Raw genomic sequence first — 55,917 nt, forward strand, 5'->3', positions numbered from 1 at the left:
CGGTTCATGGTAAAGACGTATTGAGCCATGGCGAGGAAACCTGAGGTGAGTGGGCAGGGAGACGCGAATCCGGCGCAGGGCGCCAGTGGCGCCGGCCCGCCGGACGCTGCCTGCGCAGCGCTCGCCCGGGCGGACGAGACGGGTGTCAACTCGTGATTATCGCCGCCCTGGCGCCCACGGCGCCGATCGGCACCCGATCTGCGGTCCAGGCCCCCGTTCCGCCCTCCCGATGCGGCCCGGCCTCAGGCGAACGGGGCGCCGCCTGGCGGCGGCATGTCGAGCGGTGACAGGTCGGTTTCCGGCATCTGTCCTGGGTCGGGACGGTTGCCCTCGTCCCAGTCGTCCAGCAGCGGTGCCAGCGCCCGCTCGTCCACCGGATGCGCCACCAGGTAGCCCTGGATGTCGGTGCAGCCCGCCAGGCGCAGCACTTCCAGTTGCGCCGGCTCCTCGACCCCCTCGGCCACGGTGCGCATGCCCAGGGTGTTCGCCAGATCGATGATGGTGCGCACGATCGCCCGGGCGTCGTGGTGGGTCAGCAGCTCGCGCACGAAGGCGCGGTCGATCTTCAGCGTATCGAACGGAAAACGGCGCAGGTACTGGAAGGCCGAATAGCCGGTGCCGAAGTCGTCCAACGCGATATGAACCCCCAGCTCCTTGAGCCCGTGCAGGTTGGCCAGCGCCGTGGCCGCGTCGTCCATGAACACCGATTCGGTGATCTCGACCTCCAGGCGGTGGGGCGCCAGGCCCGAGCCCTTCAAGGCCCGCGCCACGTCGGCCAGGAAGTGCTCGCGCATCAACTGCACCGGTGAGACGTTGACTGCGATCGACAGGGTGGGCAGCGCCCGCACGGCCGTCCGGCAAGCCTCGTTCAGCACCCAGGCCCCGATCTCGGCGATCAGGCCCGACTTCTCCGCCACCGGGATGAATTCGACCGGAGAGATGTCACCCAGTTGGGGATGCCGCCAGCGCAACAGCGCCTCCGCACCCCGCACATGCCAGCTTTGCGTGTCGACGATGGGCTGCCAGTGCAGGCGCAGCTCGTTGCGCGCCAGCGCGTGGCGCAACTCCTGGTCGATCGCCACCTGGCGGCGGCTGCGTTCGCCCAGCCACGGCGCGAAGGTCTCGCAGCGGCCGCGGCCGCCTTCCTTCGCGGCATAGAGCGCCAGATCGGCATTGCCCATGACCTCGTCGATCGTCGTGCCGTGCTCGGGAATCAGCGCCAGCCCGATGCTCGCGCCCACGGTGACGCCGCGGCCACCGACCACGCCCGGCGCGCTCAGCACCTGCTGCAGGCGCCGCGAGAGCAACGCGATCTCGTCGTCGCTGCGCACGTCGTCGAGCAGCACCGCAAACTCGTCGCCACCGAGGCGCGCCACCATGTCGGAGCGCCGCATCACCGATTGCAGGCGCTGCGCGATCAGCTTGAGCACGCCGTCGCCGACGGAATGGCCGAACGAGTCGTTGATCGTCTTGAAGTTGTCCAGGTCCAGGCACAGCAGGGCGCAGCGCCGCGGCGTGCTGACACAGGCTTCGAGGGTCTGGTTCAGGCGCTCGCGCAGCTGGTCGCGATTGACCAGGCCGGTGAGCGAGTCGAAATGCGCCTGGTAGGTCAGATGCTGGTGCGCGAGGCGTTGCTGGGTCACATCCGAAATGACGCCACGCCAGCCCACGGTGCGACCGCCTTCGTCCAGCAGCGGCTTGGCGGTGATGGACCACCAGCGCAGGCTGTCGGGCATCTGGATCGCGATCGCCACGTCGCGGAACGGCTTGTCCAGTGCCAGCGCGCGGCGCAGCGCACGAATGCCGTCGGACTCCAGCGCGCCGGGGCTGCGCTGCGCCAGCACCTCGATCAGGCCGCGTTCGGCCACCCAGCGCTCGCCGGCGCTGCTCAGCAGGCTGGTGAGCTTGCTCGACACATGGGTGAAGCGGCCGACCCGGTCGATCTCCCACAGCACGTCGGTGGCGTGCTCCTCGAAATCGCGCAACAGCAGGGCCACCATCTGGCCCTGGCGCTCGGCCTCGCGCTCGCTGCTCAGGCGCGCGTTGAACTGGCGCGCGGACCAGCGCACCGCACGCACCAGCACCAGCAACTGCACCCCAAGCAGCACGGCCAGGCCCGCATCGAGTGTGTCGCCGATGCGGTACAGCGCGATCAACTGCCCCGCACCCAGCACGAAGATCCAGCTCAGCGCCGCCGCCGGCACTGTCGCCAACACGAAGGCGCCAGCGGACGTCAGCCCCACGGCGGTCGCCACCAGCACCATCTGGCGCCGCGTGTCGACATCGCCGAACCAGATCAGCAAGCTGGCGGCCCAGACCCCGGCCAGCAGCGCGGCATGCACGATCGCATGCCGCACGGCGCGTGGCGAAACCCGCTTGACCGGTTGGCTGCGCCGGCGCAGCGCCGCTCGCAACGCAGGCACCCAGACCAGCACCAGCATCACCAGCCAGGCCAGCAACGGCGCGCTGCTGACCTGATCGCGAAGCGCCAGGAAAGTGACCAGCCCGGCGATCAGGTTCAGCACCATCACGAACGGCGTCAGCCGGGTGATGGCCCCCAGGTGCTGGGCCCGCGTCTGCGCCGACGCCGTGTCCAGCGCCCGGTAGACGCGCGTCTCGTCGCGCCAGCGCAGCAAGGCCTCACTCAACGCGGTCGTTAGGGACAAGACGGATCCTCGGGGCTGGCATCGAAAGCAGGCAGCACCGCGGCCGGCGCCTGGGCTGTCATCCGATGGTAATGACTCAGGTGGCAAGTCACGACATCGGCCATGACGGATCTATCGGCGAGAACCGGCAGGACTGTAATTTTCCGCACCGGCGTGGTCTCGCTCGCGCGGCGCCGGCTGCTGGTAAACTCCGCCGCAGCAACGCAGGCTCCAGCCTCGGCGGTTGCACGTCATTCCTGACAGCGGGGCGCCTGGCGCGGCTCGCACCCACCCTCAGCCGGGCCTGGCTGGTTCCCCGGGGCACTCCCTGCGGGCGTATGGGCCGGCGACATGCTCCGAACGAGCCTCCATGACCTTTGAAACTCTCGGCCTGGCCGAACCCCTTGTGCGCGCCGTGCACGAACAAGGCTATACCCACCCGACGCCCATTCAGCTGCAGGCCATCCCGGCGGTGCTGAACGGCGGCGACCTGTTGGCCGGCGCCCAGACCGGTACCGGCAAGACCGCCGGCTTCACGCTGCCCATGCTGCACCGCCTGGCGGCCGTCGGCCACAAGAAGGACGCCAAGGGCCGGATCGCGATCCGCGCGCTGATCCTGACCCCCACGCGCGAGCTCGCCGCCCAGGTCGAGGAAAGCGTGCGCACCTATGGCAAGTACCTGCCGCTGACCAGCATGGTGATGTTCGGCGGCGTCGGCATGGGCCCGCAGATCGACAAGCTGCGCCGCGGCGTGGACATCCTGGTGGCCACCCCCGGCCGGCTGCTGGACCACCACCAGCAGGGCACGCTGGACCTCAGCCACGTCGAGATCTTCGTGCTCGACGAAGCCGACCGGATGCTCGACATGGGCTTCATCCACGACATCAAGAAGGTGCTGGCCGTGGTGCCCAAGCACAAGCAAAGCCTGCTGTTCAGCGCCACCTTCAGCGATGAGATCAAGCAGTTGGCCGACCGCCTGCTGAACCAGCCCGCGCTGATCGAAGTGGCGCGCCGCAACCAGACCGCCGAGACCATCTCGCAAAAAGTGCATCCGGTGGGACGCGAGCGCAAGAAGGAATTGCTGGCCCACCTGATCCGCAGCGGCAACTGGCACCAGGTGCTGGTGTTCACCCGCATGAAGCACGGCGCCAACCGCCTGGCCGAGTTCCTGAACAAGGAAGACATCAGCGCGATGGCCATCCACGGCAACAAGAGCCAGGGCGCGCGCACCAAGGCGCTGGCCGAGTTCAAGAGCGGCGACCTGCAGGTGCTGGTGGCCACCGACATCGCGGCGCGCGGCATCGACATCGACCAATTGCCGCACGTCGTCAACTTCGAGCTGCCCAACGTGCCCGAGGACTACGTGCACCGCATCGGCCGCACCGGCCGCGCCGGCGCGCAGGGCGAGGCGATCTCGCTGGTCTGCGTCGACGAGGATTTGTTCTTGCGCGACATCGAAAGGCTGATCAAGCGCGAGATTCCGCGCGAAATCGTCCCCGGCTTCGCCCCCGATCCCAGCGAGAAGGCCCAGCCCATCGTGCTGGGCCAGCGCATGACGATCGGCGTCGGCTCGGGCGGCCCGCGTCGAGGCGGTGGCGGTGGCGGCGGAGGTTCGCGTGCCGGCGGCCGACCGTCGTCGGGCGGCGGTGCCCGCCAGGGCGATGGCCGCCACGCCGCACCGCGCGGCGATGGCCGCAGCGGCGGCACGGGCTCGCCTGCGCGCCCTGCCGGACGTGGCCCGCGCCCGGCCGGCCAGGGCGGCTCGCGCGGCGGCAGCGGGCGCTGAACGGCGCGAACCGCGCAACCCGCAGCAGCCCGCGACGGCAGGCACGGTCTCCGAGCTCGCAGGCACCGCCTGCGGCTCGCCACCGCCCGGCAACCTGAGCGATGATGGCCACCGGAGGTGGTCATGCAAATCGACTTCTTGGGCGCGGCAGACTGCGTCACCGGCTCGCGCCATCTGGTGGAATGGGGCGGACGGCGCGTCCTGCTCGACGGTGGCCTGTTCCAGGGCTTCAAGGTGCTGCGCGAACGCAACTGGCTCAAGCCGCCGTTCGAGGCGCGCAGCCTGGACGCGGTGGTGCTCAGCCATGCCCACCTGGACCACAGCGGCTGGCTGCCGGCCCTGGTGCACCACGGCTACCGCGGCCCGATCTACGCATCGCCCGCCACCTGCGCGCTGGCCGAGGTGCTGCTGCTCGACGCCGCCCACCTCCAGGAAGAGGATGCCCGGCGCGCCAACCGCATGGGCTATTCGAAGCACGAGAAGGCCTTGCCGCTGTTCACGCGGGCGGACGCCCGGCGCGCCCTCGCCCAGTTCACGCCGGTCGGCGAAGGCAAGCCCCGCGACCTGGGCCGCCAGGGAGGCCGTGCCGGCGGCCTGCAGCTCAGCCTGAGCTCGGCCGGCCACCTGCTTGGCGCCTGCAGCGTCACGCTCAGCCACCAGGGAGAACGCCTGGTCTATTCGGGTGACCTGGGCCGGCAGAACGACCTGCTGATGCCGCCGCCGCAGCCGCTGCGCCAGGCCGACGTGCTGCTGGTCGAGTCGACGTACGGCAACCGGCTGCATCCGAAGGAGGACGTGGGTGAGCGCCTGGGCGCGATCGTGCGCGACACCGTCGGCCGCGGCGGCTCGGTGCTGCTGCCTGCGTTCGCGGTCGGGCGAGCCCAGGCCTTGCTGCTGGCGCTGCAGCGCCTGCGCGCCCGCGGCGAGATCCCCGCCCATCTGCCGATCTTCCTGGACAGCCCGATGGCGATCGAGGCCACCGCGGTGTACCGGCAGTACCGCCGCCTGCTGCGCGTGCCGCAACGCGACATGACCACGCTGTGCGATGGCGTGCGCATGATCACCACCAGCGCCGAGTCCGAACGCCTGGCGCGCTCGCAGGGGCGCGGCCGGACGCCGGCGATCATCATCTCGGCCAGCGGCATGGCGACCGGCGGGCGGGTGCTGACCCACCTGGCGGTGATGGCCCCCGACCCGCGCCATCACATCGTCTTCGCGGGCTTCCAGGTCGGCGGCAGTCGCGGCGCACTGATGGTGGCCGGCGCCCGTGACGTGAAGATCCGCGGCGCCTTCGTGCCGGTGCGTGCCAGCGTCAGCCAGCTCCAGGGCTTCTCGGGCCACGCCGATGCCGACGAATTGATGGCCTGGCTGCGCCACTTCGACACGCCGCCGCGCCAGACCTTCGTGGTGCACGGCGAGCCCGAGGCCAGCGACGCGCTGCGCCAGCGCATCGCCCGCGAGCTTGGCTGGGCGGTGCGCGTGCCGCCGCAGGGCGGCCGATTCATGGTCTGACTCGGTGCGGCGCGCGAACGATCGGCGCCGCCAGAACCCGGTCCGCGGGCGCGTGCCGGCCGCAGCCCCCCCGGCGCTACAGCGTCATCGCCAGGCGCACGCCCTGGTCGATCGCCCGCTTGGCGTCGAGCTCGCCCGCCTCCTTCGCGCCGCCGATCAGGTGCACCGTCATCCCGGCGGCCTGCAGCGGCGCCTGCAGCTCGTGCAGCGGCTCCTGGCCGGCGCACAGCACGATGGTGTCGGCAGCGATCCACCGCAGGTTCTCGCGCTGCTCGCCATCGCTGACCTGCAGGCCCTGGGGGCCGATGCGCTCGTAATTGACGCCGCCGACCATGCGCACGCCGTGTTGCTTGAGGGTGCTGCGATGGATCCAGCCGGTGGTCTTGCCCAGGCCGGCCCCCAGCTTGCCGGCCTTGCGCTGCAGCAGCGTCACCTGGCGCGCGGGCGCCGCGGCCTGCGGGGCCTCGGCGGCCAGGCCGCCGCGGGCCGTGGCCGGGTCCGCCACCCCCCATTCCAGCCGCCACGCGGCCGGATCGAGCGCGGTCGAGGCGCCGGCCTCCTGCACCAGGAACTCGGCCACGTCGAAGCCGATCCCGCCCGCCCCGACCACGGCCACCTGCGCGCCCACCGGCGCGCCGCGCAGCACATCGATGTAGCTCAGCACGTTGGCGCCGTCCTGGCCGGGAATGCGCGGATCGCGCGGCCGCACGCCGGTGGCGATCACGACCTCGTCAAAGCCCCCCGCGCTCAGCTCGTCCGCGCCGACGCGCGTGTTCAGGTGCAGCGCGACGCCGGTGATCTCGACCCGTCGGCGCCAGTACCTCAAGGTCTCTCGAAACTCTTCCTTGCCCGGCACCTGTTTGGCCAGGTTCAGCTGCCCGCCCAACTCGGCAGCCGCGTCGTAGAGGTGGACCTCGTGGCCGCGTTCGGCCAGCGTGGTGGCCGCCGCCAGGCCGGCCGGGCCGGCGCCCACCACCGCCAGCTTCTTGCGCATGCGCGTGGGCTCGATGCGGATCTCGGTCTCGTGGCAGGCCCGCGGGTTGACCAGGCAACTGGTGAGCCGGCCGACGAAGATGTGGTCCAGGCAGGCCTGGTTGCAGGCGATGCAGGTGTTGATCTCGTCGGCCCGACCCTCGCGCGCCTTCTTGACGAACTGCGCGTCGGCCAGCAGTGGGCGCGCCATCGAGACCATGTCGGCGCAGCCGTCGGCCAGCAGCTGTTCGGCGACCTCCGGCGTGTTGATGCGGTTGCTCGCGATCAGCGGGATCGCGACCTCGCCGCGCATTTTCTGCGTCAGCCAGGCGAAGGCGCCGCGCGGCACGCTGGTGGCGATCGTCGGCACCCGGGCCTCGTGCCAGCCGATGCCGGTGTTGATGATCGTCGCCCCCGCGGCCTCGACGGCCTTGGCCAGCAGCACCACCTCGTCCCAGGTCGACCCGCCGGGCACCAGATCGATCATCGACAGGCGATAGATCAGGATGAAATCGGGGCCCACGGCCTCGCGGGTGCGGCGCACGATCTCGACCGGCAGGCGCATGCGGTTGGCGTAGCTGCCACCCCAGTCGTCGTCGCGCTGGTTGGTGCAGGCGGCGATGAACTGGTTGATGAAATAGCCCTCGCTGCCCATGATCTCGACGCCGTCGTAGCCGGCCTCGCGGGCCAGCTGGGCACAGCGTACGAAGGCGCGGATCTGGCGCTCGATACCGCGTGCCGAAAGCGCCCGAGGCGTGAACGGCGAGATCGGCGATTTGATGCGCGAAGGCGCCACGGCCAGCGGCTGGTAAGCATAGCGGCCGGTGTGCAGGATCTGCAGCGCGATCTTGCCGCCCGCGCCGTGCACGGCCTCGGTGACGACGCGGTGGCGCCGAGCGGCGCCCGAGCTGGCCAGCGTGCCGGCGAAGGGCTTGGCCCAGCCTTCGATGTTGGGGGCGAAGCCCCCGGTCACCATCAGACCGACCTCGCCCTCGGCGCGTTCGGCGAAGTAGGCCGCCAGCTTGCGCAGATCCCGTCCGTCTTCGAGCCCGGTATGCATCGAGCCCATCAGCACGCGGTTCTTCAGCGTGGTGAAGCCCAGGTCCAGCGATTGCAGCAGATGGGGATAGGTGCTCATGGGCGTCTCGGCGAACGAAGAGGCGCTCGGCACGAGCGCGAAGCGCCGATGGTAGGTCGGGCGTCCGGTCCGCCGCTGGAGTCCAGCCTCTAGAGGAGGCGCGGACCCGCCCTCGGTGCCGAAAACCCGCCCGGCCCGTTCAGGGCAGCGTCGCGGCCGCCGGGGCCATGGACGGCAGGCTGATCTGCTCGTCGGTGCTGAACTGGTAGTCGCGGAACACGTGCTCGGCGCTCAACAGCTGGTAGCTGCCGTCGGCGTTGCGGTGCGTGGTGTCTTTCAGCTTCCAGGTCAGTTGGCCGCAGGTCCAGATCTCGAAGTTGCGCATGTGGGTGCACAGGCAGGTCTTGTCCATCACCGAGATGCGCTTGGCCCCGGGGTGCGCCGCGACCTCGCGGTTGTAGGCGGTGATGTAGGCGCATTTGCCGTTGGCATCGAGCAGGTAGCCGTAGGCCTCGCAGTTCGGGCGGATGCCGTCGCCGATGCCCGGGCTGGACTTGATCATGCGCATCGGGTAGCCGGTGGGCGAGATCTGGTTGACCTCGATGTCGTCCTCGTTGGCCTTGAAGTACTCCTGCTTGACGTCGGCCGGCAGGCCGCATTCTTCGGTGACCGTGAAGCGTGTCGCCACCTGGACGCCGGCACCGCCCATCTCGAGGAAGCGCACCGCATCGCTGCCGGTGAAGATGCCGCCGGCCGGCAGCACGGGGATGTCGAGATGCTCGGCCTTCAGGTACTGCAACACCTCGGTGGTGATCGTCGCGAGGTCGTAATCGGCCCAATCCATGCCGAAGCCCAGGTGGCCGCCGGCCAGCGGCCCCTCGACCACGATGTAGTCCGGCAGGCGATCCAGGCGTGCGTTCTTCTTCAGGAACAGCTGCAAGGCACGCACCGACGAGACGATGATGCCCAGCTTGGCATCGCGAAAGCGCGGGTGGTCCTCGATCAGCGCGAACGAGCCCAGGTGCAGCCCGGCCGCCAGCGTGATGCCGTCGATGCCGGCGTTCAGCGCCGCTTCCATGCGGACCTTCAAGGTCTCCCTGGGGGCGTTCATCGTCAGCTTTTCCATGCAGTTGATGAACACCAGGCCGCTGCCCTGCTTGCGGCTCATGGTGGCGTCGACATGCAGGCGGGTGGCCTCGGCCAGGTGCCCCAGGTTGAACTTGACCGGCGACTTGTCTTCCGACTCGGTGTTGTACTTGTACAGCGCCTGCTTGTTCTTGACGTACTTGGTCTTGTAGCGACGGTCGGTCACCGTCTTGATCATCGCGTCCGAGATATGGCCGACCCCGCCCAGACGGGCGGCCTCCAGGGCCAGATCGGCCGACGAGATGTCCACGCCCATGCCGCCCACCATGATGGGCACCAGCTCATGAGTGCCCATGCGCAGGCGGAAATCGTCCAGACGTCTCATCGTTTTCTTTCTCAAGCAGGCCCGACCCCGGTCTCGGGGCGACGTGGGCAAAGTGTGAATGCTACGTGAAGCACCTTGCACGTCCTTCCAACGAGGTCAAAGTTCGGTCGAAGACGCGGGATCGAAACCGCCAAACTGTCAATTTTCGCGTCCAATGCGGGCCATGACCCCTACCGACGATGTGGACCAGCGTTTGACCGACCTGGAAATCAAGGCCAGCTATGCCGAGGATCTGGTCGACCACCTGAACCAGACGGTCTTTCGCCAGCAGCAGCAGATCGACGCGCTGCTGCGCGAACTGAACCGGCTGCGGCAGCAGCTGGCCGATGCGCCGCAAGGCGCCGCGCGCAGCCTGCGCGACGAACTGCCGCCGCACTACTGAGTCCGCCCCGCGTCGACCGGGGCGCTCAGGCGGGCGAGGCCTCCAGCCAGCGCGACACCACGGCCACAAGGTCCTTCTGGGTGAAGGGCTTGGCCAGGTGATCGTCCATGCCGCTGGCCATCGCCAACGCCAGGTCTTCGGGCAGGACGTTGGCGCTCAGCGCGACGATCGGGATCCGCCGGGTGCCCAGCCGCTGCTCGCGTTCGCGCCATTGGCGGGTGGCGGCATAGCCGTCCAGCACCGGCATCTGCCCGTCCATCAGCACCAGCGCGATGCCACCGGCCTGGAGCGCCTCGACCGCCTGCTGCCCGTTGGCCACCTGGCGCACGGTCATGCCGCTGCGCTGCAGCATCTCGACCGCGACCAGCCGGTTGAGCTCGTTGTCCTCCGCCACCAGAATGGCCCCCGGATGCGCGCAAGGCTCCAGCGGCAGCGCCGCCTGCACCATCTCCGCCGGGGCGGCCGCATCGATCGGCGGCAGCGCGAGGGCGAACTCGAAGCTGCTGCCCTGCCCCGGCACGCTGCGGACCGAGATCTGCCCGCCCATGCGCTGGACCAGGCGCTGAGCGATCACCAGCCCCAGCCCGGCACCGGAATGGGAGCGCTGCGGCCCCTCGTCCAGCTGCTGGAAGGGCTGGAACAGCCGCGGCAGGTCGGCGGCGGGGATGCCGGGCCCGGTGTCCTCGATGACGAAGCGGGTGCGCTCGGGCCGCTGCGGGTCGGGCTCGACCCGCAACCTCACCTGCCCGCGCTCGGTGAACTTCAGCGCGTTCGACAGCAGGTTGCGCAGCACCTGCTCCAGCCAGCGGCACTCGCCCTGGACCCGGTCGGCCCGGCCGGGGGTCGTCTCGACCCGCAGCAGCACGCCCTTCTCGGCGGCGGCGGCCGAGATCGGCGCGCTCACCGCGGTCACCAGGTCGGCCAGCGACAGCGCAGCCACCCGGCTTTCGAGCTGGTCGGTCTCGATGCGGGCATGGTCCAGCACCTCGCCGAGCGAAGCCATCAGGCTTTCGCTCGCCTGGCGCGCGGCGTCGAGCAGGCGGTGTTGCGTGCCGGACAGGTTCTCGGCGTCCATCAGGTCGAGCGCCCCCATCATGCCGGCCATCGGCGTGTGGATCTCGTGGCTCATCGTGGCCAGGAAGCGCGACTTGGTCGCCAGCTCGGCTTCGAGCCTCGCCATCACCGCGCGCAACTCGCCGTTCGCGGCGGCGGCCTGCATGCCGGAGCGCAGGGCCCGCAGCGTGGTGCGCCGGAAGTCGGCGGCGGCGCGCAGCATGGCCAGCAGGAACAGCGCCGAGATCAGCGCCAACGGCCACGAGGCCACCCGCGGATCGACCGCCGCCAGCACGATCAGCGGCAGCATCATCGGCAACGCGATCCACTCGAACGAGCGGCCGATCAGCGACATGTAGAAGCCGGCCGTGGCCAGCGAACCGGCCAGCACGAAGCCATGCAGCACCGCCTCGCCGGGTGTCAGGTGGGGAAAGAAGCCGATCGTCACCAGCGCCCACATCAGGCCGCTCATCGCCGCGTTGGCCTCGATCTGCCACTCGGCGCGCCGCAGGTCCGCCGCCCCCATCGTGCGAATCGCGGGCAGGCGGTGCATGAAGCTCAGTCGCCACAGGCCGCTGACCAGTGCCAGCGCGGCCACCGGCCCGGTGGCCCAGGGAAACCCCAGCCGCTGCGACGGCAGCAGCAGCACCCCGATCACGCCCCACAACAACGGGACGCTGAGGCGGGCGCCAGAAACGGCAGCCCCCAACGCTTGGCGCCGAAGGTCGAGTTCAAGAACTTCGTGTGGATCGGTCATGGCGCAGCCGCAGGCTGCAGGGAGACGAGACCTGCATTCTGGGCCACGGCCGAGCACCGTCCATCCCCACATCCCCGCAGCCCGGTCCGGTCGCCGCGCACAGCGGCGCCGAGGCGATCGGGCCGGCTATCCGGGGCTCACGGCTGCTGCCAGCTGACGTTGGCCTGATTGAAAATGGCCGCAAGCTGGCCGCCATGGGCCAGGTCCGTCATGGCCTGCTGGACCGCCTGGGCGAGATCGCCGGCGTCGGACTTCACCGCGCAGCCCACCGCCCAGCCGTCGTGCATGCGCGGCACCGGCAACGGTTCGATGACGAAGCGGTCGTCGCCGCGCAGCACCGATTCGAGCTCCGACGCGTTGCCCGCCGCGGCAGCCACCTCGCCGCGCTGCAGGGCGCGCGCCGCCTCGGTGCCATCCTTCCAGTTCGTCACCAACTGCTGGCGATAGGCGCCGCCATCGGCCCCGATCATCAGCCAGCCGGCCAGCGTCTGGCCCGAGACGGCCACCTTCTGGCCCTTGAGCGAGGTCAGCGACGGCAGCTCCGGCAGCAGCTTGCGGTCCCGCGCCATCATCACGCGTTCGCGGTAGTACGGCGCGAAGATTCTGACCTTCGGGTTGTCCTGCATCAGCGGCCGGTCCACCGGCACGTGCAGCATCAGGTCCGCCGGGCCGTAGCCCAGGTAATGCCCCTTCCAGACCATGTTGCGCAAGTCGTCGTTCATGCTGTCGTCGGCATTGAACGGCAGCAGCGAGAGCTTCAGGCCCAGCGCCTTGGCGATCGCCTCGGCCAGATCGACGTCGATGCCCTTGCCGGCCGCATGGAACGGCGGCATCTCGTTGTAGACCGCCACGCTCAGCGTGCCGCGCTGACGCAAGCGATCGAGCGTCGGGGTGGCGGATTGGGCCGTGGCGGCACCGGCGACGCCGGTCAGCGCCAGGCTGCCGATGGCGGCCAGGCAATGGCGCCGGTTCCAGGAGATGGCATCAGTCATCAGAGGGGCTTCTCGCGGCGGGTTTCGAGGTAGGACTTGATCGACCAGAAGGCCTCCTGGCTCAGCACGCCCTCGAACGGCGGCATGTAGACGGCGCCGTTGCGGGTGCGGCCGTGGCGCACGGTGGTCAGGAAATACTGGTCGTTGTCCTTCTTGCAGGCGGCCTTCTTGGCCGCGTCGGCCATCGTGGCGCATTCGTTGTCGAGTCGGCGCAGGTCCGGCGCGATGCCGCCCGAGATGGCCTCCAGGCCATGACAGCGGGCGCAGTTCTGGTTGAAGGCCGAGGTGCCGATGCGGATCGCGGTCTCGTTGCCGCTGAACGGGTTCTCGTCGCGCCAGCCATCGCCCAGTGCGGGCAACTCGTGGGTGTCCACCGGCTGCGGCGTCACGTCGCCATGGGCGAGCGCCGCGGCGGCAGCGACGGACAGGGCCAGGGTGGTGGCGACGCGGCGCCAGGAAAGGGTCGATGAGCAAGAGCGGAACATGAACGCTGTCTCCAATGCATGGAATGTGGAAAGGGCAACTCTGGCGGGGAACCGGTTGTCGGGCATCAAAACTGCAAGGGATGTGCCACCAGCCTCGACAGGGGTTCCCGGACCCCGAATTCGTCAAAATCATCGGGGTGAGACCCTAGATGATTGCGCCGATCTGAAGCGCATTCTGCGTTGACCGAGGGCTGGAACAGTCGTACCGTGGCGGACTGTTCGATTTCTGAGCAATTCAACAAGAACGAGGTCTGACCACGACGGCCTCGACGACGGAGACGCCCCCATGACCGGTTTCTTTCCCCCGGCGCCTGCCGGCGCCCGCCCCCGGCGCCCCCAGGACGCCAGCGGCCGCGTCGCGGTCCGCACGGGTGGCAGCACGCCGGCCCACAGTGCCGCGATCGAGCATTCGCACGAGCGCTGCGTCGCGCTCGGCGTCTCGCCGATCGAGCGCCCCGATCACTCGCTGCTGGGCCGCAGCGACCTCACCGTCGCCCGCGAGCGGAACCTGCGGCTGCATTCCCACGCAGCGCCGGTGATGGAGATGCTGTTCGAGCAGATCATCAACACCGACAGCATGGTGGTGCTGACCGACGTCACCGGCACCATTCTTCATTCGATCGGCGACGACGACTTTCTCTCGAAGGCGTCGAAAGTGGCGCTGCAACCCGGCGCCAACTGGTCCGAGGCGAACAAGGGCACGAACGCCGTCGGCACGGCGCTGATCGACGAGGTGCCCACGCTGGTCCACGCCGACGAGCACTTCATGCACGCCAACCACTTCCTGACCTGCTCGGCCGCGCCCATCCTCGATCCGCGCGGCAACATCCTGGGCGTTCTCGACGTCTCCGGCGAGCAGCGCAGCTACCACCAGCACACGATGGCCCTGGTGAAGATGTCGGCGCGGATGATCGAGAACCACTGGCTGACCGACGACTACCGCAACGTCATGCGGCTGCACTTCCACAGCCGGGTCGAGTTCATCGGCACGCTGATGGAAGGCATCCTCGCGGTGGCGCCGGACGGCAAGATCGTCGGCGCCAATCGCGGCGCGCTGGAACAGCTCGGGCTCAACGGCAGCTCGCTGCGCATGCATTCGCTGAACTCGCTGTTCAGCACCACGGTGGGCACGCTGGTCGACCGGTTCCGATCGCCGCTGGCCATGCCCTTGCCGGTCGAGCTGCACGACGGGCGGCAATTCCATCTCTACGCACGCTTCAACTGGCCGGTGTGGACCAGCGTCGCCGAGGCTGCCCAGGCCCACCCGTTGCCGCGAGGCGACGTAGCCGCCGAGGAGGCCACCGTGCGCAAGCCGCCGGACGCGGCGGATGCCGCGCCCTCGGCAACGACCGGCCGGCGCTCGGGCCTGGCGGAGCTGCAGACCGGCGATGCCCAGGTCGACACCGTGATCGCCAAGATCCGCCGCGTGCTCAACCGCGACATCCCCATCCTCGTGCTGGGCGAGACCGGCACCGGCAAGGAACTGCTGGCGCGCGCCATCCACCAGGACTCCGACCGCGCACGCCAGCCCTTCGTCGCGGTGAACTGCGCCTCCATCCCCGACACGCTGATCGAGGCCGAGCTGTTCGGCTACGAAGAAGGCGCCTTCACCGGCGCGCGGCGCAAGGGCTCGGTGGGCAAGATCGTCCAGGCCAGCGGCGGCACCTTGTTCCTCGACGAGATCGGCGACATGCCGGTCAGCCTGCAGGCCCATCTGCTGCGCGTGCTGCAGGAGCGTCAGGTCACGCCGCTGGGCAGCGCGAAGTCGGTCAGCGTCGACGTGGCCATCATCTGCGCGACCCACCGCAACCTGCGCGAGATGATCGCGGCCCAGCAGTTCCGCGAGGATTTGTACTACCGGCTCAACGGCCTGGCCGTGCGCCTGCCGGCGCTGCGCGAGCGCACCGACCTGCTGGCGCTGGTGCAGCGCATCCTCGACCGCCAGAGCCCGGATCGGCGCCTGAGCCTGTCGCCCGACGTGCTGCGCCTGTTCCAGTCCTGCCAGTGGCCCGGCAACGTGCGCCAGTTGTTCAACGTGCTGCGCACCGCCGTCGTGATGGCGGCCGGCGACGCGGTGATCACGCTGGACCACCTGTCCGACGACTTCATCGACGACGCCCGGCACGCCGCCGCCCGGCAGCCGCAGGCGGTACCGCCCCCCTTGCCGGTGGCCCCCGCGCCACCCGAGCCCGTCGCGCCGCCCGCGGCGGCGCCGGTCGACCTGCACCGGCCCGCCGCGCCGGTCGCGCCCGCCGCGGCGCAGCCCGTGACACCGGTGCCGGCCAACGCGGCGGCCCACGAGCCCGTCGGCTCGCTGCAGGACATGGAGATCAACGCGATCCGGCGGGCCGTCGAGGCGGCCGGCGGCAATATTTCCGAGGCCTCCAAGCGCCTGGGCATCAGCCGCAACACGATCTACCGCAAGCTGCGCTGGCAGGCACCGGGACACTGACGCGGCCGCTGCGGCGGGCGGCACCGTGCGGCGCGCCCGGCCTCAATGCGGCGACGGCGGGGCGTGCGGCAAGTCGGCTTCCTCGCGCGCCGGGCCGCCGTCGAAGGTCCGGGCCTCCTCCAGCGCCCACATGCGCTGCCAGTTCAGGCTGTGCCGCATGCCCTGGGTCAGCCAGGCGTCGATGCCGTCGAGCGCCGCCGGAGCGTCGGTTTCCAGCGCGCCCTGGCGCTGGGCCGAACGCACCGCCGCAGCCAGCGACCGCAGGTAGGCCAGTTGCCGCGCCGGCGCCGCTGCTGCCAGCAGCGGCCCCTGTTCGGGCAGCCAGCGCGTCGCGTCGCCGTCGGCACGCGACAGCCGCAGCAGCCGCCCGATCGACGCCGCCATCACCGCCGGATCGGCATCGCGCAGGTCCGGCGGCCCGTCGCCCCACAGCAGTCCGTGGGCGCTCCACAGTGGCTGGTCGCGCAGGCGGAACACCGTCACCGGCGTGTCGTCGGCGCGGTTCAGCAGCCACCAGCGGAACGGCCCGACCTCGCCTTCGACGCCGGTCAGCCGGTGCGGCGCGATGCGGATCGGGTCGGGCCCCAGGTCGGCGGCCGCCTCGCCCAGGCGCTGACGCATGCGCGTGACGCAGCGCGGGCAACGCTCGCCCATCGTCGCGGCCACCTCGGTGTGCGCCCACAGCCGCGCGCCCTCGTAGCCGGACGCCCCCAGCACCAGCTCGGGCCGCGGCCAGGGTGCGATCACGTCGCTGATCACCCAGCCGGTACGGGCCTTGAGCTGGCAGGCCAGCGCGCGGCCGAACGCCGGCGTCGGCCCGGCGCCGAGCAGCCAGACCTCGTCGCCCTGATGAACCAGCAGCAGGTTGGAGATCACGCCCCGGTTGCGGCCATCGCTGTCACCCGCCGCGCCGCCCACGCGCCAGACGTCGGCGGACAGCGCCTGCAGATCCACCGGCGGGCCTTCGCAGGACGCGCCGTCGGACGGACTGCCGGCCGCCTGCGCCGCCGGCCCCAGCACCAGCCAGGCCGCGAACGCCGCCGCGAGTCCGCGCCGCAAGCGGTGGAAACCCTGTGCCAGATCAGGACGCTGCCGCGACGCAATGTCCCACCCGATGCGCGGCAGGTTCGGGCAAGCCCTTGCAAACCGAGCCTGCGCGGTCTCCCGCGCCGTCGCGGTGCGTGGGCATGTGTCTTGCGACGAGGACGTCGGGCCCGATCGACCTTCCGACACCGTGGCCCGCGCCGACACGAGGGGAGTTTCTTGCTGCATATGCCACATCTTGCCGTATCCCAGCCGCCGATCACAGCGCGGGCCGCGCGATGAAGCTGGTCGTGCTGCGAGGCGGGCCCTGCGGCGAAGCGCTGGCGCACCAGCCGCCCCGGCTGGAGCCCACCGCCACCGGGCGGCGGGGGGCGGTCGCGCTGTCGGACAACGGCGAGCAATGGATCCTGCTCAACGTCGCGCCCAACGTCGCTCAGCAACTGCAGGGCGACGCCCGGCTGGCCTGCCACAGCGGGCTGCGCGACGCCGACGTGCGCACCGTCGTGCTGACCGACGCGCAGGTCGACCACGTCAGCGGCCTGCTGAGCCTGCGCGACGGCGCGCCGATCGACCTCTACGCCACGCCAGCGGTGTTCGAAGTACTGAGCCAGAACCTGCCGATACTGCAGGTGCTGCAGCACTACTGCGGCGTGCACTGGCACGTGATCCCGGTGGCCGGCGAGACGCTGTCGGCCAGCTTCCGGATCAACGGCCTGCCGGACCTCGAATTCACCGCGCTGGCCAGCGAGGGCGTCGCCTCGCCGCATCTGCAAGGCCTGGAATGCCCGATGGTCACGGGGCTGTCGATCGCGCTGGCGGTACTGGACGTGCGCAGCGGCCAGCGCCTGTTCTTCGCGCCCGGCGCGCTCAGCCTGGGCGAGGGCGAGCTGGACTGGTTGCGCAGCGCCGACTGTGTGCTGCTGGACGACCACACCACCTGGCCGCAGGCCTCGACACCGACCGACAGCGCCTGGCGGGCCCGCCGCAAGGTGATGTTCAGCGGCCAGCCCTCGGACCGGCCTTCGGGTCATCACGCAAACTTCGAGGCGGCGTATGACGGTATGGTCATCGAACTCTGAACCGACCCGAAGTCCGACCATGCCACCGATGCTCGAAGTGCAGTCGCTGACCAAGCGCTATGGCGAGCGCGTCGCGTTGAACGACCTCTCGTTGTCCATTCCGTCGGGCCAGTTCGTCGCGCTGCTGGGCCCCAACGGCGCAGGCAAGTCGACGCTGTTCCAGCTGCTCACCGGCTTGTTCGTGGCCGACCAGGGCGAAGTGCGCGTCGCCGGCGAATCGCTGCGCGACCATGCGATCAAGGCGCTCAAGCACATCGGCGTGGTGTTCCAGCAGATGTCGCTCGATCTCGACCTGAGCGTGCGCCGCAACCTGCAGTTTCACGCCGACCTGCACGGCCTGCCGCGGGCGCTGGCGCGCGAACGCATCGCCGCCGGCTGCGCGGCCATGGGCACCGCGGCCGATCTGGACCGGCCGGTGCGCGAGTTGTCGGGCGGCAACCGGCGCAAGGTCGAGCTGGTGCGCGCGCTGCTGCATCGGCCTGCGGTGCTGCTGATGGACGAACCCACCGTCGGGCTGGACCCGAAGTCGCGCCGCGACCTGCTGGCCGCCGTGCGTGCCGATGGCGCCGAACGCGGCACCAGCGTGCTGTGGGCCACCCACCTGGTGGAAGAGGCCCTGGCCGCCGACCGGGTGCTGGTGCTGCACCGCGGCCGGCTGCTGGCCGACGGCAGCGCCGACGAGGTCAGCCAGCGGCTGGGCGGTCCGGCGCTGGAAGAAGCCTTCATTCGCGCCACGCAATGAGCCCGGCGCCCCGCCCCCTCGAAGGAGACCTGCCGATGCCACGCCTAGCCGTCCCCGCGCTGCGCCTGAAGCCCGCCGTCCTGCTGTCCGCGCTGCTGGGGGCCCTGATCGCCGCCGCGCCCGCAGTTGCGCAAGGCGTCGCCTGGGTGTCGAGCGAAAAGGACCAGTCGCTGACCCTGATCGACATGGACACGCTGAAGGTGATCGGCGTGGTGCCGACCTGCAAGCGCCCGCGCCACCTGCGCCTGCTGCCCGGCGGCAAGACGCTGCTGGCCGCCTGCGGCGACTCGCACGAGGGCGACCTGATCGACGTGCGCACCCGCAAGTCGATCGGCCACATCCCGATGGGCGACGATCCCGAGGCCTTCGATCTCTCGCCCGACGGCAAGCTGCTGTACGTCAGCAGCGAGGAGGCCGGCGAGCTGGCGATCCGCGACGCCGCCACCGGCCGCCCGCTGCGCGCCGTGAAGGTGGGCGAGGAACCGGAGGGCGTGCTGGCCTCGCCGGACGGGAAGGTGGTCTGGGTCACCTCCGAGGTCGCCAGCCTGGTCCACGTGATCGATCCGGTGGCCGGCAAGCTGCTCAGGAGCATCCCCGTCGGCCAGCGCCCACGCCGCTTCGCGCTGACGCCCGACGGTTCCCAACTCTGGGTCACCAGCGAGCTTGGCGCCAGCGTCACCGTGCTGTCCACGCGCGACTACAGCGTGCTGGGCACCATCCACTTCGAGCTCAAGGGCGCGCGCGCCACCGAGATCACGCCGGTGGGCATCACGATCTCACGCGACGGCAAGCGCGCCTTCGTCGCGCTCGGCAAGGCCAACCATGTGGCGTTCATCGACGTCGCCAGCCGCAAGGTGACCGACCTGGTGCTGGTGGGCAACCGGGCCTGGAACGTCAGCCTGAACAAGGCGCAGACCATGCTGTGGGTGGTCGACGGCCTGTCCGACGACGTGACCGTGGTCGACGTGGCGGCCGCCCGTGCCGTCAAGAGCATCCCGGTGGGGCGCGTGCCGTACGCCGCGCTGCTGGTGGAATGATGCGCCGCCCGCTGCTGCTGGCCGGCCAGGCCCTGCTCGCGCTGCATGCCGCTGCAGCCCCGTTCAAGCTCACGCTGATCGAGCCGGCCGACGACCCCCGCCTGGACCGCACGCTGGTCGAGCGGGCCTACTTCGGCCACCCCACCGGCCCGGCGTCCGACGGCTTGCAACTCGCACTGAAGGACGAGCAGATCGAGCTGAGCGTGGCCCACACCGATCTGGCGCTGACGGTGGTGGAGGCACGCTCGGCACAGGACGCCCGGGCCCAGGCCGTGAAGGCGGCGCAGGCCGGCGACGTCGCGCTGGTCACCGACCTGCCCAGCGACTGGACCCTGGCCGTGGCGGATGCCGTCCCGCTGCCGGTGCTCAACGTCGGCAACCCGGACGAGCGCCTGCGCGAACAGGATTGCCGGCCGCGGCTGTACCACCTGATTCCCAGCGAGCGCATGCGCGACGACGCGCTGGCCCAGACCCTGGCCGCGCAGCGCTGGACCCAGGTGCTGCTGCTCACCGGCCCCACGCCCGAGGACGCCGCGCGCGCCGCCGTCGCGCGCGCCGCCATCACCCGCTACGGCCTGAAGCTGGTCGGCGCCAAGCCCTTCAAGCTCTCGGGCGATCCACGCGAGCGCGACCTCGCCAACCTGCGCCTGCTGACCGCCGGCAGCTACGACGCGGTCTGGGTGGTCGACAGCGCGGGTGAATTCGCCCGCAGCCTGCCCTACCGCACAGTGCTGCCGCGCCCGGTGGTCGGCGACGCCGGCCTGGCGGCGCTCGCCTGGCACCCGCAGTTCGAGCGCTTCGGCGCGCCGCAGGTGACGCGCCGCTTCGCGCGCAGCGCCAACCGTGCGATGCAGGCCGAGGACTGGGCGTCATGGATGGCCGGCAAGGCCCTGGCGGCCGCCGCGAAGGCCGCTCCCAAGGGTCCGGCCGCGGCCTTCGCCAAGGCGCTGGCCGCCGTCGAGCTCGACGGCTCCAAAGGCATCGCGATGAGCTTCCGGCCCTGGGACGGCCAGCTGCGCCAGCCGCTGCTGCTGACCGACGGCCAGGGCGTGGTCGCCACCGCGCCGGCCGACGGCATCCTGCACCCCCACAACACGCTGGACACGCTGGGCGGCGACCAGCCCGAGAAACTCTGCAAGGCCAGACCATGAAGCACGCCCTGCAAGCGCTGTGGGCCATCGTCGAGCGCGAACTGATGAAGTTCCTGCGCCAGTACGGCCGGCTGGCCTCGGCGCTGGTGCGTCCGCTGCTGTGGCTGGCGGTGTTCGCCGCCGGCTTTCGCAACGTCTTCGGCGTGGCCATCAACGACCCCTACGACACCTACATCTCCTACGACACCTACATCGCGCCGGGCCTGGTCGGCATGGTGCTGCTGTTCAACGGCATGCAGTCGTCGCTGGCGATGGTCTACGACCGCGAGATGGGCCTGATGCGCCTGCTGCTGACCGCCCCGCTGCCGCGGGCCTGGATCCTGTTCGCCAAGCTCTGCGCCACGGCCGTGCTGTCGCTGCTGCAGGCCGCCGCCTTCGTCGCCGTGGCCAAGCTGCTGGGCACCGACATCCCGCTCTGGGGGCCGCAACTGCCGCAGGTGCTGCTGGCGGCCGTGGCCTCGGCGCTGATGCTGGGCGCGCTGGGCCTGCTGCTGTCGGTCCACATCAAGCAGCTGGAGAACTTCGCCGGCGCGATGAATTTCGTCATCTTCCCGATGTACTTCATGTCGACCGCGCTGTACCCGCTGTGGAAGCTGGAGGAGTCCGGCGCCGAATGGGTCTGGTGGGTCTCGCGCTTCAATCCGTTCACCCATGCGGTCGAATGGATGCGCTTCGCTCTCTACGGCAAGGACCCCGGCGCCTCGCCCTGGGTGGTGCTGGGGACGTTGGCGCTGTGCTTTGCGCTGGCCACCTGGGGCTACGACCCGCAGCGCGGCTTCGGCGCGCTGACCAAGCGCGGTCCCGGAGGTCCGGCATGAAGCTGGCGCTGGTGCTGAACCGGCTCGCCCGGCCGCGCGAACGCGCCCTGCGCGACAGCCCGGGCGGCGAGGTCGAGCCGCTGTGGTTCGAATGGCTGACGCTGGGCGGCTTGCTGGTCTTCGCGGTCTGGCTGCTGGGCGTGCGCGGCGTCTGGGCGCTGCTGCTGCACTCGGACCCGACCGGGCTGACGCTGGTGATCATCGTCGTGTTCGCGACGTCCACGCTGTGGTCCGGCGCCCGCTCGCGCGAACTGGAACGCCAGCGCCGCTGGCTCGACGCGGCCCGCCAGGGTGCCCCGCTGCTCTCGGTGCAAGGCTGGGCCGGCGACTACCTGCGCGCGCTCGCCACCGCCGGCCTGGACAGCGCCACCCCGCTGGACCTGCTGCTCGAAGACACCCACGGCCCGCAGCAGACCGCCTGGTGGGTCAACGGCATCCAGCTCAAGCTGGGCCTGCTGGGCAAGGTGATCGGCTTCTCGATCCTGGCGCTGCACATCGGCCACCTGCAGAGCTTCGATCCGTCGCAGTCTCAGGACCTGCTCAAGAGCCTCACCAGCGGCCTGGGCGTGGCCTTGCTGACCACGATGGTGGGCCTGGTGGGCAACATCCTGCTGGGCCTGCAGCTGACCCGGCTGGATCGTTTCGCCGACCGCCTGCTGGCCGACTGCCAGCGCGAGGGCCTGCGGCGCATGGCGGCCGCCGCGCCGGTGCCCGCGCAAGCCCCCGTGGCGACGCCGGCCGCCGCAGCGTGACCCGCAGCCGCCCGCCGCACCGCCATGCCCAGCCGCCGCCACGCCCGCGAGCCCGAGGTCGATCCGTTCTACGACATGTTGTTCAACATGCTGATCGCCTTCGTGTTCTGCTTCATCATCGCGCTGCTGGCGATGAACCCGAAGGCGCTGAAGGCCGGCGACATCCCGTCGAAGGCCGAGTTCATCATCACCGTCTCGTGGGCCGACATGAACCCCGACGACATCGACACCTGGGTGCAGGACCCGGCCGGCAACCTGGTCTGGTTCCGCCAGCGCGAGGCCGGCCTGATGCACCTGGACCATGACAGCCGCGGCAGCGGCTTCGAGCGCATGGTGGTCAACGGCCACGAGATCATCAACCCGCTGAACCAGGAAGTGGTGACGGTGCGCGGCCTGGTGCCGGGCGAATTCACTGTCAACGTCAACTACTACGACTCAAAGGACGGCAAGCCGGTCGACGTCAACGTTTCGGTGATCAAGGTCAACCCGCGCGCCGACGTCGTCTTCTACGGCCAGGTCACGCTGGCCCGCAAGGGCGACGAAGCCACGGCCGTTCGCTTCACGGTGCTGCCCGACGGCGGCGTCGCCAACATCAACACGCTGCCCAAATCGCTGGTGCAAAGGATCTGACATGGCCCCAGGCAATTCCACTTGCAAGCCGGCGCATCGCCGCGGATCGCCGTCATGACGCTGGCGCTGGTCCTCTCCTTCGTCGTGCTGGCCGCGCTGACGACCCTGGCGCTGCTGTCGTCGAACTGGCCGGCCTGGCTCAAGGCCGCGCTGGTGGCCTTCGTGGCGGTGTTCTATTTCTGGGTCCACGACATGGCGCACGACCTGTCCGGCTGGCCCGCCGCCGATCCGCTGCCCGAGCGCTTCGTGCTGCTGGCCGCGGTGTTCGACGAGCCCAGCGCCAAGTCCTCCGGCGCCTTGTATATCTGGGTCAACGCGATCGAGGACGGCAAGCCGGTGACCCAGCCCCGCGCCTATCGGCTGCCCTACAGCAAGGACTTGCACTCGGTGCTCAGCGAGGCGATGAAGAAGGCCCGCGAAGGCGTGAGCCAGATGGGAACGGCCAAGCCGATGCGCGGCAAGCGCGGCGGCCTGGCGTGGCTGATGCCCGGCAACGACGAGCAGGAGATCAAGGTGCGCGACCTGCCCATTCCGAGGCTGCCCGAAAAATGACGCGCACCAGCCTCTGGTTGCTGGGGCTCGCGTCGGCGGGCCTGCTGGGGGCGTGCTCGCCGCCGCCCACGGCCGCGCTGTTCCCGCTGGAGCGCGGCCACCGCTGGGTCTACGACACCACCACGACCGACGACAACAACCTCGTCCAGCACGAGACCCAGGTGATCACCTCGCTGGGCAGCGAGCGCCTGGACGGCGGCTCGGTCTACCTGCGCCGCGACGATGCCGGCGTGGACTACTGGCTGCGCAGCGACGACACCGGCATCTACCGCGTCGCCAGCAAGAGCGACCTGGATCCGGAGCCCAAGCTGGACAAGCCGGTGCGCTACGTGCTGAAGCTGCCGCTCGTGGTGGGCACCACCTGGCAGGCCAGCACCACCGCCTACCTGCTGCGGCGGCGCCAGGAGTTCCCGCCCGAGCTGCGCTACAGCCACCCGTCGATTCCGATGACCTACACGATCGCCGCGCTCAACCAGACCCTGGCCACGCGCGCCGGCTCGTTCCGGGGCTGCGTGCGCGTCCAGGGCAGCGCCGTCCTGAAGCTGTTCGCCGACCCGGTGGTCGGCTGGACCGACCTGCCGCTGACCACGCTGGAGTGGTACTGCCCCGGCGTGGGCCTGACCCGGCTCGAACGACACGAGCCGGCCCATTCCACCTTCCTCAGCGGAGGTGACCTGACCATGGAGTTGACCGAATGGGAATGACCTCCCCCCTGTCCCGCCGCCGCTGGCTGCACGGCCTGGCCGCGCTCGGCACCGGCCTGCTGGCCACCGGCCGCCGCGCCCGAGCCCAAGGCGACGCTCCGTTCCCGAACCGGACGATCTCGCTCTGGGTGCCCTGGCCTGCGGGCGGCGCCACCGACCTGACCTTGCGACTGCTGGCCGATCTGGCCGGCAAGCAGCTCGGCCAGAAGATCGCGATCGAGAACCGCGCCGGCGCCGGCGGCACGCTGGTGATGCCGGTGTTGCAGTCGGCGGCGCCGGACGGCTACACGATCGGCCAGATGCCGCAGACGGTGTTCCGCGCGCCCTGGATCCAGAAGGTGCTGTGGGATCCGATCCGCGACACCACGCCGATCATCCAGATCAGCGGCGTGACCTTCGGCATCGTCGTGCCCGCCGCCAGCCCGTTCCGCAGCGTCGACGACCTGTTCGCCTGGGCCAAGGCCCACCCCGGCGAGATGACGGTCTCCACCAACGGCGTGGGCACCACGCCCCACCTGGTGATGGACGAGCTGATGCACTCGCGCGGCCTGCGCTACATCCACGTGCCTTACAAAGGCACGGCCGAGCAGATGCTGGCGGTGGCCTCGGGCCAGGTGATGGTGGGCGTGAACTCGAACGGCTTCGCGCCCTTCGTCGACGGCGGCCGCCTGCGGCTGCTGGCCACCTTCGGCGCGACCCGCACCAAGCGCTGGCCGACGGTGCCGACGCTCAAGGAGCTGGGGCTGGGCATCGTCGCCAATTCCCCCTACGGCCTGGCCGGCCCCGCCGGCATGGCGCCCGCGGTGGTGCAGAAGCTGCACGACGCCTTCAAGACCGCGATGTTCGACCCGGCCCACATCGCGGCCCTGGCCAAGTACGACCAGGAACTGGCCTACCTGAACTCGGCCGACTACGGCCAGTCGATGCGCGAGGCCTACGCCGCCGAGCAGCGTGCCACCGCGCGGCTCGGCCTGGCGCGCAAACCCGACTGATCCGGCGCGGCGCAACCCGGCCGCGACGCGGGAGCGAGACGAAAAAAAGGCCCCGCGTGCGGGGCCCTTTCAGCATGCTGCCCGGCCGGGCAGCGCATGCCGCGTCAGATCACTTCAGCAGCTTGAAGACCCAGACCGAGCCGCCCTGCTCCAGGAAGCTCACGCGCTTGGCCACCTCGCCGCCCCACAGCGGCACCGCGCCGCCCCAGCCCGAAACCACGGCGACGTACTGTTCGCCCTTGTCCTCCCAGGTGATCGGAGGCGCGACCACGCCCGAACCGGTCTGGAACTTCCAGACGATCTTGCCGGTCTTGGCATCGGCTGCCTGCAGGTAGCCCTCCGGCGTGCCCCAGAACACCAGGTTGCCGCCGGTGGTCAGAACGCCGCCCCACAAGGGCGCGAAGTTCTTGTCTTCCCAGACGATCTTGCCGGTCTTCGGATCGATCGCGCGCATCGCGCCGATGTAATCGTCGTTCAGCGTCTTGATCGTGAAGCCGGCGCCCAGGTAGGCCGCGCCCTTCTTGTAGGTCACCGGCTCGTTCCAGATCTCCATGCCCCATTCGTTGGCCGGCACGTAGAACAGCTTGGTGTCGGGCGAGTAGGCCATCGGCATCTGGTTCTTGCCGCCGAGGAACGAAGGTGCGTTGAAGATCTCCTTGCCCTTCTTGCCGTCGGCCGAGGCGGTCGGATCGCCCGGACGGCTTTCGGGAATGAAGTTCGGCCGGCCGGTCTTCAAGTCGATGCCCGAAGCCCAGGTGATCTTCTTGACGAAGGGGAACGCGTTCTCCAGGTGACCGTTCTTGGCGTCGATGACGTAGAAGAAGCCGTTGCGGTCGGCCTTGCCGCCGAGGATCTTGCCGCCGTCGTCGTAGGTGATGAACTCGTTGACGCCGTCGAAGTCCCAGCCGTCGTTGGGCGTGCCCTGGTAGTGCCAGACGATCTTGCCGGTCTTGACGTCGATCGCCACGGTCGAGCACGAGAACAGGTTGTCGCCGGGGCGCAGGTGGCTGTTCCACGGCGCTGGATTGCCGGTGCCGAAGTAGGCCAGGCCGGTCTTGGCGTTGTAGGTGCCGCCCAGCCAGGTGGCGGCGCCGCCGGTCTTCCACATGTCGCCCGGCCAGGTCTGGCCGGGGGTGCCGGAGATGCCGTTCTCGATCTTGTTGCCCTTGTCGTCGTAGCGGTAGCCCATCTGGCCTTCGACGGTCGGACGGGTCCACACCAGCGCGCCGGTACGCGGGTTGCGGGCCTCGACCCGGCCCGAGATGCCGAACTCGCCGCCGGACACCCCGGTCAGCAGCAGGCCTTCGGCGATCAGCGGCGCGGCGGACGCCGAGTACCCGGCGTTGTAGTCGTCGATCTTTTCCTTCCAGACCACGTCGCCGGTGTCCTGGTTCAGCGCCACCAGTTGGGCGTCCAGCGTGGCGAAGATCACCAGGTTGTCGTACAGCGCGGCGCCGCGGTTGATCACGTCGCAGCAGGGCATGATGCCGTCGGGCAGGCGCTGCTCGTACTTCCACAGCTTCTTGCCGGTCGCCAGATCCAGCGCGTAGATGCGCGAATACGAGGCGGTGACGAACATCTTGCCGTTGTGCACCAGCGGCTGTGATTCCTGGCCGCGCTGCTTCTCGCCGCCGAACGAGAACGACCAGGCCGGCACCAGGTGGCCGATGGTGCTGGGGTTGATCTGCTTGAGCGGGGAATAGCGTTGACCCTGGGTTCCCATCCCCCAGGTCAACACGTCGTTCGTCGACTTGGCGTCGTTGGCGATCATCTGGTCGGTCACCACGGCCTGGGCGGCCATCGACGACACGCCGAGGGTCACCATCAGGGTGAGCAATTTCATGCGCATGGGTTGTCTCCTTCTTCCTAGTGAGGGGGCACAGGTGTCACATCGACCCGATCGGCCGACGGTCCGGAGGCCACTAACGGCAACTAGCGTGCCAGGTGCGGCGTTTCCACCGCAGCGCAAAACTCAAGGGCTAACCCGCAAGGTCTGTCACAGGCTTGAGCACTCGCGGCAGCGCATCCGGGCCTGGTCTCGCGACAGGCCGGCGCCGGCGCGCGCTTCTGGAACAACCGGCCCGATCAAACCCTGCGCCGCCGCGCCCGCGCGTCGCGGCCCTCGCCGGTCACGCCAGGCCGTCGAACAGCCAGACCTCGACCTCGTCGCCGGCCGCCACCGAGCCCTGCTCGTGGCCCAGCACCACGAGCGCGTTGGCCTCGCTCATGCTGCGCAGGATGCCGGCACCCTGCGCGCCGGTGATGCGCACCTGCCAGCCGCCGGACGGCGCCGGCGTGACGATGCCGCGCTGGAACTCGGTCCGGCCGGGACGCTTGCGGATCGCCGCTTCGCTGCGCGCGCGCAGGCGCGGCAAGGCCGGCTCGCGCGCGCCGGCCAGGCTCAGCAAGGCCTCGCGGGCCAGCGCGTAGAAGGTCACCAGCGCGGCCACCGGGTTGCCCGGCAGCGCGAACAGCCAGGCGCTGCGGCCGGCCTCGGCGCGCAACGGGCCGAACGCGAAGGGCCGGCCCGGGCGCATCGCCACCTTCCAGAACCCCACCTCGCCCCGCATGGCCAGCAGCTCGCGGGTGTGATCGGCATCGCCGACGCTGACGCCGCCGCTGGTCATCACCACGTCGGCGCGGGCGATCGCCTCGTCCAGCGTGGCGGCCAGCGCCCCGCGGTCATCCGCCACGCGGCCGAGATCGATGATCTCGACGCCCAGCCGCGTCAGCGCCGCCATCAGGCTGTAGCGGTTGCTGTCGTAGATGCAGCCCGGTGCCAGCGGCTCGCCCGGCAGCCGCAACTCGTCGCCGGTCGAGAACAAGGCCACGCGCAGGCGCCGGCGCACGCTCACCTCGGCCTGACCCAGCGACGCGATCAGGCCCAGGTCGGCCGGCCGCAGCCACCGGCCCGCGGTCAGCGCCGCGCGGCCCTGCGCCAGGTCCTCGCCGCGGTGGCGGCGGTTCTCGCCGCGCCGCAGAACGCCGCGGGCCACCCGCACGAGGTCGCCGTCCAGCCGGCACAACTCCTGCGGCACGACCGTGTCCAGGCCCGGCGGCATCACCGCGCCGGTCATGATGCGCACGCAGCTGCCCGGCCCGATCGCGCCGATCTGCGCCGTGCCGGCGAACACCGTGCTGCCGACGACGCGCAGCGCCGTCTCGCCGTCCGGTGCCAGGTCGGCACCGCTGAACGCGTAGCCGTCCATCGCCGAGTTGTCGTGCGCGGGCACGTCGATCGGCGACACCACGTCGTCGGCCAGCACCCGGCCCAGCGCCGCCAGCAAGGGCACCCGTTCGTGCTGCCGCACCGGGCTCAGCGCAGCGGCGATCGCGGCGCGCGCCTGGTCGACCGAGAGTTCGTTGCCGGCAGCGAGCGGCGAAGGACCGAGTTCAGGCATGGGCGTCAAACGCAAGCGTGCAAAGGCCGAGGTGGCGCGATTGTGCGCCGGCCGCGCCGTCCCGCCGGCGGGTCCGGGAATAGCTATGCATCGCCATGCATATCGCCAGACTGGGCGCCGCGCCACAGAATCGCCCGCCGCGGGACGCGCCTGAGCGCACCCCCGGTGCGCTTCCCCGCTTCCCTTCCCTTCCGCACTGCATGAACACGCTCGCCGACAGCCTGGTGCTGGCCTTCCACCTGATCCTGCGCGCCGACGCAGAGCTGCTGCGCATCGTCGGCCTGTCGCTGCGGGTCAGCGGCCTGGCGACGCTGTTCGGCGCCCTGATCGGGCTGGGCCTGGGCGCATGGCTGGCGGTGGCGCGCTTTCCCGGCCATGGCCTGGCAGTCTGGACCGTCAACACCTTGCTGGCGCTGCCCAGCGTGGTGGTGGGCCTGCTGGTCTACCTGCTGCTGTCGCGCTCCGGGCCGCTGGGGTCGCTGGGCCTGCTGTTCAGCGCCACCGCGATGGTCTTCGCGCAGACCTTGCTGGTGGTGCCGCTCACCGCGGCGCTGACCCGCCGCCTGGTGCTCGACGGCCTGGCCGAGGGCGGCGACCAGCTGCGCTCGATGGGCGCCGGACCGCTGACCAGCGCCCTGCTGGTGCTGGTGCACGAGCGCTTCGGCGTGCTGACGGTGCTGCTGACCGCGTTCGGCCGCGCGGTCTCCGAGGTCGGCGCGGTGATGGTCGTGGGCGGCAACATCCTGGGAGCGACGCGGGTGATGACCACCGCGATCGCGCTCGAGACCTCCAAGGGCGATCTGCCGCTGGCGCTGGCGCTCGGCACGATCCTGCTCGGCGTGGTGGGCGTGATGAACGCGCTGATCGGCTGGATGCAGGGCCGCAGCAGCCTGCCCGGCCTGCGCCGCGAGGCCCTGGTGGCATGAAGCGCGACACCGCCTTGCTGGACGCGCCGCCTGCCGCGCCGCTGCTGCAACTGCAGCAGGCCACGGTGCGCTTCGGCGGCGTCACCGCGCTGCGCGACGTGAGCCTGCAGCTGAACCGGGGCGACCGGCTGGCCCTGGTCGGCGCGAACGGCTCGGGCAAGACCACGCTGCTGCGCCTGCTGCACGGCCTGCTGCCGCTGCAGACCGGCCGGCGCGAACCCAGCCCGATGCAGCCCGAGGGCCGTCCGGCGACGGCCGCCATGCTGTTCCAGCGCCCGTATCTGCTGCGGCTGTCGGCGCGGACCAATGTCTGGCTGGGCCTGTGGCTGCACAAGGTTCCGGCCTCCGAGCGCGCCGAGCGCTGCACCGAAGCCTTGCACCGGGTGGGCCTGGCGGCGCAGGCCGAGCGGTCCGCGCGCGGGCTGTCGGGCGGCCAGCAGCAGCGCCTGGCGCTGGCCCGCGCCTGGGCCCTGCAGCCCGACATCCTGTTCCTCGACGAGCCCACCGCCAGCCTGGATCCGAGCGCCAAGCGCGAGGTCGAAGCGCTGATCGCCGAGATCGCCGCCGATGGCGTCACCGTCGTGATGAGCACCCACAACCTGGGCCAGGCCCGGCGCCTGGCCAGCCGGGTGGTCTACCTCGAAGCCGGCCGGCTGGTGGTGGACCTGCCGGTCGACCGATTTTTCAACGATGTGCTGCCGACCGAGGCGGCCCAATTCCTCAAAGGAGAACTGCCATGGATCTGACCCTGAACCGCAGCCGCCGCCTCGTCACCGCCCTGCTGTTGGCGGCGGGCCTGTGCGGCGCCACGCTGGCCCGCGCCGAGGACAGCCCCTTCATGACCATGGCATCGACCACGTCGACCGAGCAGTCGGGCCTGTTCGGCTACCTGCTGCCGGCCTACAAGAAGGCCACCGGCGTCGACATCCACGTGGTGGCCGTGGGCACCGGCCAGGCGCTGGACATCGGCCGCCGCGGCGATGCCGACGTGCTGTTCGTGCACGACACCAAGGCGGAGGAGAAATTCGTCGCGCAGGGCTACAGCGTCAAGCGCCAGAACGTGATGTACAACGACTTCGTGCTGGTCGGCCCGGCCAGCGACCCGGCCAAGCTCCATGGCAACGACATCACGGCCGCGTTCACCAAGCTCGCCTCCAGCGGCGCCGCCTTCATCTCGCGCGGCGACCGCAGCGGCACCAACGCCGCCGAACTGCGGCTGTGGAAGGAAGCCGGCATCGACCTGGCCACCGCCCGCCCCGCAGGCTACAAGGAATGCGGCTGCGGCATGGGCCCGGCGCTGAACATGGGCTCGGCGATCAACGCCTATGTGCTGACCGACCGCGGCACCTGGCTCAATTTCAAGAACCGCGGAGACCTGGCCATCATCGTCGAAGGCGACAAGCGGTTGTTCAACCAGTACGGCGTGATGGTCGTCAACCCGGCCAAGTACCCGCACCTGAAGACCGCGCTGGCGCAGCAGTTCGCCGACTGGGTCACCTCGCCGGCCGGCCAGACCACGATCGCCAACTACAAGATCAACGGCCAGCAGCTGTTCTTCCCCAACGCCGACCATTGAGCCGCCGTGGCGGCCGGTTCAGCCCCTGCCCACGCTCAGGGGCGGGGTGGCTGACGGCCGCCGCGGCTCAGGCGGCCGGATAGCCCTCTTCGGCGAGCGCGGCCTTGAAGGCTTCGGCGGCCTGCTGCGAATCGATCCGCACCTGATGGGTCGGCAGGTCGATCTGCAGCTGGGCGGCCGGGTCGACCTTCTGGACGGTGGCGGTCACGCTCTTGACGCAGTGGCCGCAGGTCATGTCGGGCAGGGTCAGTTCAATCATGGTGGTTCCCGGGCTGGCAAAGCGCCAGTATGGCGCGGCCGGGCTTGACCTGTCTTGCGCTGGCGCCATGACCCCCCGGGTACAGTCCTGCCCATGATCAACCTGCCCATCCAGGGCATGACCTGTGCCTCGTGCGCCGGCCGTGTCGAGCGTGCACTGAAGAAGCTGCCGGGGGTCGACTCGGCCACCGTCAACCTGGCGGCCGAGACGGCCTGCGTGATCTCGTCGGCGCCGCTGCCCTTGCAGCAGCTCACCGACGCGGTGACGGCCGCCGGCTACGAGGTGCCGCAGACCCACAGCTCGCTGGCCATCAGCGGCATGACCTGCGCCAGTTGCTCGTCGCGGGTCGAGCGGGCGCTGAAGAAGGTGCCCGGCGTGCTGGACGCCCAGGTCAACCTGGCCACCAACGAAGCCCAGGTGCAGCATCTGGCGGATCCGGACCTGCCGGCCCAGCTGATCGCGGCCGTGCAGGCGGCCGGCTACGGCGCCCGCCGCGTCGACGATGCCGAGACCGAGGCCGCGCCGCGCTGGAGCGAAGGGCGGCAGGTGGCCCTGGCCGCGCTGCTGTCGCTGCCGCTGGTGCTGCCGATGTTGCTGGAACTCCTTGGCGTGCACTGGATGCTGCCGCCGCTGTGGCAGTTCCTGCTCGCCACGCCGGTGCAGTTCGTCTTCGGCGCGCGCTTTTTCAAGGCCGGCTGGAAGGCCTTGCGCGCCGGAAGCGCCAACATGGACGTGCTGGTGGCACTGGGCACCGGGGCGGCCTACGGCCTGTCGCTGGCGCTGTGGTGGAGCGAGCGGGACGGCATGCCGCATCTGTATTTCGAAAGCGCGGCGGTGGTGATCACGCTGGTGCGCTTCGGCAAGTGGATGGAGGCGCGCGCCAAGCGCCGCACGCTGGCCGCGCTCGATGCGCTGCAGGCGTTGCGGCCGGCGTCGGCACGGGTGCTGCGCGACGGGGTCGAGCACGAGGTGCCGGTGGGCGAGCTGGTGCTGGGCGACGTGGTGGTGGTGCGACCGGGCGAACGGGTGGCGGTCGATGGCGTGGTGGTCGACGGCGACAGCCACGTCGACGAATCGCTGATCACCGGCGAAAGCCTGCCGGTGCCGCGCGGGCCGGGCGACGCGGTGACCGGCGGGGCCGTCAATGCCGAGGGCCTGCTGCGGGTGCGCACCACCGCGCTGGGCGCCGAGACCCAGATCGCGCGCATCGTGCGCCTGGTGGCCTCGGCCCAGGGCGCCAAGGCGCCGATCCAGCAGCAGGTGGACAAGGTCGCGGCGGTCTTCGTGCCGGTGGTGATGGCGATCGCCGCGCTGACCCTGATCGGCGGGTGGCTCGCCGGCGCGACCGGGCCGACGGCGCTGATCCACGCCGTCTCGGTGCTGGTGATCGCCTGCCCCTGCGCGCTGGGCCTGGCCACGCCGGCCACGCTGATGGTGGCGAGCGGTCTGGCGGCCAAGCGCGGCATCCTCGTGCGCGACGCCAGCGCGCTGGAACGCCTGCGCGAAGTCCGCGTGGTGGCGTTCGACAAGACCGGCACGCTGACCGAGGGCCGGCCGACGCTGCAGGCCTGCGAGCCGCCGCCGGGGGGCGACGGCGCGGCCTTGCTGAGGCTGGCCGCCGCGGTGCAGGCCGGCAGCGAACATCCGCTGGCGCGCGCGGTGCAGCAGGCCGCGGCCGATGCCGCCCTGCCGGCCGCCAGCGGCGTGCGCGCCGTGCCCGGACGCGGCGTGCTGGCCCAGGTGGAAGGCCGCTGGCTGGCCCTGGGCCATGGCCGCTGGATGACCGACCTGGGGGTCGATTGCGCACCGCTGCAGGACAGCGCGCAAGCCCATCAGCAGCGTGGCCGCACGGTGTCCTGGCTGGCCGAGGTGGCGGCGCCGGACGGCGGCCCGTCGGGTGACGCCGCGCCGCGCCTGCTCGGCCTGCTGGCCTTCGGCGACACCGCCCGGCCGCAGGCCGCCGCCGCGGTGGCGGCGCTGACCCGCCAGGGCGTGCGCTGCGTGCTGATCAGCGGCGACAACCCCGGCGCGGCCGCGCACCTGGCGCAGGCCGTCGGCATCGCCGAAGTCCACGCCGACGTGCGCCCCGAGGCCAAGGCCGCGCTGGTCGCCGAGCTCAAGCGCGGCCTGCCGCCCGGCCAGGCCGTGGCCATGGTGGGCGATGGCATCAACGATGCGCCGGCGCTGGCCGCCGCGGACGTCGGCATGGCGATGACCCACGCCGATGGCGGCACCGACATCGCGATGCATTCGGCCGGCCTGACGCTGCTGCGCGGCACCCCCTGGAGCGTGGTGGAGGCGCTGTCGCTGGCGCACGCCACCGGCACCAAGATCCGCCAGAACCTGTTCTGGGCCTTCGGCTACAACGTGGTCGGCCTGCCGCTGGCGGCGCTGGGCCATCTGAGCCCGGTGATCGCCGGCGGCGCGATGGCGATGAGCAGCGTCAGCGTGGTCAGCAACGCGCTGTGGCTGTCACGCTGGCGTGCGCCGGTGCCACCGGCCTGATCGCCCTACCGCGCCGCGACCGGAACACCCGGTAGAGTCGAGCCCGGCCGCGGCCTGCGCCGCGGAGGATGCACCCATGTTCCGTTCGTCGCCCGATTACCTCGATTCGTACTACGCCGCCAGCTCGCGCGACCGCCAGCAAGCGCGGCCCGGCCTGGACGGCCCGGTGGCGGCGGACGTGTGCGTGGTGGGTGCCGGCTTCTTCGGCCTGACCACCGCGCTGGCCCTGGCTCAGGCCGGCAAGCGGGTGGTGGTGCTGGAGGCTAGCCGGATCGGCTGGGGCGCCTCGGGGCGCAACGGCGGCCAGTTGTCGCTCGGCTACGCCTACGACATGGACGTGCTGGCGCGGTCGATCGGCGAAAGCCGGACGCGCGACCTGTTCCAGGCCTCCCGCCAGGCCTTGCACGATCTGCGCCGCTTGGTCCACGAGCAGGCCATCGATTGCGACTGGGTCGACGGCCATCTCGAGGTGGCCGTGCTGCCGCGCCGGGTGCCCGCGCTGCAACGCTGGGTGGAAGACTGCGAACGGCGCTGGGGCGACGGCGGGCTGCAGTTCGTGCCCAAGACCGAGCTGTCGGCCTACCTCTGCTCGGACCGCTACCAGGCCGGCGTCATCACCCCACACGGCGGGCACCTGCACCCGCTCAAGTACGTGCTGGGACTGGCCCGGCTGGCCGAAGCGCACGGGGTGCAGATCTTCGAAGGCACGCGGGCCGACCGCTACGTCCGCAGCGGCGACCGGGTCGATGTCCATTGTGGCGCGCACCGCGTCCGCTGCGATCAGCTGGTGCTGGGCGCGAATGCCTACGTCGATCGCCTGGACCGGCGCCTGGCCCGCCGCACGCTGCCGGTGGGCACCTTCATGATCGCCACGGCGCCGCTGGGCGAGGCGCGGGCCCGCGCGCTGATTCCGCGCAACCATGCGGTGTTCGACAACCAGTTCATCCTCGAATATTTCCGCTTCAGCGCCGACCACCGCCTGCTGTTCGGCGGCAAGTGCAGCTACCTCGGCGGCACGCCGTCGGACCTCAAGGCGTCGATGAAGCGCAACCTGCTGCGGGTCTTTCCCTCGCTGGCCGATGTCGCGGTGGACCATGCCTGGGGCGGCCACATCGACATCACCCTGCGGCGCCTGCCCGACTGGGGTCGCGACGGCGACCGGGTCTTCTGGGCCCAGGGCTTCTGCGGCCACGGCGTGGTGCCCACCCGCGTGGCCGCGACGCGGGTGGCCGACGCGGTGCTGGGCCGGACCGAGGGGCTGGACGCCCTGGCCGGCATCGTCAACCCGCCGTTTCCCGGCGGCGCCTGGCTCGCCGGTGGCCTGCAGGCCGCCGGCATGGCGTATTACCGCCTGCGCGACTGGATCTAGCGCGAGGCCGATTCGTCTGGCCACAGGCCGACAGCGGGATCGTCTCGGTGAGCACGGCGCAGCTGTCGATGCCGTTCGAAGGCATCGACTGGCGCATGCCCAGGCGCACGCACGGGCCGGAACTTACGGCCTGAATGACTGTACGGCCTCGACTCCGGTGCGGTCCCGATGGTCGGCACCGATCGGTCGGAACGGTGCTCGGTACCCTCGCGCTCAATCAAGGGGTAGTCGCTGCGCCGCAGCAAACGCAAGGCCTGGCGGCATCCGAGGACCACCACCCGGGTGCTGCACCGGCACCGCCTTGCCCACCGCGTCGGCTGTCCGTCGCAGGCGAAGCTCCCGCCGTGGACAAGGCTGCCGACGACACGGCGAGCTACCGTCGAAGCCTCAGCGAATTACACCGCCACGCTGGTCGGCACAGCATGTTTCAGTGCAGTGATGCCTGCCAAGAGCGGCAGGGCAAGCGATCTTTCCCGCCGCTCGTGCTCAACCCAGCCAGCCCTTGATCCTCCCAACCAGCGCGTCACGGCTGATGCCGTAGCGGTCGTGCAGCGTGGGCAGCGCACCAGCGTCCAGGTAGGCATCGGGCAGGCCAGCCAGTTGAAAACCCGCCGGTTGCACGCGGTGGCGCAGCAGAGCGCTGGCCACCGACTCGCCCAGGCCACCGATGACCGAATGGTTCTCGGCCACCACCACCAGGCGGTGCTGGTACTTCACAGCATCGACGATGGCGGCTTCGTCCAGCGGCTTGATGGTCGGGCAATGCAACACGGCCACACCGATGTTGTCGGCCTGCAGCGACTCGGCAACTTCCAAAGCGCGCATGGTCATGAATCCGCTGGAGATCACCAGCACCTCATTGCCTTCGCGCAGCATCTTGGCCTTGCCGAGCTCAAACTGGTAGTCGTACTCGTCGAGCACCAAAGGCACATTGCCGCGCGCGAGCCGCATGTAGACCGGGCCCTTGTGCGCCGCAACCTGCGGCACCGCTTGTTCCAGATCCAGAGCATCGCAGGGATCAACGATGGTCAACCCAGGGATGCCTCGCATCATCGCGAGGTCTTCCGTTGCCTGGTGGCTGGGTCCGTAGCCGGTGGTCAGACCGGGCAGCGCGCAGCAGATCTTGACGTTCAGGTTCTCCTCGGCAATCACCTGGTGAATGAAGTCATAGGCGCGACGGGTACCAAAAACCGCATAGGTGGTCGCAAACGGGATCATGCCTTCCTTGGCCATGCCGCCCGCGGCTGCCATGAGTAGCTGCTCGGCCATGCCCATTTGATAGAAGCGATCCGGGTAGGCTTGCGCGAACAAATGCAGGTCGGTGTACTTGGCCAGATCGGCGGTCATGCCAACGATCTCGGGACGATGGGCAGCGAGCTCGACGAGCGCCTTGCCGAACGGTGCAGCCTTCACGCGCTGCCCTTCGGTGGCAATGGAGGCGATCATCGCCGAGGTGGTCAGGCGTGGCTTCTTCTCGGTGACGGTGTTCATGCCAGAGATCCTTCAGTTTGAGCGTTGTCGAGGTGGGCGATGGCCTGCCGCCATTCCGGTGGATCGACGCGAATGAAGTGATTCTTCTCGCGCTTCTCCAGGAACGGCACTCCCTTGCCCATCAGCGTGTCGAACAGGATCACCCGCGGCTTGGCTTCTGCGAGGCCGCGGGCGGTGTCGAAGGCATTCAGAACTGCCGGCAGGTCGTTGCCGTTGACGCGCTGAACATGCCAGCCGAATGCCGCCCACTTGTCTGCAAGAGGTTCGAACCCCAAGACCTTTGAGGACTGACCATCGGCCTGCTGGTTGTTGATGTCCACTAGGCAGATGAGATTGCCAAGACCGTGGTGTGCTGCGCCCATGGCCGCTTCCCAGGTCGAACCCTCGTCGAGTTCGCCGTCGGACATCGAGTTGTAAACGAAGGCGGGATTCTTCTTCTGCCGCAGGCCCAGCGCCATGCCAACCGCGATCGGCAGGCCATGACCCAGAGAGCCTCCCGAGATCTCCATGCCTGGCGTGTAGGTCGCCATGCCGGACATCGGCAGGCGGCTGTCGTCGCTGCCATAGCTTTCAAGCTCGCTCTCGGGGATGATGCCCGCCTCGATCAGCGCGGCGTAGAACGCAATTGCGTAGTGGCCGTGGGACAGCAGGAAGCGGTCTCGCCCTTCCCATTCAGGTTCTTCGGGGCGCAGGTTCAGCGCATGGGCGTATGCCACGGCCAAGACATCGGCCCACCCCAGGGCCTGGCCGATGTAGCCCTGGCCCTGCACTTCGCCCATGCGAAGCGCGTAGCGCCGGATGCGATAAGCGCTATGGCGCAGATTGGAGAGCAATTCAGTCATGACGGACCTTTGGATGTCGAAAAGTAAGAATCGGGCTCAGAGCAGGCCGATGGAGAACCAGGGAACGAAGGCCACGATCAGCAAGCCGACGAGCAGCGCGCCGAGGTACGGCCAGATGCGGCGCACGGCAACGTCAGGGTTGACCCGACCGATGGTGCAGGCGGCGTAGTAGCCCAGGCCGAACGGCGGCGCAAACAGGCCGATGCCCATCGCAAGAATGACCACCATGGCGTAGTGCACTTCGTGCACGCCCATCGCCTTCGCCACGGGGAACAACAGAGGGGCAAAGAGCACCATCGCCGGGATCCCCTCCAGGACGCTGCCCAGCACGACGAACGCTGCGATCGATACCAGCAGAAAGCCGTACTTGCCGCCCGGTACGCTCGCCATCGCCTCGGCAAGGTTGTGCGAGAAGCCGGATTGCGTCAGGGCCCAAGACATGGCGGTCGCGGTGCCGATGATGAACAGAATGGCGCCGGAAAGAGCCGCCGTGTCGACCAACATGGGGTACAGGCGTTTCCAATCAAACCGGCGGTAGATGAACAGGCCGGCCAGCACCGCGTAGGCGATACCGATGGTCGACACCTCCGTCGCCGTGGCGACACCTTCAACCACCGCGGTGCGGATCACCACCGGCAGGACGAGCGATGGAATCGCCACAAGAAACGTCCGACCGACAACGCTCAGTGGAGCGCGTTTGAGTCCTACGGACACTTCCGCACTGCGGTAGCGGGCCAGCACGGCGATCATCACGGCCAAGACCACACCGGGCAACAGTCCGCCGGTGAAGAGTGCGCTGATGGAGATGCCGGCCACCGAGCCGATCGTGATCAGAACGAGCGACGGTGGAACCGTCTCTGCCATGGCGCCCGACGCTGCGAGCAAGGAGATCAGTTCGCCTTCGTGATTGCCGCGCTTCTTCATCTCCGGCAATAGCACCGGGGCCACCGCCGCCATGTCGGCCGTCTTGGCGCCTGAGATCCCCGACACGAGGAGCATCGCCCCCAGCAGAACATAGTTCAAACCGCCGCGCACATGGCCCAGCAGTGAAGCCAGGAAGTCCACCATGGCCTTGGCCATACCGGTCATCTCTACCAGATGCCCGAGCAGGATGAACAAGGGCACGGCCAGCAGGATCAGCGAACTCATGCCCTCGTCAATGCGCCCGCTGACCACCGACAACGGCGTCGACGTGACACACAACAGGAAGGCGACGGTCGCGAGTCCGAAGCAGAACGCGATCGGCACGCCGAGCAGCACGCCAGCTCCGAGCAAAGCCGCGAAGAACACGACCAGGTTCCAGTTGCCGATGCCCTGCAGCCAGTCGGCGCCGAGATACAGCACGCCTGCCATGGCGGCGATGGCCAGCACCGCACCGATCAGATCGACCGCCCCCAGTCGCGCAAGGCGCAACACGCTGATCGCGATCATGAGGACGGCGCCCACCGGAACCGCAGCAGCGCGGACGGTATCCGGCCACGACAGCGCGGGTGTGAGCACCACCCACTGGTCGTGGGCGTAGTCGACCATCGGCCCGATCAGGATCACCAACATCAGGCAGGGCGCAGCGATCGCCAGCGCTTCACCCCAAGCGCGAGCCCTCGGGCTCCATCGGGACACCAGCGCCGTCGTGCGCATGTGGGTGCCGCGCCGCAGCGCCACCGCGGCGCCGAGATTGGCCAGCCAGAGGAACAGGATCGAGGCCAGTTCATCAGACCAAGGGAGCGGGCGGTCGAAGACGAAGCGCATGATCACGCCGGCCAGGAGCACGAGCACCTCACCGACCACCAGAACGGCAGCGGGCACCTCGATGAAGTGACCGAGCCAGGCTTCGGTGCGCACCAGGAGCGACCCGCCTGGGGATACGGGTTGGGCTTCCAGCAGCATGGTGCTCACCCCAGCGCCCCGACGCTGTCCTGCAGCAGCTTCCATGCTTCCGGGCCGAACTTGGCACGCAGATCCTTGTAGAACGTTCCCTTGGCCAGCGCGTCCTTGAAGGCCTTCTTGTCGGGTTCGATGATTTGCACACCCTTAGTCGCGAGATCGGCCCGCAGCGAGACACTCAGGGCAGCGATGTCGGCGCGCTCGTCGGTCGCAGACCGGTCAAGTTCGCGGCGCACTATCTCCTGGATGTCCTTGGGAAGGCGCTCCATCGCCTTGCGGTTGCCCAGGATCCAGTACGCATCCCATACGTGGTTGGTCAGGCTGCAATACTTCTGAACCTCATACAGTCGTGCCGTGCTGATGATGGCCAGCGGGTTTTCCTGTCCCTCGACCAACTTGGTCTGCAGCGCGGAATACAGCTCGTTGAAATTGATGGGGGACGGGCTCGCACCCAAGGCCAGGAAGAGTGACGACAGCATCGGGGCCGCCGGCACGCGCAGCTTCAGTCCCTTCAGATCGTCGGGAGTCTTCACCGGCTTGGTCGAGGTGGTGACCTGGCGGAAGCCGTTGTCCCAGGGCTTGGACATGGTCAGAATCCCGACCTTTTCGATCTGCGCCCGAACGTAGGCGCCGAGCGGACCATCCATCGCCTTCCAGACTTCGCTGTAGTCATGGAAGGCGAAGCCGGCATTGATGATGCCCGCCGCTGGCACCAGGGTGGACAGGACAACGCTGGCCTGGTTGAAGAATTCGACGCCGCCACTGCGGATCTGGGTCAGCAGATCGGTGTCGGAGCCGAGTTGATTGGCCGGAAACAGCTTGATGTCGAGCCGACCGTGTGTTGCATTGCGGATGCGGTCAATGGCTTCCTGTGCCCGTTTGTTGACCGGGTGCGATGGGTCCTGACCGGTGGCAAATTTGTAGGTGAACTCGGCCGCATTGGCCGGACGCGACGCGATCGAGAACAGCGGCAGCGCGGAAGCGCCCGCCAGAATCTGGCGGCGTGTGAGCTGGAATTTGGAATCAGTCATGTTTGTCTCCTTCGTTCGGATGGAATAGGCCAGCGGTCGGGCTCAGTGGATCAACATGCCGCCGTTCACGTCAAGGGTGATACCGGTGCAATACAGAGAGAGATCGCTCGCAAGGAAGACGCAGGCGCCGCCAATGTCGTCTGCGCGGCCCAATCGGGCGAGCGGGATGGTCTCGGCGATCTCTGCCTTTTTTTCTTCGGTGAGCTTGCCCTTGATGATGTCGGTGCCAATCAAACCGGGGGTGATGCAGTTGACTCGGATGCCCTCGGGGCCGAACTCGCGCGCCATTGCACGTGCCAGGCCGAGCACGCCTGCCTTGGCCGCAGAGTAGTGCGGGCCACCCAGGATGCCGCCGCCGCGTTGCGCCGAGACCGACGAGATGCAGACGATCGAGCCGCTTTGCTGCGCCAGCATGGCGGGCAGGACCGCTTGCGACATGTACAGCGTGCCGCGCAGGCTCACATCGAGGATGCGGTCGTAGTCGGCGCCCGTGATCTCCAGGGTCTTCACCGGCTGGGTGATGCCCGCGTTGTTCACCAACACGTCGATGCGACCGAAGACCTTCAGGACAGCGGCTGCAGCTGCATCGCAGGAGGCCTTGTCGGTGACATCGGCGACCAGACCAAGGTGGCCCGAGCCCAGTTGGGCGGCTGCGGCGGCGGGCTCGGCGCGTGCCAGGTCCAGCACCACCACATGGGCGCCCTGCTCGGCCATCAGACGGGCCGTGGCGAATCCGAGTCCGTTGAAGCCGGCACCGCCGGTGATGACGGCAACTTTGTCCTTGAGCAGCATGCGTTGGTCTCCGAGAGGGTGGCGAATGAAGCGAATCTTCGGGGCCTGGTCAGATGATGACAAGCGAAGTGTTTTCACCCTAAGATGACACACCGTCATCCAATGGCAGGGTTCGCCCCATGTCCAATCTCCCACCCGTCACCAACCTGCAAGCCTTTGAGGCGGTGGCTCGCCGCCGCAGTTTTGCGCTGGCCGCATCGGAGTTGCACCTCACCGCGTCGGCCATCAGCCACCAGGTGTCCAGGCTGGAAGCGCACCTGGGTGTGCGCCTTTTCGAGCGCAGTGCGCATGGGGTGCGATTGAGCTCCGCTGGCGACCTGTATTTGTCGCGCGTGGGCGGTGCGCTGCAGGCCATTTCGGCGGCCACCGAAGACCTGCGGCAGGGGGTGAGCAACAGTCTTTACGTGCACTCGGCCCCCAGCATCGCGAGCCTGTGGCTGATGTCTCGTCTGCAGGGCTTTGCGCAGGCCTACCCCGACATTGCCATGAACCTGTCCGCGGCGCACACGCCCAGCGATTTCGAGCTGGGACAAGCCGACATCGACATCCGCTACGGCGTGCCGAACTGGCCCGACCTGGTGGTGGAGCCGCTGTTCGAAGAACGCATCCTGCCGCTCGCCAGCCCAGCCTTCATCCAGGAGCACCGACTAAAGCGCCCCGAGCACCTACTGAGCGTCAGACTCATCCAGAGCAATGTGAGCGTGGTGCAGTGGTCTGACTGGTTCGCGGCCTTCACCGACAAGCGGGCACCAGAGCGGTACTCGGTGCGCTTCGACCGGGCCCAAATGTCGCTGGACGCTGCCACCCAGGGATTGGGCGTTGCCCTGGAGAGCGTCACCATCGCCGGCAAGCACATCGCAGAGCGCAAGCTCAAGCCGATCTTCGGCCTGGACAAGGCCATCAAGATCAAGGCGCACTTTGCGGTTTATCCGCCCCGCCATGCCAAGCGCCCCCCCGTAGAGGCGTTCCTTTCATGGCTCCACGGCGAGGCCTCAAGGTCGTAGCGAACCCGAGCGCAGGACGCAATTTGCACCCAATCAGCAGTCGCTCTCAATTTGAAAGGCTCAAGGTCAGTTTCCGGTTGGCCAAACTCGCTACAGCTAGCGCTCGCGCTCTAGCGCCGCCGCTCCAGAATGACCAGCGCGATCCCGCCCAGGATCGCCGCGCTCGCCAGCGCGAGCCGCAGCGACATCGCCTCGCCGAGGAACAGCACGCCGCCCAAGGCCGCCAGCACCGGCACGCTGAGCTGCACCGTGGCGGCCTGGGTCGCCTTCAGCGCCGGCAAGACGGCGTACCAGACGGCATAGCCGAGACCCGAGGTCAGCGCGCCCGACATCAAGGCATAGGCCAGTCCGGCCGGCGTCGGCGAGGCCCCCTGCAGCGTCCACAGGCTCCAGGCCAGCGCCAGCGGGGTCGCCCACAGAAAGTTGCCCGCGGTCACCCGCGTCGGATCGCCCGCGCCGCGGCCGCGCAGCGAATAGACGCCCCAGGCAACGCCGGCGGCCAGCATCAGCAGGCTGCCCTGCAGGGGTGGCGCCGACAGGCCCGGCAGCAGCAGCCCGACCAGACCGGCCAGCGCCAGGCCCAGGCCCAGCAGTTGCGGGGGCCGAAACCGCTCGCCAGCCCACAGGCCGCGCCCGATCATCGTCGCCTGCACCGCACCGAACAGCAGCAACGCGCCGCTGGCCGCAGGCAGGCTGACGTAGGCCAGCGAGAACCCGGCGGCATAGGCGAACAGGGCCGCCACCGAGCGTGCATCGCCGCGGCCCGGGGCCGTGCCGCCGCGCAGGCGCACCACCAGCGCCAGCATCACGGCGCCCGACAGCAGGCGCACGGCGGTGAAGCTGGCGGCGTCCAGCCCGGCCTGCTTCAACGCGGCGCGGCACAGCAGCGAATTGCCGGCGAAGGCCAGCATGGCCAGCGCGGTCATCAGGAACAGACGTGCTTTGGACATCGAAGGTGCCTGCCGATGGGGGGTGCCGACCGCGTCAAGGAGCCAGGTTGTCGGTGTCGCGGATGAACCGTACCAGGTGCTGGTGCAGTTCGGCCAGCGACGCCGGATCGTCGTACATCATGTGCCCCGCGCGGTAGTGCCGGACCTGGACGTGCGCCCGCAGCGCCGCCGGCACCGGCAGGTGATCCAGCTCGTATTCGGCCTGACCGAAGGGCGTGGCCAGATCGAAATAGCCGGCCTCGGTCTCGACCCGCAGATGCGGGTTCTGCACCAGCGCGCTGGCCAGATCCGGCAGCGCGTTGGTGGTGATCGCCAACGGCTTGTCGACCCCGGGCGGGCGGTGTCGGTAGTCCCACAGGTCCGCCACCGACGCGTCGGCGTCCGGCTTGTACTCCCAGGCCGGCGGCAGTTTCAGCACGCGGCGCGCGTAGTCGTTGTAGGCCGAGACATAGGCCGAGCTGATCGCGCTCGACTGCGGGTCGTAATCCGCTTCCTTGCCCATGGGGTCCAGGGCCGGGCCGCTGTAGCGCGTGTCGAAACGGCCGACCACCAGGCCCTGGTCGGCCAGCAGCTCGTGGGCGAACATGCCGCCGTTGACGCGCAGGTTGGCGCGCGCCAGATAGGCCTCGGGCAGGCCGGTGTAGCGGCTCATCCGGTGGATCACCGCGGCGCGCCGCGCCGGATCCAGCGCCACGCCGGCGCCCAGCGCCTGAAGATAGTCGCCCATCGCGAAGCGGCGCACTTCGTTCACCAGCGCCTCCAGCCCGGCCTGGCTTGCATCGCTGAAGTCGGGCAGGCGGTGGTGGTACCAGGCCGTCGCGGCGTAGGTCGGCAAGGCCAGCGCGTAGGCCAGGTCCTCGCCCGGCGCAAGCTGCGGCGTGTCGACGCCCAGGTTGTAGTCGAGCGTCTGCGACAGCAGCACCACGCCGTTGACGTCGATCGAGTCCTGCTGCAGCAAGGACACCAGCACCGCGCTCCTGAGCGTGCCATAGCTTTCGCCGATCAGGTACTTGGGTGAATTCCATCGCTGGTAGCGGCTCAGGAACTGCTTGACGAAGCGTTCGAAGGCCTGCGCGTCCTGGTCCACCCCCCAGTACGCCTTGCGCCGCTCCTTGAGCTTGTCGGAATCCTTTTCCGCCGGCGCGATGCGACCGAAGCCGGTGCCCGGCGCGTCGACGAACACCAGATCGCAGGCGTCCAGCAGGCTGTCCTCGTTGGGCACCAGCCGGTACGGCGCGGCCGGCATCGGCCTGCCGTTGGCGGTCACGATCCTGAGCGGACCCAGCGCCCCCAGATGCAGCCAGACTGAGGACGACCCCGGCCCGCCGTTGTAGACGAAGGCCAGGGGCCGGGGCGCTGGGTGGGCCGGCGGGTCGAGAAAGTATGCGACGTAGGACATGGCGGCGCCCGGCTTGTCGTCGCTGTCGTGGATCGCCAACTGGCCGGCCCAGGCGTGGTAACGCAGCGACCGGCCCCGCGTTGTCAAGCTGCCGTGGCTCTCGACGGCGGTGTCCTGCAGGCCTGGATCCGCCCCGGCATCGGCCGAGGCGGCAGAGGCTGCGGACGCCGCCGGCGCGACCGGGGTCGCCGCCTGACCGAGGCCCGCCCATGCCATGCACAACCCGAGCAGCGCGCCGCGCCACCGTCTCTCCAGCGGCTGGCGCCCGAGCATCGGCCGACGCAGGCCCTGCGCCAAGGCGCCGCCGGACATCGCCCTCCGGGGCCCCGAACCGCCCCCGCGCGCGCGGCTCAACGCCGGCGCTCCAGCAGTCGGGGCACCACGTCGGCGGCGGCGCGGCTCAGCCCGTCGCGCACCTCCGGATCGTTCAGGTCGTCCGACCCGTCGGCATCGGCGTCGCCGCCCAGCAAGGCCAGCGGCACCAGCGCCGGGCCGATCTCGGGGTCGTCGAACAGCGGCGCCCAGGCCTCGGGGTCGAGGTCGGTGGCCTGCAGGAAGCCGGTGCACCAGTCGCCCGCGTCGGCCCACTCGCGCTCGCCCTGCTCGGCGATGCTGAAGATCGGCTCCCAGGACTCGGGATCGTCGCGCAGCGTGCAGGCCAGCGCCTGCAGGTGGCGCAGCACCATCACCGTGGTGCGCTTGCGCTTCTGGTTGCTGGCGAACGGGTAGGCGGGCGAGCGGTCGCCGCTGCTGTCGCCGCCCCAGATCAGCGGCAGCCAGGCGGCCGTGGGCGAGGTGTCGAGCAGCGTCGACGGGCCCACCAGCAGCGCGGTCAGGTAGCCGTCCATGCCGTCCAGCGTCATCGCGCCGTCGGCGGGCAGGTGCATCAGCAACTCGTCGAGTTGCTGCAGCTCGGCCTCGCTCAGCGGCGTGTTGGGCGAGTTGCGGTCGTATTGCGGATAGTCCATGGGCAAGCCCTTCAGGCGGCGAGGAACTCGACGCCGCCGAGGTAGGGCCGCAGCGCGGCCGGAATGCGGATGCTGCCATCAGCCTGCTGGCCGTTTTCGAGCACCGCCACCAGCGCCCGGCCCACCGCCAGGCCCGAACCGTTGAGCGTGTGGACGAACTCCATCTTGCCCTGGGCGTTCTTGAAGCGGGTCTGCATGCGCCGGGCCTGGAAGGCCTCGCAGTTCGAGCAGCTGCTGATCTCGCGATAGGTGTTCTGCGCCGGCAGCCAGACCTCCAGGTCGTAGGTCTTGGTGGCGCCGAACCCCATGTCGCCGGTGCACAGCAGCACCACGCGGTAGGGCAGCTCCAGCTTCTGCAGGATCGCCTCGGCGTGGCCGGTCATCTGCTCCAGCACCTCGTAGCTCCGGTCGGGGTGGGCGATCTGCACCATCTCGACCTTGTCGAACTGGTGCTGGCGGATCATGCCGCGGGTGTCGCGCCCGGCGCTGCCGGCTTCCGAGCGGAAGCAGGGGCTGTGGGCGGTCAGCTTGATCGGCAGCTCCTCGGGCTTGAGGATCTGCTCGCGCACCGAGTTGGTCAGCGAGATCTCCGAGGTGCTGATCAGGTACTGCTCGGGCTGGGTCTCGTCGCCACCGCGGCTGACCCAGAACATGTCTTCCTTGAACTTGGGCAGCTGGCCGGTGCCTTCCAGCACCTCGCGGTTGACGATGTAGGGTGTGTAGCACTCGGTGTAGCCGTGCGCCTGGGTCTGGGTGTCCAGCATGAACTGCGCGAGTGCGCGGTGCAGCCGTGCCGCCGGGCCCTTGAGGAAGCTGAAACGCGCCCCCGAGAGCTTGGCGCCGGTCTCGAAATCCAGCCCCAGCGGTGCACCCAGGTCGACATGGTCGCGGACCGGGAAATCGAAGGTCCGGGGCGTGCCCCAGCGGCGCACTTCCTGGTTGGCGTGTTCGTCGGCCCCCACCGGCACGCTGTCGTGCGGCAGGTTGGGCACGCGCATCAGCAGGTCCTGCAGTTCGGCCTGGATCGCTTCCAGCCGCTCGGCGCCGGCCTTCTGCTGCGCGGCGATGCCACCGACTTCGGCCATTTCGGCCGCGGCGTCCTCGCCCTTGCCTTTCTTCATGCCGATCAGCTTGCTCAGCGCGTTGCGGCGCGCCTGGCCTTCTTCGGTCTGCACCTGCAAGGCCTTGCGCTCGGCCTCCAGCGCGCTGAAGCGCGCCACGTCCAGAAAGGCTTGCGGCGTCTTGCGGGCTTCGAGCCTGGCCACGACCGTGGCCAGGTCGCGGCGCATCAGGGTGATGTCGATCATCGGAATGTCTTTCGTCGCTTCGGATTCGTCAGGTGTGCAAACGGCGCCCTGGCAGGCGCCGTCCGTCGTGGAGCTGCGGCGCGGTGGGCCTCAGGATCGGGAGGCCTGGAACTCGGCCATCGAGCGGTCGCCCAGGCCCATCGGCAACGGGAACTCGATCGTCTCCTGCACGCCGGGCATGCGGCGCACGCCGGTGGCGCCCAGCGCCTTCAACCGGGCGATGACCTGCTGCACCAGCACGTCGGGCGCGCTGGCCCCCGCGGTCAGGCCGACCCGCGGACGGCCCGCCAGCCAGCCGGCCTGCAGGTCGTCGGCCGAGTCCACCATGTAGGCGGGCGTGCCCAGCCGCTCGGCCAGTTCGCGCAGGCGGTTGCTGTTGGAGCTGGTCGGGCTGCCGACCACGATCACCACGTCGACCTGCGGCGCCAGCACCTTGACCGCGTCCTGGCGGTTCTGCGTCGCGTAGCAGATGTCCTGCTTCTTGGGCTCGCGCACCTGCGGGAAACGGGCCTTCACCGCCGCCAGGATGCCCGCGGCGTCGTCGACGCTGAGCGTGGTCTGCGTCACCACCGCCAGCCGCGCCGGGTTCCGCACCGGCACGCCGGCCACGTCCTCGGCGCTTTCCACCAGGTAGATGCCATCGAACAGCTGGCCCATCGTGCCCTCGACCTCGGGGTGCCCCTTGTGGCCGATCATGATGAATTCGAAGCCTTCCTTCGAGAGCTTGGCCACCTCGACGTGCACCTTGGTCACCAGCGGGCAGGTCGCGTCGAAGACCTGGAAGCCGCGCGCCTCGGCCTCGCGCTGCACCGCCTTGCTCACGCCGTGCGCCGAGAAGATCAGCGTCGCGCCGGGCGGCACCTCGGCCAGGTCCTCGATGAAGATCGCGCCCTTGGCCTTCAGGTCGTTGACCACGTAGGTGTTGTGCACGATCTCGTGGCGCACGTAGATCGGCCGGCCGTATTTGGTCAGCGCGCGCTCCACGATCTCGATCGCCCGGTCGACGCCGGCGCAAAAGCCGCGCGGCTCGGCCAGCAGGATCTCGCTCGGTGCCGGCAGGGTGTTCGGGTCATCCATCACAGCACTCCGATCACGTGGACTTCGAAGCTGACCGGCTGGCCGGCCAACGGGTGGTTGAAGTCGAACTCCAGCCAGCCCTCGCCCAGCGCGCAGACCACCCCGGCGAAGCGCCCGGCGCCGTCGGGCGTCGGGAATTCGACCGCGTCGCCGACCTGGTACTCGGCCTGTGGATCGCCCATCTCGTCCAGCACCGAACGCTTCAGGCGCTGGACCATCTCGGGGTTGCGCGGGCCGAAGGCCTCGCCCGGCGCCAGCTCGAAACGGCTGCGGCTGCCCTCGGCCAGGCCCAGCAGGCGGGCCTCGATGGCCGGCGCCAGCTGGCCCGTGCCCAGCGCCAGCGTGGCGGGTTTGTCGTTGAAGGTGCTGACCAGGTCGGCACCGTCGGGGCCGGCGAGCCGGTAATGCAGGGTCAGGAAGGACCCCGGCTGGATGATGTTCACGGAGCGGGCAGCCAAAGCTGATAGTCTGGGCGCTGATTTTACGGGTCGGCCCGCCAAGGGCCGCGCCGCGGGCCCCTGGCCCGCGCAGCGCCCCGGATTTCAGGGAGGACGCCATGTCGATCAAGGACTTGCCGGCGGCATTGCGGCCGCGCGAAAAGCTGCTGTCCCGCGGCCCCGCGGCGCTGGCCGACGCCGAGCTGCTGGCCCTGCTGCTGCGCACCGGCATGAAGGGCAAGGGGGTGCTGGCCCTGGCCAGCGAACTGCTGGCCGCGTTCGACGGTTTCGGCGGCCTGCTGCACCGCCAGGCCGACGACTTCAGGCGCATCAAGGGCCTGGGCCCGGCCAAGCGCGCCGAGCTGGCGGCGGTGGTCGAAATGGCCCGCCGCGCGCTGGCCCAGCAGCTGGCGCGCGGACCGGTGTTCGATTCGCCGACCCGGGTGAAGGACTACGTCGCGCTGCAGCTGGGCGGCCTGCCCAACGAGGTCTTCGCGGTGCTGTTCCTGGACAGTCAGCACCGCCTGATCGCCAGCCGCGAGCTGTTCCGCGGCACGCTGACCCAGACCAGCGTGTACCCTCGCGAGGTGTTGCGCCACGCGATGGAGCTGAACGCCGGCGCGGTGATCCTGGCCCACAACCATCCGTCGGGGCTGGCCGAGCCCTCGCGGGCCGACGAACTCCTGACCCAGTCGCTGAAGACCGCACTGGCCCTGGTGGATGTGCGGGTGCTGGATCATCTGGTGGTGGGCAGCGGCCAGGTCGTGAGTCTGGCCGAGCGAGGCCTGTTGTAGCGGCGCGGCCAGACAACGACGTTGGGATGAAGACCATGAAACCGAACACCCCGCCGCGGGTGATGCACCTGAAGGAGCTGGGCCGGCTGCGCGACGAGCTGCGCCGTGCCCAGGCCGACGCCGCCGCCCAGCGCGAGCGCGACGCGCTGGCCGCCGCGCAGCGCGAGCGCGAACGCCGGGCCTTCAGCCTGGCGGTGGGCCCGGTGGCGCCGCTCAAGCCCGATGCCAAGGCGCAACTGGCCCCGCCGCGGCCGGCGCCCGAGCCGCGCCAGCGCGAGCTGGACGAACAGGCGGCGCTGCGGGAGGCGCTGAGCGACGAGGTCGACATCGAGTCGCTGCTGCTGACCGACGACGGCCTCAGCTTCCGCCGCCCGGATGTCGGCATCGACGTGCTGACCCGCCTGCGCAAGGGCCACTGGGCGATCCAGCACCAGCTCGACCTGCACGGCCTGCGCCGCGACGAGGCCCGCGAAGCGCTGGGCGGCTTCCTCCGCCAGGCCCAGCTGAGCGGCCACCGCTGCCTGCGCGTGGTGCACGGCAAGGGCCACGGCTCGCCCGGCCGGCAGCCGGTCCTCAAGGCCAAGGTGCAGCGCTGGCTGGCCCAGCGCCAGGAGGTGATCGCCTTCACGCAAGCCAGCGGCCCGCAGGGCGGCGCCGGCGCGCTGATCGTGCTGCTGGCCGGACGGCCGCGCTGAGCACGGGTTCGCGCCGAACGGCGCGCGTGCGCCGCCGGACGCCGCGCTCAGCCCCGCGCCAGGCGGGTGGCCGCCGCCACCACGGCCTGCGCCGCCGCGCTGCCGGGGAAGCATTCCAGCAGCAGTTGCCGGCGCTTGACCGCGTCGCGCACCGCCGGATCGACCGGCACCTCGCCGACGAATTCGAGCCTGACCGGATCGGCCAGGCCGGGCGTGACGTAGCGGTCCACCACCTGCTGCAACTGGCCGCGGATGGTGCGGCCCTCGCCCGGACGGCCGACCTGATTGACCAGCAGGCGGATGTCGCGCCGCCCCTGGGTCGTGGCCAGCACCTTGATCGTGGCGTAGGCGTCGGTCAGCGAGGTCGGCTCGGGGGTCGCGACCACCAGCACCTCGTCGGCCAGCGAGACGGTGTAGAGCACCACGTCGGAGATGCCCGCGCCGGTGTCGAGCAGGATGCGGTCGAAGCGCGGCCCGACCTGGCGGATCACGTCGGTCAGCTGCTGGCGCACCTCGGGCGTCAGCCGCGAGTACTCGACCATGCCCGATCCGGCGAGCAGCACCGAAAAGCCGCCGGGCGCCGGCAGGATCGCGTCCTCCAGCACGTTCTTGCCGGTGAACACGTCGTGCAAGGTGATCTTGGGGAACAGGTTCAGCACCACGTCCAGGTTGGCCAGGCCCAGGTCGGCGTCCAGCACCAGCACCCGCTCGCCCTGGCGGGCCAGCGCGGCGGCCAGGTTGGCCGACAGGAAGGTCTTGCCGACGCCGCCCTTGCCGCTGGTGATCGCGGTGATGTGGCCCGGTCGGCCGGATGGCTTGGATTCGGTGTTCATTCGGTGTCCCCGGCGGGCAGACCGCCGAACAGCAAACCCTTTTCCTCGGCGCTGACCAGCGACACCGGCGTCGGTTCCAGGCAGGTGCGGTTGCGCCCCTCGGATTTGGCGCGGTAGAGCTGCAGGTCGGCGCGCTCGACCCACAGCGGCGCCGACGAGCGCACCCACTGCGGCGCGAACGCACCGCCGACGCTGACCGTGACGCCCAGGTGCTGTGCCGCGCCGATGCTGACGATCTTGTTCTCCACCCGGGCGCGCAGGCGCTCGGCGACGGTCTTGCCGAAGGCCGGCGGGCAGCTGGGCAGGATCACCGCGAATTCCTCGCCGCCGATGCGGGCCGGCAGGTCCATCGGCCGCACGCACTCGTTCAGCACCTCCGACACCGCCTTGAGGACGTGGTCGCCGACCGCATGGCCGTAGGTGTCGTTGACGCGCTTGAAGTGGTCGATGTCGAGCAGCAGCAGCAGCGCCGATTCGCCCGAGCGCGCCACCCGGTCGATCTCGCGGGTCAGCGAGGCGTCGAAGGCGCGGCGGTTGGCCAGCCCGGTCAGCGCGTCGCGGCTGGACAGCTCGCACAAGGCGTCGATCACCCCCTGCAGCCAGGCGGCGCTGCCCGGCGCACCGGGCGGTTCGGCATGGCCCGACTGCCGCAGCAACTGCAGCGCCGTGTCCAGCCGCAGGGCGGCGGGATCGGGCAGGCGAAGGTCGGGCAGACGGGTCACGTCGACAGGGTGGGCAAGGCGGCGGGTGAGGAGAGCTTCGCCGCAGTCTAGCCGCGGCGGCTGGCGCGAGGCCTGCGAATAGGCCGGCAAACAGGGTTCAACTCTGCCCGCCATCGCCGGGGCGCTGCCGCAAGACTGTGGCCTGTGCCCTTCATTGCGCCGCCGTGCGCCTGCACCGCGACGCAGGCCGGGCGAGCCACCACGGACCCGACGCCCATGAGCCCGCTTCTCGATGCCCGACCCCGCCCGCCCGCGCCGGACAGCGACGGCGCGATCGACCATGAATTCAGCTTCGCCGCGGCCGATTTCGACCGGGTCCGGCAGCTGATCTACCAGCGCGCCGGCATCAGCCTGCACGAAGGCAAGCGGGCGATGGTGTACAGCCGGCTCTCGCGGCGCCTGCGCGACACCGGCCACGCCAGCTTTCGCGACTACCTGCAGTCGCTGGAGCAGGCCAGCGGCGCGGCGGCCGACCAGGAGTGGCAGGAATTCGTCAACTGCCTGACCACCAACCTGACCGCCTTCTTCCGCGAGGAGCATCACTTCCACGCGCTGGCCGAGGCGCTCGGCGGCCTGGCCGGGCAGCGCGCGCCGCGCATCTGGTGCAACGCCGCCTCCACCGGCGAGGAGCCCTATTCGATCGCGATGGTGATCAGCGAGGTCCTGGGCAGCAGCAGCCAGGCCCGGCTGCTGGCCACCGACATCGACACCAAGGTGCTGGCCACGGCGCAGCGCGGCGTCTACCCGGTCGACGCGCGCGGCCTGTCGCCCGAGCGGCTGCGCAGGCATTTCCTGCGCGGCACCGGCGCGAACGCCGGCCAGATGCGGGTCAAGCCCGAGCTGTCGCGGATGATCGAGTTCAAGACCTTCAACCTGATGACGCCGCACTGGTCGCTGGGCGACCCGTTCGACATGGTCTTCTGCCGCAACGTGATGATCTACTTCGACCATGGCACGCAGCGCAAGGTGCTCGAACATATCCACGCCACGATGAAGCCGGCCGGGCTGCTGTTCGTCGGCCACTCCGAGAACTTCACCGATTCGCGCGACCTGTTCCAACTGCGCGGCAAGACGGTGTACCAGCGCGTCTGAACGCGGCGGCACCCCTCGGCCCCTCATCGATCACCGGATTCCGCCCATGGCCACCCTGCCCTCCCTGCCCGGCACGCGCCCGACCTCGCCGCCCCCGCCGGCTGCCGCCGGCCTGCCCGGGCGCAGCTCGCGCCTGGAACGGCTCAAGGCCCAGCCGCGCAAGCCCGGCGAAGCCTCGTTCTTCTTCTACGACGCGCATTTCAAGAACGACGCCGTCAAGGTGCTGCCCGGCGAGTACTACGTCGACACCGAGGACCTACTGGTGATGACCACGCTGGGCTCGTGCATCGCCGCCTGCCTGTGGGACCGCCAGGCCCGCATCGGCGGCATGAACCACTTCATGCTGCCCGAAGGCAGCGGCGACTCCGGCCGCTACGGCAGCTACGCGATGGAGCTGTTGATCAACGAGATGATGAAGCGCGGTGCCTCGCGCCTGACGATGGAGGCCAAGATCTTCGGCGGCGGCGCCGTGATCAGCGGCATGAACACGATCAACGTCGGCGAGCGCAACACCCGGTTCGTGATCGATTTCCTGTCGACCGAGCGCATCCCCATCGTGTCGAAGGACGTGCTCGACATCTACCCGCGCAAGGTCTGCTTCCTGCCGGCCAGCGGCAAGGCGATGGTCAAGCGCCTGGCGCCCGCCAATGCCGAGGCGCTGGTGGCGCAGGAACGCATGGCGGCGCAGAAGGTGGTGCCGGCGGCGACCGGCGGCGGCTCGATCGACCTGTTCTGAGCGAAGACCCGAGGACCCTCATGATGGCCAAGACCCGCGTGGTGGTGGTGGACGATTCGGCCCTGGTGCGCAGCCTGCTGGGCGAGATCATCAACCGCCAGCCCGACATGACCTGCATCGGCGCCGCGGCCGACCCGTTCGCCGCGCGCGAGATGATCCGCAACCTCGACCCCGACGTGATCACGCTCGACGTCGAGATGCCGCGCATGGACGGGCTCGATTTCCTCTCGCGCCTGATGCGGCTGCGGCCGATGCCGGTGGTGATGGTCTCGACCCTCACCGAGCGCGGCGCGGACGTCACGCTCAAGGCGCTCGAACTGGGCGCGGTCGACTTCGTGGCCAAGCCCAAGATCGGCATCGCCGACGGGCTGACGCTGCTGGCCGACGACATCACCGACAAGATCCGCATCGCGGCGCGCGCCCAGATCCGGCGCAGTCCGACCCCGGTGGCGGCCCCGGCCGCCACCGGGGTCGGCAGCCCGGCGCCGGCCGCCCGCGCGCCGGTGGCCAGCCTGGGCCGGCTGTCGACCGAGAAGATCATCTTCATCGGCGCCTCCACCGGCGGCACCGAGGCCACCAAGGAGGTGCTGGTGAACCTGCCGCCCGACTCGCCGGCGGTGGTCATCACCCAGCACATGCCGCCCGGCTTCACGCGCAGCTACGCCGCCCGCCTGGACGGCCTGTGCCGCATCCGCGTGAAGGAGGCGGTGGACGGCGAACGCATCCTGCCCGGCCATGCCTACATCGCGCCGGGCGGGCTGCACCTGAGCGTCGAGCGCTCGGGCGCCAACTACATCGCCCGGGTCCGCGACGGCGAACCGGTGAACCGCCACAAGCCTTCGGTGGAAGTGCTGTTCGAGTCGGCGGCCCGCGTGGTCGGCCCGAACGCGCTGGGCATCATGCTCACCGGCATGGGCGCCGACGGCGCCCGCGCGATGAAGGCGATGCGCGACGCCGGCAGCTACAACGTCTGCCAGGACGAGGCCAGCTGCGTCGTGTTCGGCATGCCGCGCGAGGCCATCGCCCACGGCGCCGCCGACGAGGTGCTGCCGCTGAGCCGGATCGCACCGCACCTGATCGAGCGCCTGCGCCAGCACCATGGTGCGGTGCTGAACCGGGTCTGATCCGGCGGCACGCCGGCGCAGGTCCGGCGGTGGGTCCGCCGTGTGGGCGAGCGGGCGACGACAATCGCGGCTTTCCCCTTCGACGATCCGCCATGGCCCGCCTGCAGTTCGAGTTGCCCACCGACGTGGCCTTCGCCACCGACATCCAGATCTACATCAGCCACGTCAACCCCGGCGGCCACCTGGACAACGCCCAGCTGCTGACGCTGGTCTCGGAGGCCCGGGTGCGCTTCTTCAAGTCGCTGGGCTACCGCGAATCCGACATCGAGGGCTGCGCCATCGTGGTGGCCGACATCGGCGCGCAGTACAAGTCGGAAGCCTTCCACGGCGAGACCTTGCGGCTCTCGCTGGCCCCCGGCGACTTCAACCGCTACGGCTTCGACCTGCACTTCCGCATGGACGAACGCGACTCGGGCCGCGAGGTGGCGCGCGGCAAGACCGGCGTGGTGTTCATCGACAAGCGCACGCGCAAGGTCCAGCCGATGCCGCCGGCCTTCCTCGCCAAGGTCCGGCCGCCGCCCGGCCCCTAGGAATTCCTGGGCGGCCGAGCCGGACAGACCTGGTTTCGGCCGCTTCGCTTGGCCGCATACACCTCGCGGTCGGCCGCGCCGAGCAGCGCTTCAGCGCTCATGCCCGTTTCGTAGGTGGCCACCCCGATCGACGCGGTGATCGCGAGAGGCGGCTCGGTCGCCAAGGGGGAAGCCTCCAGCTTCGCGCGGATCCGCTCGGCCACCTCGCAGGCCTGCACGAGATCGGTCGACGGCAGCAGCATCACGAACTCCTCGCCGCCGAAGCGGGCGCACAAGTCACCCGCGCGCAGTTGCGCCGCGATTCTTTGCGCAACCGACTGCAACGCCAGGTCGCCGACCCCGTGGCCGTGGGTGTCGTTGATGTGCTTGAAGAAATCGATGTCCAGCATCAGCAGGGAGAACATCCGACCGCGTCGGTCGCCCTCGACGATCAGGCCATCGAGGGCCAGATCCAGCGCCCGACGGTTCAGTTGTCCGGTCAACGCATCGGTGCTGGCCTGGTGTTTGACTTGAACCAGGCTCTGTCGGAGTTGATCGGCCAGCGCCGCGTTCTCCAGTTGCAGCCGGATGCCCTCGATCACCCGGGATGAAATCGACCGGAGGGTGTAGACCACCATGGCCAGGTACACCAGCAGGCCCGCGATCAGTTGCGGGGCGACGTCGAAACGGGCCCTCAATGCCACGGCCGACGCGGAGGCGGTCAACCACAGGGCTGCCGCCAACACGCGGAACGCGCGGGGGTAGGTGATGTAGGTCGGCGCATTCACCGAGACCACGCCGCACAGCACGATCACCAGCCACGCGTCCACCCGCTGGTCATGCGTCATCAGCAGCAACACGCTCGATCCCCAGCACATCCCGTCGACGCCTGCCACGACCAACAGCCCCAGGTGGTGCTTCGCGAAGCGGGGCCCCGCCTTCGACATCCGGCGCAGCATCAGCAAGCCGGCGCACCAGCCAACGAAAAACAAGGCCAGCCACTGCAACACGTTGACCCGGGGAACCACGCCGTGCACCAACCAAATGGCCAGTGCCCAGCCCACCGGCGTGGCGTACAAGGTTCTCTCCATCGCGTGCACGCACTGCG

At 69.8% G+C, this 55,917-nt stretch carries 51 protein-coding genes (2 of these 51 running past the window's edge); 26 read left to right on the forward strand and 25 right to left on the reverse strand.

Annotated features, from left to right (window positions below; genetic code table 11):
- Both ettA and AC0N04_RS15905 read right to left on the reverse strand, forming a co-directional pair.
- Positions 1 to 29 carry the beginning of an energy-dependent translational throttle protein EttA gene (gene ettA, locus AC0N04_RS15900; protein ID WP_474283231.1) on the reverse strand. Its footprint begins 1,636 nt before the window's first position, so the window shows 29 of its 1,665 coding nt (coding positions 1-29); the start codon lies at positions 27 to 29; its stop codon lies off the left edge, out of view.
- Positions 30 to 242: 213 nt separating this feature from the next.
- Positions 243 to 2,666, reverse strand: coding sequence for a putative bifunctional diguanylate cyclase/phosphodiesterase (locus tag AC0N04_RS15905; RefSeq protein ID WP_474283232.1), 2,424 nt, complete (start codon positions 2,664 to 2,666; stop codon positions 243 to 245).
- Between the two features lie 349 nt (positions 2,667 to 3,015).
- On the opposite strand from AC0N04_RS15905, the gene AC0N04_RS15910 reads away from it, so the two are divergent.
- Together AC0N04_RS15910 and AC0N04_RS15915 are read left to right on the forward strand one after the other, a co-directional pair.
- Entirely contained in the window at positions 3,016 to 4,431 is a 1,416-nt protein-coding gene (locus AC0N04_RS15910) for a DEAD/DEAH box helicase (RefSeq protein ID WP_474283233.1), read from the forward strand.
- Positions 4,432 to 4,554: 123 nt separating this feature from the next.
- A complete protein-coding gene (locus tag AC0N04_RS15915; protein WP_474283234.1) occupies positions 4,555 to 5,943 on the forward strand; it encodes an MBL fold metallo-hydrolase RNA specificity domain-containing protein in 1,389 nt (462 codons plus the stop codon).
- Positions 5,944 to 6,019: 76 nt separating this feature from the next.
- On the opposite strand, the gene AC0N04_RS15920 is transcribed toward AC0N04_RS15915, so the two are convergent.
- Both AC0N04_RS15920 and AC0N04_RS15925 read right to left on the reverse strand, forming a co-directional pair.
- On the reverse strand, positions 6,020 to 8,053 hold the full coding sequence (locus AC0N04_RS15920; RefSeq protein WP_474283235.1) for an oxidoreductase: 2,034 nt from the start codon (positions 8,051 to 8,053) through the stop codon (positions 6,020 to 6,022).
- 139 nt (positions 8,054 to 8,192) lie between these two features.
- Complete coding sequence (locus AC0N04_RS15925; RefSeq protein WP_474283236.1) at positions 8,193 to 9,464, reverse strand: nitronate monooxygenase; 1,272 nt, start codon at positions 9,462 to 9,464, stop codon at positions 8,193 to 8,195.
- Between the two features lie 163 nt (positions 9,465 to 9,627).
- Here AC0N04_RS15925 and AC0N04_RS15930 point away from each other — a divergent pair, with 163 nt between their 5' ends.
- Entirely contained in the window at positions 9,628 to 9,846 is a 219-nt protein-coding gene (locus tag AC0N04_RS15930) for a SlyX family protein (RefSeq protein ID WP_474283237.1), read from the forward strand.
- 25 nt (positions 9,847 to 9,871) lie between these two features.
- Here AC0N04_RS15930 and AC0N04_RS15935 read toward each other — a convergent pair whose 3' ends face one another.
- The 3 genes from AC0N04_RS15935 to pedF all read right to left on the reverse strand — a co-directional run bounded on the left by AC0N04_RS15935 (position 9,872) and on the right by pedF (position 13,133).
- On the reverse strand, positions 9,872 to 11,656 hold the full coding sequence (locus tag AC0N04_RS15935; RefSeq protein ID WP_474283238.1) for an ATP-binding protein: 1,785 nt from the start codon (positions 11,654 to 11,656) through the stop codon (positions 9,872 to 9,874).
- A gap of 137 nt (positions 11,657 to 11,793) precedes the next feature.
- Positions 11,794 to 12,648, reverse strand: coding sequence for a substrate-binding periplasmic protein (locus AC0N04_RS15940; RefSeq protein WP_474283239.1), 855 nt, complete (start codon positions 12,646 to 12,648; stop codon positions 11,794 to 11,796).
- A complete protein-coding gene (pedF, locus tag AC0N04_RS15945) occupies positions 12,648 to 13,133 on the reverse strand; it encodes a cytochrome c-550 PedF (protein WP_474283240.1) in 486 nt (161 codons plus the stop codon). Before pedF ends, AC0N04_RS15940 begins: the two co-directional genes overlap by 1 nt.
- Positions 13,134 to 13,419: 286 nt before the next feature.
- Between pedF and AC0N04_RS15950 the strand changes: the two genes are divergently transcribed.
- The gene (locus AC0N04_RS15950) at positions 13,420 to 15,585 is read left to right on the forward strand and encodes a sigma-54-dependent Fis family transcriptional regulator (protein WP_474283241.1); all 2,166 of its coding nucleotides are present in this window, start codon (positions 13,420 to 13,422) and stop codon (positions 15,583 to 15,585) included.
- 42 nt (positions 15,586 to 15,627) lie between these two features.
- On the opposite strand, the gene AC0N04_RS15955 is transcribed toward AC0N04_RS15950, so the two are convergent.
- Positions 15,628 to 16,644, reverse strand: coding sequence for a hypothetical protein (locus tag AC0N04_RS15955; protein WP_474283242.1), 1,017 nt, complete (start codon positions 16,642 to 16,644; stop codon positions 15,628 to 15,630).
- 263 nt (positions 16,645 to 16,907) lie between these two features.
- On the opposite strand from AC0N04_RS15955, the gene AC0N04_RS15960 reads away from it, so the two are divergent.
- Genes AC0N04_RS15960 through AC0N04_RS16005 form a run of 10 tightly spaced genes read left to right on the forward strand, consistent with a single transcriptional unit; the run spans position 16,908 to position 25,086 of the window.
- On the forward strand, positions 16,908 to 17,708 hold the full coding sequence (locus AC0N04_RS15960) for an MBL fold metallo-hydrolase (protein WP_474283243.1): 801 nt from the start codon (positions 16,908 to 16,910) through the stop codon (positions 17,706 to 17,708).
- A gap of 28 nt (positions 17,709 to 17,736) precedes the next feature.
- Positions 17,737 to 18,450, forward strand: a complete 714-nt coding sequence (locus tag AC0N04_RS15965; RefSeq protein WP_474283313.1) for an ABC transporter ATP-binding protein — start codon at positions 17,737 to 17,739, stop codon at positions 18,448 to 18,450.
- Positions 18,451 to 18,485: 35 nt separating this feature from the next.
- Entirely contained in the window at positions 18,486 to 19,487 is a 1,002-nt protein-coding gene (locus AC0N04_RS15970) for a PQQ-dependent catabolism-associated beta-propeller protein (protein ID WP_474283244.1), read from the forward strand.
- Complete coding sequence (locus AC0N04_RS15975) at positions 19,487 to 20,638, forward strand: type 1 periplasmic-binding domain-containing protein (RefSeq protein ID WP_474283245.1); 1,152 nt, start codon at positions 19,487 to 19,489, stop codon at positions 20,636 to 20,638. The genes AC0N04_RS15970 and AC0N04_RS15975 overlap by 1 nt, the downstream gene beginning before the upstream one ends.
- Positions 20,635 to 21,456, forward strand: a complete 822-nt coding sequence (locus AC0N04_RS15980; RefSeq protein WP_474283246.1) for an ABC transporter permease — start codon at positions 20,635 to 20,637, stop codon at positions 21,454 to 21,456. The genes AC0N04_RS15975 and AC0N04_RS15980 overlap by 4 nt, the downstream gene beginning before the upstream one ends.
- Positions 21,453 to 22,208 (forward strand): hypothetical protein, encoded by a 756-nt coding sequence (locus tag AC0N04_RS15985; protein WP_474283247.1) that lies wholly within the window; start codon positions 21,453 to 21,455, stop codon positions 22,206 to 22,208. Before AC0N04_RS15980 ends, AC0N04_RS15985 begins: the two co-directional genes overlap by 4 nt.
- Before the next feature lie 24 nt (positions 22,209 to 22,232).
- Positions 22,233 to 22,838, forward strand: coding sequence for a hypothetical protein (locus AC0N04_RS15990; RefSeq protein ID WP_474283248.1), 606 nt, complete (start codon positions 22,233 to 22,235; stop codon positions 22,836 to 22,838).
- Positions 22,839 to 22,892: 54 nt separating this feature from the next.
- Positions 22,893 to 23,390, forward strand: a complete 498-nt coding sequence (locus AC0N04_RS15995) for a hypothetical protein (RefSeq protein ID WP_474283249.1) — start codon at positions 22,893 to 22,895, stop codon at positions 23,388 to 23,390.
- Entirely contained in the window at positions 23,387 to 24,094 is a 708-nt protein-coding gene (locus tag AC0N04_RS16000; protein ID WP_474283250.1) for a hypothetical protein, read from the forward strand. The genes AC0N04_RS15995 and AC0N04_RS16000 overlap by 4 nt, the downstream gene beginning before the upstream one ends.
- On the forward strand, positions 24,091 to 25,086 hold the full coding sequence (locus AC0N04_RS16005; RefSeq protein WP_474283251.1) for a tripartite tricarboxylate transporter substrate binding protein: 996 nt from the start codon (positions 24,091 to 24,093) through the stop codon (positions 25,084 to 25,086). Before AC0N04_RS16000 ends, AC0N04_RS16005 begins: the two co-directional genes overlap by 4 nt.
- A gap of 109 nt (positions 25,087 to 25,195) precedes the next feature.
- Here the strand turns inward: AC0N04_RS16005 and AC0N04_RS16010 are convergent, their stop codons facing one another.
- Positions 25,196 to 26,935, reverse strand: coding sequence for a PQQ-dependent methanol/ethanol family dehydrogenase (locus AC0N04_RS16010; RefSeq protein WP_474283252.1), 1,740 nt, complete (start codon positions 26,933 to 26,935; stop codon positions 25,196 to 25,198).
- Between the two features lie 280 nt (positions 26,936 to 27,215).
- Positions 27,216 to 28,487, reverse strand: a complete 1,272-nt coding sequence (gene moeA, locus AC0N04_RS16015; protein ID WP_474283253.1) for a molybdopterin molybdotransferase MoeA — start codon at positions 28,485 to 28,487, stop codon at positions 27,216 to 27,218.
- Between the two features lie 200 nt (positions 28,488 to 28,687).
- Between moeA and AC0N04_RS16020 the strand changes: the two genes are divergently transcribed.
- Genes AC0N04_RS16020 through AC0N04_RS16030 form a run of 3 tightly spaced genes read left to right on the forward strand, consistent with a single transcriptional unit; the run spans position 28,688 to position 30,989 of the window.
- Positions 28,688 to 29,413, forward strand: a complete 726-nt coding sequence (locus tag AC0N04_RS16020) for an ABC transporter permease (RefSeq protein WP_474283254.1) — start codon at positions 28,688 to 28,690, stop codon at positions 29,411 to 29,413.
- Entirely contained in the window at positions 29,410 to 30,159 is a 750-nt protein-coding gene (locus AC0N04_RS16025) for an ATP-binding cassette domain-containing protein (RefSeq protein WP_474283255.1), read from the forward strand. Before AC0N04_RS16020 ends, AC0N04_RS16025 begins: the two co-directional genes overlap by 4 nt.
- On the forward strand, positions 30,150 to 30,989 hold the full coding sequence (locus AC0N04_RS16030; RefSeq protein WP_474283256.1) for an ABC transporter substrate-binding protein: 840 nt from the start codon (positions 30,150 to 30,152) through the stop codon (positions 30,987 to 30,989). The genes AC0N04_RS16025 and AC0N04_RS16030 overlap by 10 nt, the downstream gene beginning before the upstream one ends.
- A 67-nt stretch (positions 30,990 to 31,056) precedes the next feature.
- On the opposite strand, the gene AC0N04_RS16035 is transcribed toward AC0N04_RS16030, so the two are convergent.
- Positions 31,057 to 31,248 (reverse strand): heavy-metal-associated domain-containing protein, encoded by a 192-nt coding sequence (locus tag AC0N04_RS16035; protein WP_474283257.1) that lies wholly within the window; start codon positions 31,246 to 31,248, stop codon positions 31,057 to 31,059.
- Between the two features lie 93 nt (positions 31,249 to 31,341).
- Between AC0N04_RS16035 and AC0N04_RS16040 the strand changes: the two genes are divergently transcribed.
- The gene (locus tag AC0N04_RS16040) at positions 31,342 to 33,753 is read left to right on the forward strand and encodes a heavy metal translocating P-type ATPase (protein ID WP_474283258.1); all 2,412 of its coding nucleotides are present in this window, start codon (positions 31,342 to 31,344) and stop codon (positions 33,751 to 33,753) included.
- Between the two features lie 76 nt (positions 33,754 to 33,829).
- Positions 33,830 to 35,122, forward strand: coding sequence for an NAD(P)/FAD-dependent oxidoreductase (locus AC0N04_RS16045; protein ID WP_474283259.1), 1,293 nt, complete (start codon positions 33,830 to 33,832; stop codon positions 35,120 to 35,122).
- A gap of 486 nt (positions 35,123 to 35,608) precedes the next feature.
- On the opposite strand, the gene AC0N04_RS16050 is transcribed toward AC0N04_RS16045, so the two are convergent.
- From AC0N04_RS16050 to AC0N04_RS16070, 5 genes are read right to left on the reverse strand one after another with little or no spacing between them, the layout of a single operon-like run.
- Positions 35,609 to 36,613, reverse strand: a complete 1,005-nt coding sequence (locus AC0N04_RS16050; protein WP_474283260.1) for a transketolase family protein — start codon at positions 36,611 to 36,613, stop codon at positions 35,609 to 35,611.
- Positions 36,610 to 37,455, reverse strand: coding sequence for a transketolase (locus AC0N04_RS16055; RefSeq protein ID WP_474283261.1), 846 nt, complete (start codon positions 37,453 to 37,455; stop codon positions 36,610 to 36,612). The genes AC0N04_RS16050 and AC0N04_RS16055 overlap by 4 nt, the downstream gene beginning before the upstream one ends.
- Positions 37,456 to 37,491: 36 nt before the next feature.
- Entirely contained in the window at positions 37,492 to 39,351 is a 1,860-nt protein-coding gene (locus AC0N04_RS16060; protein WP_474283262.1) for a TRAP transporter large permease, read from the reverse strand.
- On the reverse strand, positions 39,348 to 40,370 hold the full coding sequence (locus AC0N04_RS16065; RefSeq protein ID WP_474283263.1) for a TRAP transporter substrate-binding protein: 1,023 nt from the start codon (positions 40,368 to 40,370) through the stop codon (positions 39,348 to 39,350). The genes AC0N04_RS16060 and AC0N04_RS16065 overlap by 4 nt, the downstream gene beginning before the upstream one ends.
- Positions 40,371 to 40,412: 42 nt before the next feature.
- Complete coding sequence (locus tag AC0N04_RS16070; RefSeq protein WP_474283264.1) at positions 40,413 to 41,162, reverse strand: SDR family NAD(P)-dependent oxidoreductase; 750 nt, start codon at positions 41,160 to 41,162, stop codon at positions 40,413 to 40,415.
- A 119-nt stretch (positions 41,163 to 41,281) separates the two neighbouring features.
- Between AC0N04_RS16070 and AC0N04_RS16075 the strand changes: the two genes are divergently transcribed.
- Positions 41,282 to 42,166 carry a LysR substrate-binding domain-containing protein gene (locus AC0N04_RS16075; RefSeq protein ID WP_474283265.1) on the forward strand — a complete coding sequence of 295 codons (885 nt, stop codon included), beginning with the start codon at positions 41,282 to 41,284 and terminating at the stop codon, positions 42,164 to 42,166.
- A 110-nt stretch (positions 42,167 to 42,276) separates the two neighbouring features.
- On the opposite strand, the gene AC0N04_RS16080 is transcribed toward AC0N04_RS16075, so the two are convergent.
- The 6 genes from AC0N04_RS16080 to AC0N04_RS16105 all read right to left on the reverse strand — a co-directional run bounded on the left by AC0N04_RS16080 (position 42,277) and on the right by AC0N04_RS16105 (position 48,310).
- Positions 42,277 to 43,116 carry a DMT family transporter gene (locus AC0N04_RS16080; protein ID WP_474283266.1) on the reverse strand — a complete coding sequence of 280 codons (840 nt, stop codon included), beginning with the start codon at positions 43,114 to 43,116 and terminating at the stop codon, positions 42,277 to 42,279.
- Between the two features lie 34 nt (positions 43,117 to 43,150).
- Positions 43,151 to 44,827: a S10 family peptidase gene (locus AC0N04_RS16085; RefSeq protein ID WP_474283267.1), complete on the reverse strand. Its 1,677-nt coding sequence runs from the start codon at positions 44,825 to 44,827 to the stop codon at positions 43,151 to 43,153.
- Positions 44,828 to 44,865: 38 nt separating this feature from the next.
- Positions 44,866 to 45,483 (reverse strand): UPF0149 family protein, encoded by a 618-nt coding sequence (locus tag AC0N04_RS16090; protein ID WP_474283268.1) that lies wholly within the window; start codon positions 45,481 to 45,483, stop codon positions 44,866 to 44,868.
- An 11-nt stretch (positions 45,484 to 45,494) separates the two neighbouring features.
- Positions 45,495 to 46,790 (reverse strand): serine--tRNA ligase, encoded by a 1,296-nt coding sequence (gene serS, locus AC0N04_RS16095; protein WP_474283269.1) that lies wholly within the window; start codon positions 46,788 to 46,790, stop codon positions 45,495 to 45,497.
- Between the two features lie 90 nt (positions 46,791 to 46,880).
- Positions 46,881 to 47,867: a 4-hydroxy-3-methylbut-2-enyl diphosphate reductase gene (ispH, locus tag AC0N04_RS16100; protein WP_474283270.1), complete on the reverse strand. Its 987-nt coding sequence runs from the start codon at positions 47,865 to 47,867 to the stop codon at positions 46,881 to 46,883.
- Positions 47,867 to 48,310, reverse strand: a complete 444-nt coding sequence (locus AC0N04_RS16105) for an FKBP-type peptidyl-prolyl cis-trans isomerase (RefSeq protein WP_474283271.1) — start codon at positions 48,308 to 48,310, stop codon at positions 47,867 to 47,869. The genes ispH and AC0N04_RS16105 overlap by 1 nt, the downstream gene beginning before the upstream one ends.
- Positions 48,311 to 48,423: 113 nt before the next feature.
- Here AC0N04_RS16105 and radC point away from each other — a divergent pair, with 113 nt between their 5' ends.
- Positions 48,424 to 49,098: a RadC family protein gene (radC, locus tag AC0N04_RS16110; protein ID WP_474283272.1), complete on the forward strand. Its 675-nt coding sequence runs from the start codon at positions 48,424 to 48,426 to the stop codon at positions 49,096 to 49,098.
- A gap of 35 nt (positions 49,099 to 49,133) precedes the next feature.
- Positions 49,134 to 49,793, forward strand: coding sequence for a Smr/MutS family protein (locus tag AC0N04_RS16115; RefSeq protein WP_474283273.1), 660 nt, complete (start codon positions 49,134 to 49,136; stop codon positions 49,791 to 49,793).
- Between the two features lie 47 nt (positions 49,794 to 49,840).
- On the opposite strand, the gene AC0N04_RS16120 is transcribed toward AC0N04_RS16115, so the two are convergent.
- The gene (locus AC0N04_RS16120; RefSeq protein ID WP_474283274.1) at positions 49,841 to 50,626 is read right to left on the reverse strand and encodes a MinD/ParA family protein; all 786 of its coding nucleotides are present in this window, start codon (positions 50,624 to 50,626) and stop codon (positions 49,841 to 49,843) included.
- Complete coding sequence (locus tag AC0N04_RS16125) at positions 50,623 to 51,339, reverse strand: GGDEF domain-containing protein (RefSeq protein ID WP_474283314.1); 717 nt, start codon at positions 51,337 to 51,339, stop codon at positions 50,623 to 50,625. The genes AC0N04_RS16120 and AC0N04_RS16125 overlap by 4 nt, the downstream gene beginning before the upstream one ends.
- A gap of 225 nt (positions 51,340 to 51,564) precedes the next feature.
- On the opposite strand from AC0N04_RS16125, the gene AC0N04_RS16130 reads away from it, so the two are divergent.
- From AC0N04_RS16130 to AC0N04_RS16145, 4 genes are all read left to right on the forward strand, one after another.
- The gene (locus AC0N04_RS16130; protein ID WP_474283275.1) at positions 51,565 to 52,440 is read left to right on the forward strand and encodes a CheR family methyltransferase; all 876 of its coding nucleotides are present in this window, start codon (positions 51,565 to 51,567) and stop codon (positions 52,438 to 52,440) included.
- 46 nt (positions 52,441 to 52,486) lie between these two features.
- Complete coding sequence (cheD, locus tag AC0N04_RS16135) at positions 52,487 to 53,176, forward strand: chemoreceptor glutamine deamidase CheD (protein WP_474283276.1); 690 nt, start codon at positions 52,487 to 52,489, stop codon at positions 53,174 to 53,176.
- Positions 53,177 to 53,196: 20 nt separating this feature from the next.
- Positions 53,197 to 54,300: a protein-glutamate methylesterase/protein-glutamine glutaminase gene (locus AC0N04_RS16140; RefSeq protein WP_474283277.1), complete on the forward strand. Its 1,104-nt coding sequence runs from the start codon at positions 53,197 to 53,199 to the stop codon at positions 54,298 to 54,300.
- Between the two features lie 92 nt (positions 54,301 to 54,392).
- Positions 54,393 to 54,830, forward strand: coding sequence for an acyl-CoA thioesterase (locus AC0N04_RS16145; RefSeq protein WP_474283278.1), 438 nt, complete (start codon positions 54,393 to 54,395; stop codon positions 54,828 to 54,830).
- Here AC0N04_RS16145 and AC0N04_RS16150 read toward each other — a convergent pair.
- Positions 54,827 to 55,917 carry the 3' portion of a GGDEF domain-containing protein gene (locus AC0N04_RS16150; protein WP_474283279.1) on the reverse strand. The gene runs 88 nt beyond the window's last position, so the window shows 1,091 of its 1,179 coding nt (coding positions 89-1,179); its start codon lies beyond the right edge, outside the window — the gene reads right to left on this strand; its stop codon occupies positions 54,827 to 54,829. The genes AC0N04_RS16145 and AC0N04_RS16150 overlap by 4 nt on opposite strands.

This window comes from Ideonella sp. sgz306126 (assembly GCF_056032705.1).

Bases quoted from the DNA above. Each gene is read 5' to 3' on its own strand.
- AC0N04_RS15910 (WP_474283233.1), top strand. From the start codon at position 3,016: ATGACCTTTGAAACTCTCGGCCTGGCCGAACCCCTTGTGCGCGCCGTG.
- AC0N04_RS15915 (WP_474283234.1), top strand. From the start codon at position 4,555: ATGCAAATCGACTTCTTGGGCGCGGCAGACTGCGTCACCGGCTCGCGC.
- AC0N04_RS15920 (WP_474283235.1), bottom strand. From the start codon at position 8,053: ATGAGCACCTATCCCCATCTGCTGCAATCGCTGGACCTGGGCTTCACC.
- AC0N04_RS15925 (WP_474283236.1), bottom strand. From the start codon at position 9,464: ATGAGACGTCTGGACGATTTCCGCCTGCGCATGGGCACTCATGAGCTG.
- AC0N04_RS15930 (WP_474283237.1), top strand. From the start codon at position 9,628: ATGACCCCTACCGACGATGTGGACCAGCGTTTGACCGACCTGGAAATC.
- AC0N04_RS15935 (WP_474283238.1), bottom strand. From the start codon at position 11,656: ATGACCGATCCACACGAAGTTCTTGAACTCGACCTTCGGCGCCAAGCG.
- AC0N04_RS15940 (WP_474283239.1), bottom strand. From the start codon at position 12,648: ATGACTGATGCCATCTCCTGGAACCGGCGCCATTGCCTGGCCGCCATC.
- pedF (WP_474283240.1), bottom strand. From the start codon at position 13,133: ATGTTCCGCTCTTGCTCATCGACCCTTTCCTGGCGCCGCGTCGCCACC.
- AC0N04_RS15950 (WP_474283241.1), top strand. From the start codon at position 13,420: ATGACCGGTTTCTTTCCCCCGGCGCCTGCCGGCGCCCGCCCCCGGCGC.
- AC0N04_RS15960 (WP_474283243.1), top strand. From the start codon at position 16,908: ATGAAGCTGGTCGTGCTGCGAGGCGGGCCCTGCGGCGAAGCGCTGGCG.
- AC0N04_RS15965 (WP_474283313.1), top strand. From the start codon at position 17,737: ATGCTCGAAGTGCAGTCGCTGACCAAGCGCTATGGCGAGCGCGTCGCG.
- AC0N04_RS15970 (WP_474283244.1), top strand. From the start codon at position 18,486: ATGCCACGCCTAGCCGTCCCCGCGCTGCGCCTGAAGCCCGCCGTCCTG.
- AC0N04_RS15975 (WP_474283245.1), top strand. From the start codon at position 19,487: ATGCGCCGCCCGCTGCTGCTGGCCGGCCAGGCCCTGCTCGCGCTGCAT.
- AC0N04_RS15980 (WP_474283246.1), top strand. From the start codon at position 20,635: ATGAAGCACGCCCTGCAAGCGCTGTGGGCCATCGTCGAGCGCGAACTG.
- AC0N04_RS15985 (WP_474283247.1), top strand. From the start codon at position 21,453: ATGAAGCTGGCGCTGGTGCTGAACCGGCTCGCCCGGCCGCGCGAACGC.
- AC0N04_RS15990 (WP_474283248.1), top strand. From the start codon at position 22,233: ATGCCCAGCCGCCGCCACGCCCGCGAGCCCGAGGTCGATCCGTTCTAC.
- AC0N04_RS15995 (WP_474283249.1), top strand. From the start codon at position 22,893: ATGACGCTGGCGCTGGTCCTCTCCTTCGTCGTGCTGGCCGCGCTGACG.
- AC0N04_RS16000 (WP_474283250.1), top strand. From the start codon at position 23,387: ATGACGCGCACCAGCCTCTGGTTGCTGGGGCTCGCGTCGGCGGGCCTG.
- AC0N04_RS16005 (WP_474283251.1), top strand. From the start codon at position 24,091: ATGACCTCCCCCCTGTCCCGCCGCCGCTGGCTGCACGGCCTGGCCGCG.
- AC0N04_RS16010 (WP_474283252.1), bottom strand. From the start codon at position 26,935: ATGCGCATGAAATTGCTCACCCTGATGGTGACCCTCGGCGTGTCGTCG.
- moeA (WP_474283253.1), bottom strand. From the start codon at position 28,487: ATGCCTGAACTCGGTCCTTCGCCGCTCGCTGCCGGCAACGAACTCTCG.
- AC0N04_RS16020 (WP_474283254.1), top strand. From the start codon at position 28,688: ATGAACACGCTCGCCGACAGCCTGGTGCTGGCCTTCCACCTGATCCTG.
- AC0N04_RS16025 (WP_474283255.1), top strand. From the start codon at position 29,410: ATGAAGCGCGACACCGCCTTGCTGGACGCGCCGCCTGCCGCGCCGCTG.
- AC0N04_RS16030 (WP_474283256.1), top strand. From the start codon at position 30,150: ATGGATCTGACCCTGAACCGCAGCCGCCGCCTCGTCACCGCCCTGCTG.
- AC0N04_RS16035 (WP_474283257.1), bottom strand. From the start codon at position 31,248: ATGATTGAACTGACCCTGCCCGACATGACCTGCGGCCACTGCGTCAAG.
- AC0N04_RS16040 (WP_474283258.1), top strand. From the start codon at position 31,342: ATGATCAACCTGCCCATCCAGGGCATGACCTGTGCCTCGTGCGCCGGC.
- AC0N04_RS16045 (WP_474283259.1), top strand. From the start codon at position 33,830: ATGTTCCGTTCGTCGCCCGATTACCTCGATTCGTACTACGCCGCCAGC.
- AC0N04_RS16050 (WP_474283260.1), bottom strand. From the start codon at position 36,613: ATGAACACCGTCACCGAGAAGAAGCCACGCCTGACCACCTCGGCGATG.
- AC0N04_RS16055 (WP_474283261.1), bottom strand. From the start codon at position 37,455: ATGACTGAATTGCTCTCCAATCTGCGCCATAGCGCTTATCGCATCCGG.
- AC0N04_RS16065 (WP_474283263.1), bottom strand. From the start codon at position 40,370: ATGACTGATTCCAAATTCCAGCTCACACGCCGCCAGATTCTGGCGGGC.
- AC0N04_RS16070 (WP_474283264.1), bottom strand. From the start codon at position 41,162: ATGCTGCTCAAGGACAAAGTTGCCGTCATCACCGGCGGTGCCGGCTTC.
- AC0N04_RS16075 (WP_474283265.1), top strand. From the start codon at position 41,282: ATGTCCAATCTCCCACCCGTCACCAACCTGCAAGCCTTTGAGGCGGTG.
- AC0N04_RS16080 (WP_474283266.1), bottom strand. From the start codon at position 43,116: ATGTCCAAAGCACGTCTGTTCCTGATGACCGCGCTGGCCATGCTGGCC.
- AC0N04_RS16085 (WP_474283267.1), bottom strand. From the start codon at position 44,827: ATGTCCGGCGGCGCCTTGGCGCAGGGCCTGCGTCGGCCGATGCTCGGG.
- AC0N04_RS16090 (WP_474283268.1), bottom strand. From the start codon at position 45,483: ATGGACTATCCGCAATACGACCGCAACTCGCCCAACACGCCGCTGAGC.
- serS (WP_474283269.1), bottom strand. From the start codon at position 46,790: ATGATCGACATCACCCTGATGCGCCGCGACCTGGCCACGGTCGTGGCC.
- ispH (WP_474283270.1), bottom strand. From the start codon at position 47,867: ATGGATGACCCGAACACCCTGCCGGCACCGAGCGAGATCCTGCTGGCC.
- radC (WP_474283272.1), top strand. From the start codon at position 48,424: ATGTCGATCAAGGACTTGCCGGCGGCATTGCGGCCGCGCGAAAAGCTG.
- AC0N04_RS16115 (WP_474283273.1), top strand. From the start codon at position 49,134: ATGAAACCGAACACCCCGCCGCGGGTGATGCACCTGAAGGAGCTGGGC.
- AC0N04_RS16120 (WP_474283274.1), bottom strand. From the start codon at position 50,626: ATGAACACCGAATCCAAGCCATCCGGCCGACCGGGCCACATCACCGCG.
- AC0N04_RS16130 (WP_474283275.1), top strand. From the start codon at position 51,565: ATGAGCCCGCTTCTCGATGCCCGACCCCGCCCGCCCGCGCCGGACAGC.
- cheD (WP_474283276.1), top strand. From the start codon at position 52,487: ATGGCCACCCTGCCCTCCCTGCCCGGCACGCGCCCGACCTCGCCGCCC.
- AC0N04_RS16140 (WP_474283277.1), top strand. From the start codon at position 53,197: ATGATGGCCAAGACCCGCGTGGTGGTGGTGGACGATTCGGCCCTGGTG.
- AC0N04_RS16145 (WP_474283278.1), top strand. From the start codon at position 54,393: ATGGCCCGCCTGCAGTTCGAGTTGCCCACCGACGTGGCCTTCGCCACC.